Genomic DNA, 57069 nt, shown 5'->3' on the forward strand with positions numbered 1-57069 from the left:
TCCGCGACAACCGGAGCAACATCATCCGGTTGTCCGCCGTCTCCCGCCCCACCCTGGAACTCCTCGCCCGCCACTCCTCCTCCTTCCCCTGCACCCTTCGCACCCTCGCCGGGTTCGTCCCCGCCATGGACAAGGCGCTCGGCAAGGGCACCGGCGAACCCGGCCTCCATGTGAACGTCCGGACCGTCCCCTCCCTCGGCAAGTACGTCCCCGGCAAGGACCGGCCCGTGTACGACGCGACCGGCGGGCCCCACTGCTACGCCGTCCCGTACACCGGAAAACCCGCCCCCACGGCCCCGGACAAGGCCGGCCTCGGCCTGCCCAACTCGCCCCAGGAGAACCAGCTCGTCAACGAACTGATCGCCCCTGGCCTGAAGACCGCCCCGCAGTCCCTGCCGGACTGGAGCACCGTCCTGACCGGCCCCGTCTTCCGCGGAACGGAGGTGACCCTCAAGTGAGGCGCCGCTCCCTCGCCGGACCGCTCACCAAATCGCTCGCCTTCATCGTGGTGACCGTCCTCGCCACCACCGTCCTGGCGTTCTCCGTCGCCAACAAGGGCGTCGGCGACACCGTCACGTACAAGGCCCGCTTCACCGACGTCACCGGCCTCGTCGAGGGCGACAGCGTCCGCATCGCCGGGGTGAAGGTCGGGCAGGTCGAGTCCATCAGGGTCGCCGACCGGCGGCTCGCCGAAGTCGCCTTCGCGGTCCGCAAGGGCCGCGCCCTGCCCGCCTCGGCGACCGCGTCGATCAAGTACCTCAACATGGTCGGCCAGCGCTACATCGACCTCGACCGCGGCACCGGACCCGTCGGCCGGACGCTGCCCGCCGGTGCGGTCATCCCGGTCGAACGCACCACCCCCGCGCTCGACCTCACCCAGCTCTTCAACGGCTTCCAGCCGCTCTTCCAGGGCCTGTCACCGGCCGAGGTCAACAGCCTGGCCGGATCGATCGTCCAGGTCCTCCAGGGAGAGGGCGGCACCGTCGACTCCCTCATCGAGCACGTCGGGTCGCTCACCACCACCGTCGCCGCCAAGGACGAGGTCATCGGGGAGGTCGTCAAGAACCTCAATACGGTGCTGAAGACGGTCAACGACCGCGAGGCGGGCTTCAACGACCTCGTCGTCACCCTCCAGCGGCTCGTCAGCGGCTTCGCCGGGGACCGCGAACCGCTCGGCGAGGCCATCACCGCCATGGGCTCGCTCACCACCGTCACCGCCGGGCTCCTGGAGGACGGACGTGCCCCGCTCAAGGAGGACATCCGCCACCTCGGACGCCTGTCCGGGCAGCTCGCGGACAGCACCGCGCAGATCGAGAACTTCCTCCACAAGTCCCCCGCCAAGATGCGGGCGATCGGACGCCTCGCCTCGTACGGATCGTGGCTCAACCTCTACCTCTGCGAGGCAACGGTGACCGGCGTCACCACCGACGACGGCTCCAGGCCGCCCACCGGCGTCACGATCACCGAACCGAGGTGCCGCGCATGAGACTCCCGCGCGTAAAACCCTTCACACCCGTACGGGAGCGCGATCCCGTGACCGTCGGCATCGTCGGCCTGCTCCTGCTCGCCCTCCTCGCCCTCGGCGCGTACAAGGCCGACACCCTGGCCGGTGGCGGCACCACCTACACCGCCGACTTCACCGAAGCCGCCGGACTCGACGAGGGCGACGAGGTACGCATCGCCGGCGTCAAGGTCGGCGAAGTCACCGGCATCGGGCTCGACGGGGCCAAGGTCAAGGTCGGCTTCGAGGTCGACGACACCACCTGGATCGGCGACTCCAGCACCGCCGCCATCGCCATCAAGACCCTGCTCGGCGAGAAGTACCTGGCCATCGACCCTCTCGGCGCCCACGCCCAGAACCCCGCCGAACGCATCCCCGCCTCCCGCACCACCTCCCCCTACGACGTCACCCAGGCCCTCACCGGTCTCGGCGACACCATCGACGCCATCGACACGCGGGCGCTCGCCAAGAGCTTCGAGGCCATCTCCGCCACCTTCGCCCACTCCCCGCCCGATGTGCGCACCGCCGCCACCGGCCTGTCCGCGCTCTCCAAGTCGGTCTCGTCGCGCGACGCGCAGCTCGCCGAACTCCTCAAGGGCAGCAAGCAGCTGACCAGGACCCTGGCGGGCAAGAACAGCAGCTTCGAAGCGCTCCTGGAGGACGGCACCCTGCTCCTCGGCGAGCTCCAGGCCCGCCGCGACGCCATCCACCAGCTGCTCACCGGCGCCAGGAACCTCGGCACCCAGCTCAGCGGCCTCGTCCAGGACAACAGCCGGCAGCTCGGGCCCACCCTGACCGCGCTCGGCCGCGTCACCGGCGTCCTGGTAAAGAACCGCGACAGCCTCGACCGGACCCTCGCGCTGGCCGGCCCGTACTACCGGCTCGTCGGCAACACCCTCGGCAACGGCCGCTGGTTCGACACCTACGTCTGCGGTCTCGTCCCCAGGAACTACCTCGATCCCGGTACGCCCCCGGCCACCGGGTGCATGCCGCCCAAGCCGACAGGAGGCGGTGCCCGGTGAACCTGCGACGCGCCCTCGGGATCACGGCAGGGCTCGCCGTCGTGGCCGTCGCCGCCGCCTCCGGCGTCACGGCCCTCGACGCGTCCGAGACCACCCGCATCACCGCCCGCTTCGATCGCGCCACCGGCGTGTACGAGGGCTCCGACCTCCGGATCCTCGGGGTGAAGGCCGGCACCGTCGCCTCCGTACGCCCCCAGGGCAAGGAGGTCGAGGTCACCCTGCTGATCGACGAAGGCGTCCGGGTCCCCGCCGATGCCCACGCCGTCGTCGTCGCGCCCAGCGTCGTCGCCGACCGCTACATCCAGCTCGCCCCCGCCTACACGGGCGGCCCCAAGATCCGGGAAGGCGCCGTCCTGCCCGCCGCCCGCAACGCGACCCCCCTGGAGGTCGACCAGCTGTACGCGTCGATCACCGAACTCAGCGAGGCCCTCGGCCCCAACGGCGCCAACGCCGACGGCGCCCTGGCCGGACTGTTCGACACCGGAGCCGCCAACCTCAAGGGCAACGGCAAGGCCATCGGCGACTCCATCGAGCAGTTCGGCAAGGCCGCCAAGACCCTCGACGCGAGCAGCGGCGACCTCTTCGACACGCTGACCCACCTGCAGTCCTTCACCACCATGCTGAAGAACAACGACGGCGACGTCCGCAGGGCCGAGCAGCAGCTCGCCACCGTCACCGGCTTCCTCGCCGAGGACAAGGAGAACCTCGCGGCGGCCCTCAAGGAGCTGGGCACGGCCCTCGCCCAGGTCAAGAGCTTCATCGAGACCCACCGCGGCGGGCTGAAGAAGAACGTCGACCTCCTCGTCCCCCTCACACAGACCCTCGTCGACCAGCGCGCCTCGCTCGCCGAGATGCTCGACACCGCGCCGCTCGCCGCGGGCAACGCCCTCAACGCGTACGACCCGGTCCACCGCACCCTCAACGGCCGTACGAACATCAACGAGCTCAGCTACGGGCCCGGAATCACGCCAGGCCTTCCGAACGGCCTGGTCCCCGTCGACGCGGCCCGCCGCAAAGCCCTGCCCGCCCTCCCGCTGCCCGCCGTCGGCACGGTGTACGGGACACCGGGGGAGGGGGCTCCCGGGAAGGGGACACCCGTGAACGGGACACTCGTGAACGGGACACTCGTGAACGGGACACCCGGGAAGGGGACCGCACGGTGAACCGGCCCTCCCGTACCGCCACCACGACCGGCATCGCCGCCGCCCTCGCCCTGGCCGTCGGCTTCTCGGCCACCGTCGCGAGCCGCGACGTCCCGCTCCCGGGCCGCCCGGAGCTGTCCGGCATCGAGCAGTTGCCGCTGCCCGGCGGCGCCGACCTCGGCGACCACCCGTACGAGATCACCGCCGAGTTCGCCGACGTCCTCAGCCTCGTCCCGCAGTCCGCGGTCAAGGTCAACGACGTCGCCGTCGGCCGCGTGACGCGCATCTCCCTCGACCGGGCCGACTGGTCCGCCACCGTCACCATGCGGGTCAACGGCGATGTGACGCTCCCCGCCAACGCCTACGCCCACCTCGAACAGTCCAGCCTGCTCGGTGAGAAGTACATCCAGCTCACCGCACCCCCCAAGAGTCACGGCACCCTCACCGACGGCGCCCGCATCCCCATGAGCCGCACCAACCGCAACCCCGAGGTCGAGGAGGTCTTCGGCGCCCTGTCGATGCTCCTCAACGGCGGCGGCATCCAGCAGATCCGTACCATCACCACCGAACTCGGCACGGCCCTGCGCGGCAACGAGACCGAGGTCCGCTCCCTGCTGAAACGGCTCAACACCCTTGTCGGCAGCCTCGACAGCAACAAGAGCGACATCACCGCCGCCCTCGACGGCGTCAACCGGCTCACCGCCACCCTCGCCACCCGAGAACGGGACGTCGACAAGGTCCTCACCGGCCTCAGCCCCGGCCTCAAGGTCCTGGAGAAGCAGCGCGCCTCGCTCCTCACCATGCTCCGAGCCCTCGACACCTTGTCCGGCGTCGCCGTCGACACCGTCAACAGGAGCAAGGCCGACCTGATCGCCGACCTCAAAGCCCTCGGCCCCACCCTCCAGGCGCTCGCCGACTCGGGCAAGGCCCTGCCCGACTCGCTCCAGGTGCTGCTCACCTACCCGTTCACGGACGAGGTGCTGCGCGGCGTCAAGGGCGACTACCTCAACGTCTACCTGGACGTGACCGCCGCCCCCGGGACGCAGATCATCCCGGCGCTCACGCCGCCGGACGACGCCACACCGTCCACGAAGACCGGCCCGCCCCTTCCCCTTCCCCTGCCCCTTCCCCTGCCGTCCGCCGGGAGGAACTGATGCTCACTCCGGCCATCCGGCTGAAGAACCTCGCCTTCCTCCTCATCGGCGTCCTCGTCCTCGGCATCGTCGGAGTGCGGTACGCGGACGTCGGCCACCTCGTCGGCCTGCGCGACCACTACACCGTACGCGTCCGGCTCGACTCCACCGGCGGGCTGTTCACCCACTCCAACGTCACCTACCGCGGGGTCTCGGTCGGCCGTGTCGGCGCCCTCCGGCTCACCGACGACGGGGTCGAGGCGGAGCTGCGCATCAAGGACTCGGCGCCCGCGATCCCCGCCGACCTCGAAGCCGTCGTCGCCAACCTCTCCGCCGTCGGTGAGCAGTACATCGACCTCCGCCCGGTCTCCGACGGCGGACCGTTCCTGCGCGACGGCTCGGTCATCGCCCGTGCCGACACCCGGACACCCGCGCCCGTCACCACCGTACTGAGCGGGGTGAGTTCGCTGGCGTCCTCCATCGACCTGGAGTCGCTGCGCACGGTCGTCGACGAGTTCGGTACGGCGCTGAACGGGCGAGGCGACGACCTCCAGGCGCTGATGGACGGCGGCGACGACTTCGTACGGGCCGCCGACAGGGCGCTGCCCGCCACCACCCGCCTGATCACCGACGGCGAGACGGTGCTGCGGACCCAGGCGGAGGAGGGCGAGGCGCTCACCTCGTTCGCCTCGGGTGCCAAGGAGCTGGCCGCGCGCCTCAAGAGCTCCGACACCGACCTGCGCAGGCTGATCGCCGCGGCCCCGGACGCCGCCGGTCAGGTCAGCGCACTGCTGCGCGACCTCGACCCCGCGTTCGGCGTCGTGCTGGCCAACCTGCTCACCACGTCGGACGTGGCGGTGACCCGGCAGCGCGGCATGGCGGAGTTCCTGGTGAGGATGCCCGCGCTCGTCGCCGCCGGGTCGACCGCCGTGACGCCCCGGGGCGTCGACCTCGGCATGTCGGTCACCTTCTTCGAGCCGCTGCCCTGCACGGCGGGATACGGGGGGACGACGTACCGCAACGGCCTCGACCTCTCCTCCCCACCGGCCCTCAACACCAACGCCCGGTGCACATCACCACCGTCGAGCGGCATCAATGTGCGCGGCTCCGCCAACGCACCCCGCGGCGGCCCACTGCCGCCCCCGGCGACGGCACCGGGGTCACCGGCGACGGCACCGGCGACGGCTCCGGGGCGCGGGCGATGAGGCGGCGGTACGGACGGGGGCCGGCCGCCGCCGTGGCGGCCGTTGCGGTGGCGGCGCTGCTGTGCGGCCTCGCCGGCTGGTCGTACGCCCGGGCGGCGGGTGACGAGACCCGCGCGTACGCCGAGGCCAGGGACAGCGCGCTCGACGCCGGGCGCCGGCACGTCGCCCGGCTCAGCAGCGTGGACGCCGGGCTCCCAGGGACCGCCTCCGCCCGCGCCACCGTCACGGACGCCGCCCTCACCGCCCTGGACGTCCGGGCCGGTACGGCGGAACTCATCGCGACCGTACGGGTGGAGACCACGCCCGGCGACGGCCGGCCCGCCGGCACGGACCGCAAGCGCCTGGAAGCCGACCTCACCCGTACCGGCGACGGCTGGAAGGTCACCGCCCTCACCGCCGTACCGGTGGCCGGACCATGAAGGGAGGGCGCGTGCTCGTGCCGCTGGTGCTGCTCGTGCTCCTCGCCCTGCTCGCTTGCGCGGCCGGACTCCTCATCCGTACACAGCAGTTGACCGACGCGCCCGCCCTCCGGAACCGGGCGCTGACCGACACCGAGGCCACGGCGCGGGTCGTGGGCGAGGTCAGCGGGGCGCTCCGCCAGGTCTTCTCGTACGGACCCGAGGACGCCGACGCGACGCGGCAGGCGGCGCGCCGCCTCCTCGCGGGGAAGGCCGCCCGGCAGTACGAGACCCTGTTCGGCCAGGTCGAGCAACGGGCGGCGCAGCAGAGGCTGACGCTCACCACCCATGTCGTACGCGCCGGGGTGACCCGGCTCGACGACCACGGCGCGCACCTCCTGGTCTTCCTCGACCAGGTCGCGCAGCGCGCCGGCACACCCGCCACCACGGTCGCCGCGCAGCTCTCCGTCACCGCGGAACGGCGGGACGGCCGCTGGCGGATCGTCGACATCCGATCGCGATAGGGGGCACCACACCGATGGCCCGCACGACGAAATGGAACGCACCGGCACGCAACCCGCTCCTCACGGCGGCGGCCGCACTGGCCCTGCTGGCGGCCGGAGGCGCGGGCTGGGGCGGCTGGTCCTGGTACACGGCGGCGCACGACGAATCCACCGCCTACGCCACCACCCGCGACGAGGTGCTGGACGCGGGCCGGCAGGCCGTGCAGAACATGAACACGCTCGACCACCGCGACCTGCGGCGCGGGCTGGACACCTGGCAGGACTCCGCCACCGGCGACCTGCTGGCCCAGCTCACGGCCGGCCGACCGCAGTTCGAGCGGCAGATCCAGCAGGCGAAGACGGTGACCAGCGCGAAGGTGCTGTCCGGCGCGGTCACCGAGCTGGACACGCGGGCGGGCCGGGCACGTGTGATGGTCGCCCTCCGCATCACGGTGACCCCGCCCAAGGGCGCGCCCGCCGCGAAGGAGAGCCGGATACTCGGCGAGCTCACCCGTACCCCCGAGGGCTGGAAACTCAGCGCCCTCGGCCAGGCACCGGTCGGCACCACCGCGACCGCCGCCGACTGAGAGGACCCCACCCCCATGCCGACGACCCGTCACCTCGTCAACCGCCGACGCCGCCTGGCGTCCGTGCAGGCGACGCCCCCACGCACGGCCGCCGCCGCACCTCCGCCGCGTGCCGAGCCCGAACCGCCCCGGGCCCGACGCCGCGCCGAGCCCGAACCGCGCCGAGCCCGACGCCGCGCCCTGCCCGCGCCGCCCGCCCTGCCCGCGCTGACCGCCGCGCTGGGCGTCCTCACCGTCCTCCTGGGCGGTTTCGCGGTCTGGTCCACCGGGGAGGCGGCCGCCCTGCGCGACACGCCAGCCGCCCGCAACGCCGCCCTCACCGACATCGCCCGCACCAGCGAGGTCAAGGGCCAGGTCACCAAGGCGGTGAACGAGCTCTTCTCGTACGACTACGCCGCCACCGCCACCGCCGACAAGGCCACCCGCGCGTACCTGACCGGCAAGGCGGTCGAGCAGCACCGCGCGATGCTGGCCCCGGTGCGGGAACAGGCCGCCAAGCAGAAGCTGGTCCTCACCACCACCGTCACCGAGAGCGGCGTGGAGCTGATCGACGGCGACCGGGCGCGGGTGCTGATCTACGCGGACCAGAGCAACACCCGTACCGCGGCGACGAAGGACGGGACGACGTACGGCGCCGCCATGTTCGTGGTGGAGGCGGTACGGAAGGACAACGCCTGGCGTATCGCCGCCATCGACACCCTGGGGGCGGGCTCATGAGGATGCGCCGGCGACTCACCGGAACGGCGGCGGCCGTCGCCGCGATGGCCGCGCTCACGGCGTCGCAGGCGCCGGGGGTCGTCGGTCCGCCGCAACCGGTCGCGGGCGGTCCGGCCGCGGAGGAGCCGGTGGCGGACGACCGTGGGCGGTACGCGCCGCAGCCGCCGAACGACGACGCGTACCACACGGAGCTGCCCCCGCTCACCTCGCCCGCACCGTCCGCGCCGTCCGCTCCCCACGTCGCGCCCCGGCCCGGCGGCGGCCCCCTGGCCGGGCAGGTCACCGCCCACGCAGGGATACCCGCCACCGTCCTCGCCGCCTACCGGCGCGCCGAGGCCGCCGTCGCCCGGACCGACCCCGGCTGCCGGCTGCGGTGGCAGCTGCTCGCGGCGATCGGCAAGGTCGAGTCGGGCCAGGCGCGCGGCGGGCGCGTGGACGCCTACGGCACCACGCCGGTGCCCATCCTCGGGCCGGTGCTCGACGGAGCCGGGTTCGCCCGGATCACGGACACGGACGGCGGCGCGTACGACGGGGACACGGTGTACGACCGGGCGGTCGGCCCCATGCAGTTCATCCCGTCGACGTGGGCCCGCTGGCGTGCGGACGGCAACGGGGACGGGAGGCGGGACCCGAACAACGTGTACGACGCCGCCCTGGCCGCCGGGCGCTACCTGTGCGCGGGGCAGCGGACGCTCACCGTCAAGGCCGACCTGGACCGGGCGGTCCTCAGCTACAACCACTCGGGCGCCTACCTGCGGACCGTGCTGTCCTGGCTGGCCTTCTACCAGCGCGGGGCGCATCCGGTGCCGGACAGCACGGGCGTGCTCCCGGTGAGCCCCGGCGCGGGCAGTGCCGGCGGCAAGGGTACGGAGCCGAACGCCGCGCCCAAGCCCAAGCCCACGCCCACGCCCAAGCCGAGTCCCGGCCCGGGCGGCGGCATCGTTGTGGGCCCGCAGCCCTCCACCCGCCCCCCGGCCGCCCCCCGCCCGCCGGTGCGCCCGACGCCGTCCCCCGGTACACCGTCCCCGGCCCCGACCCCAAGCCCCACACCGTCCCCCACCCCCACCCCCACCCCCACGCCGACCCCGGCCCCCACCCCCACGCCCACTCCCACGGACCCGACGCCGAACCCCACTCCCACCCCCACCTGCTCGTCCCCGGCCCCCACGCCCACGCCCGCCTCCTGCTCAGCTCCCAGCCCCACCTCCACCTCCACCCCCTGACAGCACCTCACCGAGGTCGTAGGAGACGGGCTCCTCCAACTGCCCGTACCCGCAGCTCCCGGGTGTACGGTCCGGCCGCCACCGGCGGAACTGGGCCGTGTGCCGGAACCGGGTGCCCTCCATGTGGTCGTACCCGACCTCGCAGACCCGCTCGGGCCGCAGCGCCACCCACGACAGGTCCTTCTTCCCGGACCAGCGGCTCGGCGCCCCGGGCAGCCGGGCGGTCTCGTGCGCGGCCTCGTCCGTCCAGGCCGCCCAGGGGTGCTCGTCGGGCGGGTCCATGCGCAGTGGTTCGAGTTCGTCGACCAGTTCCGCGCGCCGTTTCTCGGTGAACGCCGCGCAGACGCCGACGTGCTGGAGGGTGCCGTGGTCGTCGTACAGGCCGAGCAGCAGGGAGCCGACGACCGGGCCGCTCTTGTGGAAGCGGTAGCCGGCCACGACGACGTCGGCGGTCCGCTCGTGCTTGATCTTGTACATGAGCCGGGCGTCGGGCCGGTAGGGCAGGTTCAGGGGCTTGGCGATCACGCCGTCGAGCCCGGCACCCTCGTACTGGTCGAACCAGCCCCGCGCCACCTCGATGTCCGTCGTGGACGGCGCCAGGTGGACGGGGGCGTCCACGCCGTGCAGGGCCTCCTCCAGCGCCGCCCGGCGCTCGACGAGAGGTGTGTCCATGAGCGACTCGTCACCGAGGGCCAGCAGGTCGAAGGCGATGAACCGCGCCGGGGTCCGCTCGGACAGCATCTTCACCCGGGACGCGGCGGGGTGGATGCGCTCGGTGAGCTTGTCGAAGTCCAGCCGCCCCTCGTGGGCGATCACGATCTCGCCGTCCACGACACAGCGCTCGGGGAGCCGGGGCGGCAGGGCGGCGGCCAGCTCGGGGAAGTACCGGGTCAGCGGCTTTCCGGTGCGGCTGCCGATCACCAGCTCGGGCCCGTCCCGGTGGACGATCGCCCGGAAGCCGTCCCACTTGGCCTCGTACTGCATGCCGGGCGGGATCTTCTTCACGGACTTCGCCAGCATCGGCTTCACGGGCGGCATCACCGGCAGGTCCATGGCTCGATTCTGCCCGACCGCATGGCGTTACGCCCGATATGCGAGCTTCGTGAGGGCGCCCTACTGTGGCGCCCATGGGAAACGCGGTGGAGCTGGAGGCCGGCGGGCGGACCGTACGCCTGTCCAACCCGGACAAGGTCTACTTCCCGGAGCGCGGCTTCACGAAGCTGGACGTGGCGCGCTACTTCCTCGCCGTACGCGAGGGCATCACGCGCGCCCTGCGCGACCGCCCGACCACCCTGGAACGCTTCGTCGACGGTGTGGAGGGCGAGTCCTTCTTCCAGAAGCGCGCGCCCAAGAACCTCCCCGACTGGATCCCCACCGCCCACATCTCCTTCCCCAGCGGACGCTTCGCCGACGAGATCCGCCCCACCGAGATCGCCGCCGTCATCTGGGCCGCCAACCTCGGCACGCTCACCTTCCACCCCTGGCCGGTACGCGGCGACCGCACCGACCACCCCGACGAACTGCGCATCGACCTGGACCCGCAGCCCGGCACCGGCTTCGCCGAGGCGGTGGCCGCCGCGCACGAGCTGCACGCCCTGCTCGACGAGCACGGACTGCGCGGCTGGCCGAAGACCTCCGGCGGGCGCGGCATCCACGTCTACGTACCGATCGAACCGCGCTGGGACTTCACCCGGGTACGCCGCGCCGCCATCGCCGTGGGCCGAGAGCTGGAACGGCGCATGCCCGGCCGGGTCACCACCGCGTGGTGGAAGGAGGAGCGCGGCGAGAAGATCTTCGTCGACTACAACCAGACGGCCCGTGACCGGACCATCGCCTCCGCCTACTCGATCCGTCCCAAGCCGCACGCCCCGGTGTCCGCCCCGCTCCGGTGGGACGAACTGGACGACGTCGACCCCCGCGACTTCGACCTGGCGACCATGCCCGTGCGGTACGCCGACTACGGCGACATCCACGCGGACATGGACGACCACGCCTTCTCGCTGGACAGCCTCCTGGAGCTGGCCGCCAAGGACGAACGCGACCACGGCCTGGCGGACCTGCCGTACCCGCCGGACTACCCGAAGATGCCGGGCGAGCCCAAGCGGGTACAGCCGAGCCGCGCCAAGAAGACCGAGTGACTCTCAGAGCTCCTTGACCCGGATGTCGCGGTAGGAGATCACATCCGTCGTGCCGTGGACCTGGAGGCCTATGTAGCCGGTGGCGTACCGCCGGCCGTCCGTGCCGGGGTCACCGTCGCGCGGCGGGGAGAACTCCTGGCCGGCGGTGTTGTCGAACTCGTTGATCAGGACACCGTTGCGGAAGACCGAGTAGTGCTGGCCCTCCACCCGGACCTCGTAATCGTTCCAGGTGCCCTTCGGGGTGACGCCCGCGCCACCGAGCCCCACCCGGTCGAACCCGTAGATTGAGCCCGTCTTGTACATGTCGCCGTCCGGCCGGTCCAGGACCTGGACCTCGTGCCCGAACTTGATGGCGACCCACTCCGGCCGGGGTTCCTCCGGGTGGTTGTGGACGTTCGGGAAGCGGACGAAGACGCCGGAGTTGGCGTTGCCGGAGCCCGGGGCGTCGTCCCGCCACTGGAGCTTCAGCGAGAAGTCCCCGTACTGCCGCTGCGGGAACCACAGCATGCCCATGCCCGGGACCGTGGTGCTGCTGGTCATCGAGCCGTCGCCGTTGAGGGCGAACTTCCCGCCGCCCACGTGCTGCCACCTGGCGAAGGTCTCCGCGGAGCCGTCGAACAGGGTGCGGTAGCCGGTGGTCTGGCCCGGCTTGCCGATCCCTGACTCCTTTGCCGCGCGGTAGATCGTCCGGTGCTCGCGGGCGTCGATGACCCCCTCCGCGAGGAGCTTGTCGAGCACCGCGTCCACGTGCTTGAGGAACAGCGCGTGCGACGACCAGTCCTTCTCGTCCTCGATCAGCTCGTTGATGGTGCACCGGCCGCGCGTCATCCGGTTCGGTACACCGCTGTCGACCGTGCCCACGATGACGGTGAGCCGCTCGTCGTACTCCGGGCAGTTGGGCGCCGGTACGCCGCCGCCCTCCGCGACGTCGAAGGCGACCTGCTTGGCGGCCGAGGTGTTGCCGGCCTTGTCGGTGGCCCGGTGCAGCACCGTGTGGTAGCCCACCCGGTCCACGACGACCGGTGCCGTGTACGCCAGGTACGGCCCGCCGTCCAGGGAGTACTCCACCTTGTCCACGCCGGAGCCGCCGGTGTCGGTCGCGGTGACCGTCACCGTGGCGCTGGTGATGAACGCCCCGTCGGAGTTCTTGCTCCCGGTCACCGTGGCCGTCGTCTCGGGCGGCGTCGTGTCCTGGCTGGGCGGGGCGACGACCGTGAACTGCACGGACTTCTCGGGTGCCACGTTCCCGGCCCGGTCCGTGGCCCGGTAGCGGACCGTGTGGGTCCCCACCTGGTGCACCATCACCGGGGCGGTGTAGGTCTGCCAGGCACCGTCGGCCCCGATCGCGTACTCGATCGTGTTGACGCCCGAGCCGGTGTCGGACGCGGTGACGGTGACCGTCGCCATGTCCAGGTACTGGCCCTGGTCGTTCCTCTCACCACTGACGGTCGCCGAGGTCTCCGGCGGGGTCCTGTCGTCCGTCGGCGGAGCCACGACGGTGAAGTCGACGGCCTTCTCGGCGGAGGTGTTGCCCGCCTTGTCGGTGGCCCGGTAGCGGATCCGGTGGGTGCCCACCTCGTGGACCATCACGGGCGCGGTGTACGCCTGCCAGGCGCCGTCCGCCCCGACCGCGTACTCGATCCGGTCGACGCCCGAGCCGCCGGTGTCGGTGGCCGAGACCGTGACGTTGGCGTGGCCGATGTACGCGCCGTCGGCGTTCCGCTCGCCCTCGACCTTCGCCGAGGTCTCCGGCGCCGTGGTGTCCTCGCCGCCGCCCGCCTCCGTCACGGTGAGGATGCCCTGCATCGCACCGTGGCCCGGGATGGTGCAGTAGAACCGGTACCGGCCGGGCGTCAGGGTGACCTGCGCGGTGTGCTTGCCGCCCTGGTCGTCATTGGGGTTGGCCAGGATGTTCAGCTGGACGTCGTTGTTGTACTCCGGGTCCGAGACGTCGAACGTCAGGGTGTGCGGCATGCCGGTGGTGTTCCCGGTGGCCGCGCTGTTCTCGAAGACGATCGTCGTCGGCCCCGCCACCGCGGTGGTCGGGAAGGCCAGGTAGCGGTCGATGGGGTCACCGGCTGTCCAGGTCAGCACCTGCTCCGCCGCGGCCGCCGGCCTTGCCGCCGGACCGTTGTCGGGTCGCCCGTACGCGGCGGTCGACGTCAGCCCCAGAACCATCAGCAGGGACCCGAGCAGGGCGGTCCAGATCCGTGGAGAACGTCTCACTGTGCGGCCGCCTTCCTCGCGAGAGCGTCGGCGGCGGGCGTCGGCTCGCCACCCTTGTACGTCACCCGCCACAGCGCGGACTTGGCGTCGGAGGTGAAGAAGCCCCGCCCGTAGTCCAGGACGTACAGTGAGCCGTCCGGCGCGAACTTCCAGTCCATCAGGTTGCGGATGCCGTTCGCCCCGACCGGGATGATCTTCTTCAGGGACTCGGCGTGCACCGGCAGTCCGCCCTTGCCGACCGTCCTCGGGTCCATCAGGACGGCGTGGCGCGGCTGGTCGCCGTCATAGAAGTCACCGACGAACCACTTGCCGTCCCAGTACGCCGGCCACTTGACCGTGCTGTCACTCGTGGCGTCGTACCGGTACACCGGGCCGTTCATGGTCGCCTGGCCACCGCCCTTGAGCCACGGCAGCAACAGCTTCTGCTCCTCCACCTTGTAGCTGGGCACACCGGCCGCGTCCCTGGGGAAGTCCGGGCCGCCGCCCTGCGGCGAGTACCAGATGGTGTTCGGGGTGACCGGCGGCAGGTTCACCAGGCCGTCGTTGTTCGGCGACTCGTTCTTCGGCCTGGCGCAGTCGTACCAGCCGAGCGGCTTGCCCGGGTCCGGCAGGTTGCGGTCCCGGTACGGCTGGTTGTTGCCCATGCAGTACGGCCAGCCGTGGTTGCCCGCCTTGGTGATCGCGGCGAACGTGTCGTACTTGGCCGGGCCCCATGTGGTCGACGGGGCACCGGCGTCGGGTCCGACCCATCCCGCATACAGGATGTCGGTCTGCTTGTCGACGAAGATCCGGGCCGGGTTGCGCACGCCCATCACATAGATCTCGCCGCGCGTCTTGCCGCCCCCCTCGTCCGGCTCCTCGCCGGTGAAGAGGTTGCCCTCGGGGAGCGTGTACGTCCCGTCGTCCTCCGGGTGGATGCGGAGAATCTTGCCGTTGAGGTTGTTGGTGTTGCCCGAGGTGCGGCGCGCGTCGGCGAACGACACCCCCTTGAAGTCCGGCTCCGGGTTGTTTCCCGAGTACCCCGAGCTGAAGCCGCTGGAGTTGTTGTCACCGGTGGCGATGTACAGGTTCTCCTTGGAGTCCCAGGCCATGCCGCCGCCCGCGTGACAGCAACTGTGAATCTGCACCGGCCACTTCAGCAGCACCTTCTCGCTCGCCAGGTCCAGCGTGTTGGTGGCGAGGTCGAGGGTGAAACGGGAGACGTACCGCTCCGCCATGTGCGTGTCGCGGTTGATCCGCGAGTGCGGTGTGTAGTGCAAATACACCCAGCCGTTGGACAGGAAGTCCGGATCCAGCTCGATGCCGAGGAGACCCTCCTCGTTCTTGGTCAGCTCGTCACCGCCACCCTTGTTGCCGAAAACCGTCAGCGCGCCCGCGAGTTGCACCTTCCTCGTCTTCGGATCGTAGACGTGGATCTCGCCCTTGCCCTTGCCGATGTCGGGGTCGTTCCAGTCCGTCACCACGGGCTGGGAGGAGTCCGCGCCGCCGCGCCCGATGTAGAGGATGCGGCCGTCGGGTGCGGTGACCAGGCCGTGCGGCTCACCGATCTGGTCGTTCTGCCCCGGCTGGTTGGGCCGGGTGACCCGCTCGGCGGTGTAGTGGGCGTCGATGGTGGCCTTGCAGTCGGCGCGGGAGAGCCGGGTCGTCCACAGCAGGGCGCCGCGCAGATGATCGCGGAAGTCGGTCTCGGCGAACGACTCGACCGTACCGCCCATGCCCGTGTAGAAGGACCGGCCGCCGTCGTAGTCACGGCACCAGGAGACCGGGTGATCCCAGCCGTTGGCGCTCGCGCCTGGCGTGTAGGTGCTCTCCTTCACGCGTGCCACCGTGTGCACGGTGCCCGACGGGTTGACCGTCCAGTTGAGCCACTTGTCGGGGCGCTTCCAGTTCAGCGGTAACTGCTTGGTGGCCGGGTGCTGCCGGTCGCCCACCTCCACGGTGGCGCGCTGGACGGCGGTGGGGCTGTTCGCGGCGGGCCGGGCGCCGACCAGACCGGTGAACCAGTCCGAATACGGCTCGGTGCGCGCGGCGTCGTGGATGCCGAGGAAGCCGCCACCGGCCTCCATGTACGCCTCCAGGCCCGCCTCCTGCTCGGGGTCCAGCACATCGCCCCCACCGGTCAGGAACACGATCGCGTTGTACCGGCCGAGCCTGCGGGCGTCGGTGAAGACCGAGGCGTCGTCCGTGGCCTCGGTGCGGAACTGCTGGGCCGCCGGGCCCGATCGGCCGATCGACTCGACGGCCGCGATACCGGCGTCGACGGTCGGGGACTCAGCCGTGGCCGAGGCGTGGAAGACCAGCACGCGCACATTGGCCCCGCCGGGCGGCGACTGGATCGACAACGTTGTCCGAGTGCTCGGACCGGGCTCGCCGTAATTGGGCCCGGCGGTGGCCGGCGTACCGCCGAGCAGGGAGGCCGCCATGGCTCCGGCGGCGACAGCAACCGCCGCCCGGCGGCGGGATCTTGACCGGTGATGTGGTGCGCGGTGCATGTGTTCACCCACCCCTCTGTGGTCACAGCAAACGACGATGAAGCTAGACCTCTTTCCGTGACACGCCAATAGCTTGACACCAATCACGCGAACTTTGTCCTGGCTGTGGATAAACCCCGGTTCACCCGGCTACGGTGTGCCCGTCCCGGGGGCACCTCCGCCCCGTCATCCTCCGCACCGCACTGGGGAGTTCGGCATGGACAGACGGAGCTTCAACCGGCGCCTGCTGGCCGGGGGAGCGGTTGCCGCGACCGGCGTGACATCGTTGTCCGTGGCCTCGGCGTCCGACGCCGTATCGGCCGAGACGCCGCCGCCGACCGCCCCGGCCGGGGGTCAGGTGCGTCATCTCAAGCTGTACGCCGAGAAGCTGGCGGACGGTCAGATGGGCTACGGCCTGGCGAAGGGGAAGGCCACCATCCCGGGGCCGCTGATCGAACTGAACGAAGGGGACACGCTCCACATCGAGTTCGAGAACACCATGGACGTCCCGGCCAGCCTGCACGTCCACGGTGTGGACTACGACATCGCGAGCGACGGCACGAAGATGAACCGCAGTCATGTCGAGCCCGGGGGCACCCGTACCTACACCTGGCGCACCCACGCCCCCGGCCGCCGCAAGGACGGCACATGGCGGGCCGGCAGCGCGGGTTACTGGCACTACCACGACCACGTCGTGGGCACCGACCACGGCACGGGCGGCATCCGCAAGGGGCTGTACGGGCCGGTCGTCGTGCGGCGCCAGGGCGACATCCTGCCGGACAAGCAGTTCACCATCGTCTTCAACGACATGACGATCAACAACAGGCCCGGCCACCAGAGCCCTGACTTCCGGGCGACGGTGGGCGACCGGGTGGAGATCATCATGATCACCCACGGCGAGTACTACCACACCTTCCACATCCACGGTCACCGGTGGGCGGACAACCGCACCGGTCTGCTCACCGGCCCGGACGACCCCAGCCGGGTCATCGACAACAAGATCACCGGCCCCGCCGACTCCTTCGGCTTCCAGATCATCGCGGGCGAACACGTGGGCGCCGGCGCCTGGATGTACCACTGCCATGTGCAGAGCCACTCGGACATGGGCATGGCCGGCCTCTTCCTGGTGGCTAAGCCGGACGGCACGATCCCGGGCTACGAGCCGCATCACCCGACGACGGGCACCGGCGGTACGCACGCCCACTGAGCGGCCGGCGTCCATGAACAGCCCGCCCCGGAGGTGCCCGGGGCGGGCTTTTCGTCCACGTGAAACTGTACGAACGATCGTGCTAACATTCCAGCCTCACCCGGCCGACCGAGGAGAACCCGGCATGCATCCGATGGCTCCACTCCTTCGCACCGCCCTCAACACCACCTCCCGCATCGCCCCCCGCCTCGCCGGCCGGGCCGCCTTCGCCGTTTTCGTCCAGCCCCTGGGGCGCAGCCGCGTGCGCCCGGACGAGCGTCCGTTGCTGGACCGGGCACGGCTCGGCGCCCTGCACGTGAGCGGCAGGAAAGTCGTCACATACGCGTGGGGCGACGGCGCCCGGCCGGTTCTCGTGGTCCACGGCTGGTCGTCCCGGAGCTCCCGGTTCAGCGCGTTCATCGGCGCGCTCTGCGACAAGGGCTACAGCCCCGTCACCTTCGACGCCCCCGGGCACGGCGACTCGGAGGGCCGTGCGAGCAACATCCGCGACTACCGCGAGATCATCGGGCGGTTGCACGCCGAGCACGGGGACTTCGACGCCGTCATCGCGCACTCCTTCGGCGTGCTGGCGTCCTTCGTCGCGCTGCACGACGGCGTCGTGGCGCACCGGCTCGTCGGTATCGGAGGCGTCACCGAATTCGACCACCTCGTCGACGCCTTCTGTGCGCGGCTCGGCGTGCACGAGCGGTTGAAGCGTGACCTACGCGGCTACGTCGAGCACAGCCTCTTCCCTGATGAGCCGGGCATATGGGAGCGCCTGACCGTCGCTTACGAGCCCCAGCGACTGGCCGTGCCCGTGCTGCTGTTCCACGACGAGGACGACGACATGTCTCCCGTCGCCCAGTCCCGGCTCGCCGCCACCGCCCACGGCGAGCGCGCCCGCCTCGTCGTCACCAGGGGCCTCGGCCACCGGCGCATCCTCGGCGACCCGGAAGTCGTCGCCCAGACCGTGGACTTCGTCGTCACCGCCGACGCCCTGCCATGACAGCACGCTCACCCATGGGGGTGGCCACGCGGCGGTAGGAGGCGTGGGCGACTCGCGCCGCGCCGGGGCGGACCGGGTGGTCGTCCGCCCGCGCGGCGACGCCGCCCACCCCGTACCGCGGGCTTCCACCCGTGGGCCCGCACCCGCACCCGCACCCACACCCCACGTCCACGACGCCCGGGACGTCCCGGACGCCTACGGCCGCCGAGGCAGTGCGCCCGGGTCCGTGACGTCGGCGCGGAGCCGGCTCAGGATGCCCTTCGCGGCCCGGTCGTAGGCCGAGTCGTCGTCGTGCAGCACCGACTGGGCGTTCGCCGCCTCCATCAGCGCGATCAGCTCGAACGCGACCTGACCCACGTCCATGGAGGCGTCGAAACCGCCCGCCGTACGGGCCTCCTCCAGGGTCCGCTCCACATACGCCACCCAGTCCTGGCGCGCCTTGGCGATCGCCTCGCGCACCGGCCCGCTACGGGCGTCGAACTCCGCCGAAACGCCGTAGAAGAAGCACCCGCCCGCGAACACCCGCTCCTTGGAGTACCCGAGCCAGTTCTCGCACAGCGCCCACACCCGCCCCGGCCCGGGCGGCAGGTCCCGCACCGGGGCGATCACCCGCTCCACGTACACGGCGACCGCCGCCCGTACCGTCGCCAGCTGCAGCTCCTCCTTGGAACCGAACAGCGCGAAGACACCGCTCTTGCTCAGCTTCAGCTCCGTGGCGATACGCCCGAGGGAGAGGCCCTCCAGCCCCTCCACCGAGGCGATGTCCACCGTGCGGCCGAGGACCAGCCGCCGGGTCTGGTTGCCGCGCTCGACACGTCCGTCACGTCCGTCCGTCATCCGCCCAGCGTACTGAACGCACGGTCGTGCGGTCATCCCGCGATGTCGAGCACCCACCACGAGGGCCGCCCCAGCGCATCGAAGATCCGCACTTCGCCACCCGTATCGGCGATCACGAAGCCGCCGTCGGGAAGCGCGTCCACGCGCGCGTGGCGCGGGAAAACCGCGCTCAGGTGCGTCTCCTCGATCCGCCCGGCGTCGACGTTGACGATCACGGCCTCGAACGGATGGCTTTCATGCTGCTTCCGCGCCTCGGAACGGCGCTGGACGCGGATCTCCACTTCTCGGTACGGGAGAACCGGCGGCGCGTCAGCCGAGGGGCGGGGGCGGGGGGACGGGGGCGGGGGGACGGGGGCCCTACGCGGCATGAGCCTTTCTGGTCGTCATGGGCCGATCATACGTGCGGGCGCCCTCCTGATGCGGCGGTCGCGCACCGGCAGCAGACTCAGCCCCATGCTGACCACCCGTTACGTCACCGGCTCCCCGAACTGGGTCGACGTCGGCACGCCCGACCTCCAGGGCGCGGAATCCTTCTACGGCGCCCTGTTCGGCTGGCGCTTCCGGTCCGCCGGCCCCGAGGCCGGAGGCTACGGAATGTTCCAGCTCGACGGCAGGACCGTCGCAGGCGCCATGACCGTCCCGCCCGACCAGGCCCCGCCCGGGTGGACGGTCTACTTCCAGACGCCCGACGCCGACGCCACGGCGGCGGCCGTGCGGGACGGCGGCGGCACCGTGCTGTCCGAGCCGATGGACGTCCTCGACCTCGGCCGCATGGCGGTCTTCGCCGACCCGGCGGGCGTGGGATTCGCCGTCTGGCAGCCGGGCGCCAACAAGGGCCTGGACGTGGTCAACGACCCGAACAGCCTGTGCTGGACGGAGCTGTACACCCGCGATCCGGCCGCCGCCATGGCCTTCTACGGGTCGGTGCTCGGCATCGAGTCGTCCTCCGTACCGTGGCCCGACGGCACCGGCTCGTACATCCTCCTCACCCCCGCGGGCGGTGGCGACAACGCCTCGTTCGGCGGTGTGGTCCCCCTCGGCACGGACCCGGTGGAGGAGGCGGAAGGCCCGTACTGGACCCCCTACTTCGAGGTTCCCGACACCGACGCGACAGCCGCGAAGGCCGGGCAACTGGGCGGCACCGTCCGGCTCGCCCCCACCGAACTGGGCGGCGTGGGACGCTTCGCCAAGCTGACCGACCCCTATGGCGCCCGCTTCGCGGTCATCACCAGCGCCCCGGCGCAGCCCTAGCGACCCCGACACCCCGCTCGAACCCCTTGCCGACCACGCCCCGGAGGCCCATGCTTACGGAGCGAACAACCGCGGCCCTCGCCCGGTTCGGCGTTGATGGTTCGTTGACGTCCCGTTTATGGGAGCGGGGCAGCGTGTTCGGCATGCCGATCAACCGAACCACGACCGACGACCACGAAATCGCCTGGCAGGAAAGCGCCCTGTGCGCCCAGACGGGCCCGGACTTCTTCTTCCCGGACCCCGGCTCCTCCACCCGCGAGGCCAAGCGCCTCTGCGCCGCCTGCGAAGGCCGCGAGGCCTGCCTCGAATACGCCCTCACCCACGACGAACGCTTCGGCGTCTGGGGCGGCCTCTCCGAGAAGGAACGGTACGCGCTGAGGCGGCGGGGATAACCGGATGCCCGGCCGAGCCGCCCGCCCTTAAGATCACATGCGCATGGAGCAGCAGCGACACAGCGCGGTGACGGACGACGAGCTGGCCGGATTCGGCCGTACGGTGGGGCGGCTACGGACCCTGCCGCTGGACGACCCCATACGTATGCGGGCCGAGGAACTCGCCGCCTCCTTCGCCCGCGAGAGCCGCAACAAGCGCCGCAAGGCCCGGCAGAGGGCGCGGTCCGAGGCCGACGCCGTGCTGAGCGCCGCCACCGCCACCGGGGCGCTCGACCGCCGCGAGGACGCGCCCCTGCCGACCCGGCGCGGCACCGTGGGGGAGTTCCTCAAGCCCCGTCACTGCTATGTCTGCAAAGCGCCCTATCAGCGGGCCGACGCGTTCTACCACCGCCTCTGCCCGGTCTGCGCCGCCGACAACGCCGCCCGCCGCGCCCTGTCCACCGACCTGACCGGGCGCCGCGCGCTGCTCACCGGCGGCCGGGTGAAGATCGGGTTCCAGCTCGCGCTGATGATGCTCCGCGACGGCGCCGAACTCCTCGTCACCAGCCGCTTCCCGCACGACACCCTGCGCCGCTTCCGCGCCGTCGAGGGCAGCGAGCGGTGGCTGGAGCGGCTCACGGTCGTCGCCATCGACCTGTGCGACCCCCGCCAGGTCCTCGGCCTGTGCGAGCGCCTCCGCGCCGACGGCCGGCCCCTCGACATACTCGTCAACAACGCCGCCCAGACCATACGCCGCCCGCCCGAGTCCTACGCCGCGCTCCACGCGGGGGAGCGGGGCGAGCTGCCGGGCGCGGTCATCGCGGCTCCCGGGTACGCCCCGGCCCTTCCGGCCACCAGTGACGGCGCCCTCGCCCTCGTACTCGACGGCGTACACGGCGAATGCGGCGTACACGGCGAAACGGACGAGGCCGGGCTGCTGCCCGACCCCGCGCCCCGCAACTCCTGGTCCGCCCGGCTCGGCGAGCTCGACCCCGCCGAGCTGCTGGAGACACAGCTCGTCAACGCCCTCGCGCCGGCGCTCCTGTGCGACCGCCTGCTGCCGCTGCTGCTCGCCTCGCCGCACCCGCGCCGCTACATCGTCAACGTCAGCGCGGTGGAAGGGCGGTTCACGGTCCGCAACAAGACGGCCGGCCACCCGCACACCAACATGGCGAAAGCCGCGCTCAACATGCTCACCCGCACCAGTGCCGGGCATCTCGCCGGCCAGGGCGTCCACATGTGCAGCGTCGACACCGGCTGGATCACCGACGAGAACCCGGCGCCCCGCAAGGCACGGATCGCCGCCGCCGGCACCCGTACCCCGCTGGACGTCGTGGACGGCGCCGCCCGCGTCTACGACCCGATCGTGCGGGGCGAGGCGGGCGCGCCGGTCGCCGGGGTCTTCCTCAAGGACTACCAGCCGGCTGCGTGGTGATACGGAAGGTCTCCCGCTCCCGCTCGCCCCGCCGGGCGAGTGGTGCCGCGTGGCCGGGCTGGGGGCGGCTGCCCATGGGGCACGCCCGAGGGCACGGTCCTCAGGCAGGCCCGGCGGCCGGCCGCGCGGCGCAGGGCACCCCGCCACAGGAACGGCGCGAGGCCCCGCCACGGGTACGGCGCGTGTGCCGCGCCCGGCGGGTCAGCGGCCGCGGGCCGCCATGCGGGCCTTGCGGGCGGCGAGCTTCTCGTCGAACTTGCTCGCCTCCGCGTCCAGGCCGCCCATGTACAGGCCCAGTTCCTCCTGCGCCTTCAGGCCCTCCGGGCCCAGCCCGTCGATCTCCAGGACCTTCAGGAAGCGCAGCACCGGCTGCAGGACGTCGTCGTGGTGGATGCGCAGGTTGTAGATCTCGCCGATCGCCATCTGCGCCGCCGCCCGCTCGAAGCCCGGCATGCCGTGCCCCGGCATGCGGAAGTTCACGACCACGTCCCGGACCGCCTGCATGGTCAGGTCCGGGGCGAGCTCGAAGGCCGCGCTCAGCAGGTTGCGGTAGAAGACCATGTGCAGGTTCTCGTCGGTCGCGATGCGCGCCAGCATCCGGTCGCAGACCGGGTCACCCGACTGGTGGCCGGTGTTGCGGTGCGAGATGCGGGTCGCGAGCTCCTGGAAGGCGACGTACGCGACCGAGTGCAGCATCGAGTGACGGTTGTCCGACTCGAAGCCCTCGCTCATGTGCGCCATCCGGAACTGCTCCAGCTTGTCCGGGTCCACGGCGCGCGAGGCGAGCAGGTAGTCGCGCATCACGATGCCGTGCCGGCCCTCCTCGGCGGTCCAGCGGTGCACCCAGGTGCCCCACGCGCCGTCCCGCCCGAAGAGCGAGGCGATCTCGTGGTGGTAGCTGGGGAGGTTGTCCTCGGTCAGCAGGTTGACGACGAGCGCGATCTTGCCGATGTCGGTGACCTTGGACTGCTCAGGCTCCCAGGCCTCGCCGTCCTCGAAGAAGCCCGGGAAATTACGGGCGTCCGACCACGGGACGTACTCGTGGGGCATCCAGTCCTTGACGACCTTCAGATGGCGGTTGAGCTCCTTCTCGACCACCTCCTCCAAGGCGTACAGCAGCCGGGCGTCGGTCCACACGTCCGAACTGCCGAGGTGGGGAGAGGTGAGGGTCATACGGGTACTCCTGGGGACGGGAGAATTACTTACGGCTTCGTAGGTTACGAGACCGTAGGTTAAGGGGCCCGTAAGCCCCAGCCAAGCCCGGGTCCGCGGATGGACGCTTACGTTCCGTTATGCGTAGAGGTCGCGGACCCGTACGGAGAGACATGTCACGCACCCTTCGAGCTTTTCGAACTTGCCGATGTCGACGACGACCGGCTCGTACCCGAGATCCGCGAAAAGATCCGCCGTCTTGGGGGCGCTCGCCGCCATCAGCAGCTTCCCGCCGCCCAGCAGCACCACATGCGCGCCCGACTCCTCCGGCACCGGCAGGAAGCGCGGGAAGAGGGAAGGCGTCTCCACCAGCGGCTCGTACCCCACGACCGTGCCGTCCGGCAGCGCCGTGACCGCCGACTTCAGGTGCAGCACCCTGCTCGTCGGTACGGGGACCACGCGCGCGCCCAGCGGCTCGAAGGCCGCCCGCAACTGCGCCACGCCCGCCGCGTTCGTCCTGCCTCCTCGCCCCACGTACACGGTGTCGCCGATCTTGAGGACATCGCCCCCGTCGAGCGTGCCCGGCTCCCGCACCCGGTTCACCGAGCAGCCGAGCCCCGCCACCGCCTCCTCGACGGCCGCCGTCTCCGGACGCCGCGACGTGGCGCCCGGCCGGGAGACCAGCGCCACATTGCGGAACATCACCACCGTGTCCTCGACGAAGACCCCGTCCGGGCAGTCGTCGGCCGGCGCCACCTCCACGGTCCGCCACCCGTGCGCGTGCGGGGCGCCGACGTACCGCTCCCACTGCGCCAGCGCCCGTACGGGATCGACGGGCGTGCGCTCGACATGGGTGACCAGGCCCTCGGCGAGGCGCGGGCTCGGGCGGCGGACCAGGGCTTTCCGGCTGGGCATGGGGCAGGCCTCCAGGAGTCGTGATCCGCCCACCCCTACCCCGTCCGCGCCGGACTACTCGATGCCCAGGTCCCGCCGCAGGTACTCCGCCGTGAACGACTTCCGGTGCTCCAGCAGCCGGGCGGGCGTCCCCTCGAAGACCAGCTCACCCCCGTGCTTGCCGCCGTCCGGGCCCAGGTCGATCACCCAGTCCGCCCCCTTGACCACATCCATGTTGTGCTCCACGCACACCACCGTGTTGCCGGCGTCGACCAGCCGGTCCAGCAGCGCGACGAGCGTGCCCACATCGGCCATGTGCAGCCCGGTCGTCGGCTCGTCCAGCACGTACACACTGCCCGTACGGTGCAACTGAGTCGCCAGCTTGATCCGCTGCCGCTCACCGCCCGACAGCGAGCTGAGCGGCTGCCCCAGCGTGAGGTAGGTCAGGCCCACGTCGTTCAGGGTGCGCAGCCTGCGCCTCAGCGCCGGGTCGTCGAAGAAGGCGATCGCGTCCGCCGCCGTCATCTCCAGTACGTCGACGATGGACCTGCCCCGTACCCGGTGCTCCAGCACGTCGTCGTGGAACCGCCGCCCCTCGCACGCCTCGCACGTCGTGGTGACCGGGTCCATGAAGGCCAGGTCGGTGTGGATGACCCCCCGCCCCGCGCACGTGCCGCACGCCCCCGCCGAGTTGAAGCTGAAGAGGGAGGCAGGGACACCGTTCTCCTTCGCGAACACCTTCCGTACGGTGTCCATGATCCCCAGGTACGACGCCGGGGTCGACCGCGACGACGCCGTGATCGCGCCCTGGTCGATGACGACCGCCTCCGGGTACGCGGACGTGAACACCTCCGACACGAGCGTCGACTTGCCCGACCCGGCGACCCCGGTCACGGCCGTCAGCACCCCGGTCGGGAAGCGGACGTCGATGCCCTTGAGGTTGTGCAGGTCCGCCCCGGTCACCGGCAGCCACCCGGTGGGCGAGCGGAACGTCTCCTTCAACGGCGTACGCCGGCGCAAACACCGTCCGGTGAGCGTGTCCGCGTCCCGCAGCCCGGCGAACGGCCCCGCGTACACCACCTCTCCGCCGTCCGTGCCGGCGCGCGGCCCCATGTCGACGATGTGGTCCGCGATCGCCATCACGTCCGGGTCGTGCTCCACTACCAGGACCGTGTTGCCCTTGTCCCGCAGCCGCCGCAGCAGGTCGTTGAGGCGCCCGACATCGCGCGGGTGCAGCCCCACGCTCGGCTCGTCGAAGACGAAGGTGAGCCCCGTCAGCGAACTGCCCAGGTGCCGAACCATCTTCAGCCGCTGGCCCTCGCCGCCCGACAGGGTCGTGGTCTCCCGGTCCAGACTCAGATAGCCCAGCCCGATCCCCACCAGCCGTTCCAGCCGCTCACGGGCGGCCGCCGCGATCGGCGTGGCGACCGGGTCGTCGATCCCGGCCAGGACGTCGACCAGGTCGGCCACCTCCATCCGCGTGTAGTCGGCGATGTTCAGCCCGTCGATACGGGTCGCGAGCGCCGCCTCGCTCAGCCGCGCCCCGCCACACGCCCCGCACACCCCCTGTGTGGTGACGCTCTGGACGGTCTCCTTGTACGCGTCGGACAACCCGGCCGTGTCACGCTTCAGGTACAGCCGGTCGAACCGGTCCACCAGCCCCTCGAACCGCACGTCCGCCGCACCGGACTTCATCACCAGCCGCACCTTCAGGTCCGAGCCCTCGCCCGTCCCGTACAGCAGCGCCCGGCGCTCCGCCTCCGTGTAGTCGGCGAGCGGTTTGTCCGGGTCGAAGAGGCCCGAGTCGGCGTACAGCTTCCACTGCCAGCTGCCGACGGACGTGCCCGGCAGCCGCAGTGCCCCGCCATTGAGGGACTTCGACCAGTCGACGGCCTTGTCCAGGTCGAGCCGGACCGTCCGCCCCACCCCGTCGCACACCGGGCACATCCCGGACGGGTCGTTGAAGGAGTACGCGGTCGCGGGGCCCGCGCTCGGAGTGCCGTACCGGGAGAACAGCACCCGGATCACCGAGAAGATGTCGGTCATCGTGCCGACCGTCGAGCGGACGTTGCCGCCGATGGGTTTCTGGTCGACGACGATCGCCACCGACAGGTCGTCGATCGCGTCGACGTGCGGCCGTTCGTACTTCGGCAACCGGTTCCTGATGAACCAGGTGAAGGTCTCGTTCAGCTGCCGCTGCGACTCGACGGCGATCGTGTCGAAGACGACCGACGACTTGCCGGAGCCGGACACGCCGGTGAAGACGGTGATGCGGTTCTTGGGGATGGTGAGGGAGACGTCCCGGAGGTTGTTCTCGCGGGCGCCCGCGATGACGATGTCTGAAGCCATACGGGGGACGCTAAGGCGAATACCCGACACCTACTGTCGGGTATTCGCCAGGTCGTCACCGGTTCGACAGCACCTCCTCCGCCGTCGTCGCCCGCATCTCGCCGTCCTCCAGCAGCAGCCAGCGCGTGATCCCGATCGACTCCAGGAACGGCACGTCGTGGCTCGCGACGATCAGTGCCCCCTCGTACGCGTCCAGCGCCGCGGCGAGCTTCCGTACGCCGGCCATGTCCAGGTTGTTCGTCGGCTCGTCCAGCATCAGCAGCTGCGGCGCCGGCTCGGCCAGCAGCAGCGCGGCGAGCGCCGCCCGGAACCGTTCGCCGCCCGACAGCGTCCCGGCCGGCTGGTCGGCCCGCGCGCCCCGGAACAGGAAGCGGGCCAGCCGCGCCCGGATCCGGTTGTCGGTCGCCTCGGGGGCGAACCGGGCGACGTTCTCCACCACGCTCAGATCGTCGTCGAGGATGTCCAGCCGCTGCGGCAGGAAACGCAGCGGGACGTGCGCCACCACCTCGCCCGACACCGGCTCCAGTTCACCGGCGACCGTGCGCAGCAGCGTCGTCTTGCCGGCGCCGTTGCGCCCGACGAGCGCGATCCGCTCCGGCCCGCGCAGCTCCCACTCGCCGCCGACCCGCGCCCCGTACCGCAGTTCCAGGTCGCGGAGCAGCAGCACGCCCCGCCCCGGTGGGACGGTGGTGTACGGCAGCTCGATACGGATCTCGTCGTCGTCCCGTACCGCCTCCACCGCCTCGTCGAGCCGCTCCTTGGCCTCGGCGAGCCTCTGGGCGTGCATGACGCGGTGCTTACCGGCCGACTCCTGGGCCGCCCGCATACGCAGCTTCATCACGGCGCGCGGTTCGCGCTTGGTGTCGTACATCTTCTGCCCGTACCGCTTGCGCCGGGCCAACTTCACCTGGGCGTCCGCCAGTTCGCGCTTCTGGCGCTGTACGTCGGCCTCGGCGACCCGCACCATGCGCTCGGCCGCCTCCTGTTCGGCGGCGAGCGCCTCCTCGTACGCGGAGTAGGCGCCGCCGTACCAGGTCACCTCCCCGTCACGGAGATCGGCGATCTGGTCGACCCGCTCCAGCAGTTCGCGGTCGTGGCTGACCACGACGAGGACGCCGGACCAGGCTTCCACGGCCGCGTACAGGCGGCGGCGGGCGTACAGGTCCAGGTTGTTCGTCGGCTCGTCGAGCAGCAGCACGTCCGGCCGGGCCAGCAGCAGGGCCGCGAGGCGCAGCAGGACGCACTCGCCACCCGACACCTCGCCGATGGTGCGGTCCAGGCCGATGTGCCCGAGGCCGAGCTGGTCGAGCGTGGCGCGCGCCCGCTCCTCCACGTCCCAGTCGTCGCCGACGGCCGTGAAGTGCTCCTCGCTCGCGTCACCGCCCTCGATGGCGTGCAGCGCGGCGCGGGTGGCGGCGATCCCGAGCGCCTGGTCGACGCGCAGCGCGGTGTCGAGCGTGGCGTTCTGCGGCAGGTGGCCGATCTCGCCCGCGGTGCGGACCGTGCCGTCGGTGGGGGTGAGTTCACCCGCGATCAGCTTCAGCAGGGTCGACTTCCCGGACCCGTTGAGGCCGACCAGGCCGGTCCTGCCGGGCCCGACCGCGAGCTGGAAGCCGTCCAGGACTTCCGTGCCGTCCGGCCAGGAGAAGGACAGGTCGGTGCAGGTGATGGAGGTGGGGAAGGTAGACATACGGGTCTCCCGGTTGCGTAAGGAAAAAGGGGGCAACGGGTGAGACACCAGGACGGCTCACGAGCCGAGGTCGCACACATCAGCGCGCACAGCGCCGAACGCGGCTGTGCGACACGGTGTCTCGAGACCTCAGAAGAGCAACGTCCTACTCCGTTCGGCGACGACAAGGGCCGGGAAGGAAGGTACGCCCGGCCCGCTGCGGGCCGCAACGGAATTGTCGGCGGCGCGGGACCGGTGCCGCCATCGTGAGCAGTCGGACGAGGGCGAGGCGACGAGCCGCACTGCGTGGTGACCGACGTGCCGGGACCGGCCTACGGGTGCGTGCGGTCCTCGAAGCACCGGCCGAGGGCGTCGCCCGGTTCCGGGAGGCTCTCCCGCGGATCCTGGCGCATGGGCCCGGCGCCGAGGGGCCGGTCCGCGTCACCTTCTGACGGCCCGAGCCCGGGGGCCCGTGGCTCAGCAGGCGTCGCGCAGCAACTCGGTGAGGTCCTGGTCGAGGTCCAGGAACCGGTGCTCGCAGCCCGCCGGCACCAGGTGCTGGGCGCGCCGGAGGAACCGGCGCACCTCGGAGGTGCGGACGTGCACCATCGCGACACCCTCGGGGGCGTGGAACTCCACGACCGTGCGGTCGTAGCCGAAGGGCCGTACGCGTACGTCGCCGAGCCCGGCCGGCTCCTCGACGCCCGTGGCGAGCAGTTCCCGCGAGAACTCCCAGGACACCTCGACGCCCTCCAGGGTGGCCCGCGCGGGGAAGGCCATCCGCACGGCGAAGGGGTCCTCGCGGTCGTAGCGCAGTGTCGCCGAGACGGTTTCCATACGGGGCGCGGACGCGACCAGGCGGGCCTGTACGGCCTGCTCGATGACGGTGGACAAGGCCTGCTCCCTCACACACGGCTGCGGCGTACGCCTCCCTGACGTCAGTGAGGACGACGAAATCCGTCGCCGCGTGCATTGCCGGTCGGTGTGACCTGCGTCACTCATGCGCCCTGGACGGCCGATCCGGTGTCGGCTACGTTCCCGCGCCATGACGTCCATGGGGAAGACGAGACGAGCGGTGTCGGTGGGGTTGTGCGGGGCCGCGCTGGCGGCCGCGCTGACCGCCCCGGCCCAGGCCGCTCCCACCACGGCGGGGCCCTCCTGGCAGCTGAAGGGGACCGGGACGGAGGTGCGCTTCCGGGGCCTGGCGGCCGTCAGCCGTTCCACCGCCTGGGTGGCCGGCTCCAAGGGCACGGTGCTGCGCACCTCGGACGGCGGCCGGAGCTGGCAGAACGTGTCGCCCGCGGACGCGCGCGAGCTGGAGTTCCGCGACATCGAGGCCTTCGACGGCCGCCGTGCGGTGGTGCTGGCGATCGGGGAGGGCGAGGCGTCCCGGATCTTCCGCACCGACGACGCCGGCGCCACCTGGACCGAATCGTTCCGCAACACCGACCCCAGGGCCTTCTACGACTGCGTCACGTTCTTCGACAGCCGGCACGGACTGGCCATGAGCGACCCGGTCGACGGGAAGTACCGCATCCTGTCGACCGGTGACGGCGGCCGCACCTGGAAGGTGCTGCCCACCACCGGAATGCCCGCCGCGCTCCCGGGCGAGGCGGGCTTCGCGGCGAGCGGCCAGTGCCTGGTCAGCTCCGGCCCCAAGGACGTGTGGCTCGCCACCGGGGGCGGCGCCACCGCGCGCGTGCTGCACTCCTCCGACCGCGGCCTCACCTGGACGGTCGCCGAGTCGACGATCCCGGCCGGGGACCCAGCGCGCGGGGTCTTCGCCCTCGCCTTCCGTGACCGTACGCACGGCCTCGCCGTCGGCGGCGACTACCGGACGGGGCAGCCGTCGCCCCGGGTGGGAGCCGTCAGCCGGGACGGCGGGCGCACCTGGCGGCAGGCGCACACCCCGCCGCCCGCCTACCGCTCGGGCGTGACCTGGCTCCCCCACAGCCGGTCGGCCGCCCTCGCCGTCGGCCCCACCGGCACGGACCTGACGACGGACAGCGGCCGCACCTGGCGGACCGTCGACACCGGCTCGTACGACACGGTCGACTGCGCCGCCGACTTCGGCTGCTGGGCCTCGGGAGAGAAGGGCCGGGTCGCCCGCCTGGAGGGGTAGGCCCCGGCAGGGCGGCGTGCGCGCGTACGGGAGCCATGCGTGAGGGCGGCGTGCGTGCGGAAGCCGCGCGTACGGGCGGCGGCGTCGCCCGGGCAGTGGCGTGTGTCCGGTGGCCACACCCGCCCCGGCCTCAGGCGGCCGGGGCGCCCAGCGCGTGCCCGGCCGCGGAGCCGGCCGGCCCGTCGGCTAGGGCCGCTCGCCCCCGCCACCACGGGACGAGCTGCGCGACACCGAACGACGCCTCCACGACGAGGAACAACCACAGCACCCCCGTGGCCCCCTGCACCAGCGCATACGCCTGCCACATCGCGAACAGCACGCGGGCGGCGCCGTCGAACAGCCCGTGCGCCGGCAGCGGCCTGACGATCCGCAGGAGTGCCCAGACGACCACGACGGAACCCAGGAGGTTCGCGTACATGGTCTGGACCGGATCGATGGCGGGCAGGCCCCCGACGCCGAGGGACGAACCCAGCGACGACAGCGCTCTGTGCACCAGCGCGTAGGTCCACGGCGTGGCGAAGCCCGCCGTGATGACGAGGTCGTACCAGGCGCTCGCCCGGACGACGCGCAGATAGGTACGGCGAGAAGAGGTCAATGGACTGATCACGGCGAGGCTCCTGCCGGTCCGGCGACGACGACGCCTCACGCTAAACAGTGGAGTACTGTCCCAGGTCAAGTCACGGGGGGACGGGGGACGTTCATGCGTATCGGCGAGCTCGCCGCGCAAGCGGGTGTCTCCAAGGACACCATTCGCTTCTACGAGAGGATCGGCCTCGTCACGGGGCGACGGCTCGCCAACGGCTACCGTGACTTCCCGCCCGAGACGGTGGCCTGGCTGGCTTACGTCCGCACCGCACAGGCGCTGGGCTTCTCCCTCGCCGAGATCGCCCGGCACGGCAGGGACCTCGGTGATGCCCCCGATGCCGCCGAGGCGCTGTCGGCGCTGATGCGGGAGAAGATTCGGTTCATCGACGCCCGCATGGCCGAACTCGCCGCCCTGAGGGCCGACCTCGAAGCGCGCGTCGGCACCGGCTGCCCCTTGCGCACGGCGGACCGGGTCGGCTGAGCGTCGAGGCGTACGGCAGTCGAGGCGTACGGCAAGGGCGGAGGGAGCGAGTGGCGCGCCGGCCACAGGGGGCACCCCGGCGACCACCCACTGATCGCCGGTGAGCGGCGCCGCGGACCGCTATGCCTGGGCCGGGAGCCGCTGACGGTACGCGGCGAGCCCGGGAGCCGTCCTCGTCGCGAGGAACTCCGTTATCCGGTACGCGCACACGCCGTCGACGACGAAGGGGTCCGTCGCCGTGAGCTCCTCGATCCGCGCACGGTCGTCCCCGACGGCCAGGATGATCCCGCCGTCGCGTGGATTCTTGCGGCCGGACGCGATGAACACGCCCGACTCGTAGTGGGAGTCGAGCCAGGCGACATGCTCCGCGAGCAGATCGTCCACCCGCTCGACGGGGCCGGTGTAGGTCAATTCCAGTACGAACATGCTCGCGAGGCTAGTGGGCCCCACTGACAGTCCCGGTCACCGAGCCCGGCGCCCCCCCGGCGGACATAAAGTGACCGTCACTATGACGATCATCGAAAAGCCCGCCGACTGGCCGTCCGACGAGTCCGAGGCACTGGCCGTCCAGGACGAACTGCGCGGCCGTGTCGTCCTCGACGAGCCGGGCCCGCCGCCCGGCACCGGACTGGTCACCGGCGTCGACGTGGCCTACGACGACGAGCGCGACCTCGTCGCCGCGGCGGCCGTCGTCCTGGACGCCCGTACGCTCACCGTCGTCGAGGAGGCCACCGCCGTCGGCCGGGTCTCCTTCCCGTACGTCCCCGGCCTCCTCGCCTTCCGCGAGATACCGACCGTGCTGGCCGCGCTCGACGCCCTCCGCGGCGGCCCGGGACTGGTGGTGTGCGACGGCTACGGCCAGGCCCACCCGCGCCGCTTCGGCCTCGCCAGCCACCTCGGCGTCCTCACCGGACTGCCCGTGATCGGCGTCGCCAAGAACCCGTTCACCTTCTCCTACGAGCCTCCCGCCCCCGAGCGCGGGGCATCCAGCCCCCTGGTCGCGGACGGCGAGGAGGTCGGCCGGGCGCTGCGCACCCAGGCGGCCGTCAAGCCGGTCTTCGTCTCGGTCGGCCACCGCGTCACCCTCGACAACGCCCGCGCCCACACCCTGCACCTGACGCCCCGCTACCGCATCCCGGAAACCACCCGCCGCGCGGACGCCCTGTGCCGACGCGCCCTCAAGGAGGCAACGGCATGATCGGCCGGCTCCAGTGCACGGTCCTGGACTGCCCCGACGTCCTGGTCCTGGCCCGCTTCTACCAGGGGCTGCTCGGCGGCGAGGTCAACCGCCCGGACCCCCGCTGGTCACTCGACACGGACTGGGCGACCCTCCACCTGGACGACGGACAGGTGCTGGCCTTCCAGCGGGCCGACCCCTACCATCCGCCCACCTGGCCCGACCCGGCGCGCCCCCAGCAGTTCCACCTGGACGTCGGCGTGCCCGACCTCGCGCGGGCGGGAGCGGACGTCCTCGCCCTGGGCGCCGCACCGCTGGACGACGGGGACCCCGCCCGTGGCTGGCACGTCTACGCCGACCCGGCGGGGCACCCCTTCTGTCTCGTACGCCACTGAGTGCGCCGCCGGCCTCAGCGCGTGTCGGCGACCCGGAAGCGGATCCCTGCCCGGCTCAGCCGCTCCAGCAGCGCGTCCCCCATCGCGACCGCAGTGGTGACCTGGCCGGCGGTCTTCGGCAGCGGGTCGAAGGCCAGGCACAGGGCCGACTCGGCGAACATCTTCGCCGTCTCGCCGTACCCGGGGTCGCCCCCCGACACCTCGGTGAACACCCGCCGCCCGCCGCCCTCGCCGACGAACCGCACCGTGAACCAGCTGCGCTCGCGGCGCTCCTCGTCGGGCCCCTGGCCCGCCTCGTAACGATCCATCAGCCACCGGCGGGCGGGCGGCAGCTGCGCGAGCGCGAACAGCGCGCCTATGGCTGCCGTCCCGCCGATGGCCATGGGCAGGGCCTTGACGGCCGCGTAGTGGCGGTAGCGGAAGTCCGGCCCGTACCGGGGCAGGGCCGCCGCCGAACGCGCCACCACCCCCGCGTCCAGGGTCGGCAGCGGCAGCGCCCACGCCCCGGTCTCCCGGCTGAAGCGCGGCGCCCCGAGCGGCGCCCGGGCCCGCCGCCCCACCAGCCGCGGCTCGTGCAGCCGCCGCTCGCGGGCCGCCCGCAGCATCTGCCGGCCCCGCCCCATGGCGGTGAGCGCGGAGGCGAACGTACCGCCCGAGAAGAAGGCGTTGGAGCGGACGAACCCGTCCACGGCCAGCGGCACGCCCTCGGGGAGCTGCGACACCGTGAAGTACACGCCCAGGTCGTGCGGGACCGAGTCGAAGCCGCAGGCGTGCACGATCCGCGCCCCGGTCTCACGGGCCCGCGCGTCATGGCGTACGTACATCAGGTCCACGAACTCCGGCTCACCGGTCAGGTCCACATAGTCCGTACCGGCCTCGGCGCAGGCGGCCACCAGCGGCTCGCCGTACCAGACGTACGGCCCGACGGTGGTGGCGACGACGCGGGCCGACTCGGCGAGTGCGCGCACCGAGTCCGGGTCGGCGGCGTCGGCGGTCAGCAGCGGCAGCTCGGCGCAGCGCGGCTGCTCGGCGGCCAGCCGGTCGCGCAGCGCTTCCAGCTTCGCCCGGCTGCGCCCGGCGAGCGCCCACCGGCAGGTCTCGGGGGCGTGCGCGGCGAGGTACCGGGCAGTCAGCTCCCCGACGAATCCGGTCGCCCCGAAGAGCACGACGTCAAACGCCCGTTCCGTGCCGTCCCGTGTCTCCATGCAGCCCTCCGCCGTCCGCGCCGTTGTCGGAGGCAGAGGCTAGCGTGCGGGATGAGGAGCGATGACCCGGGTGTCCTTTCCAAGCGCTTGTCCACAGGTCTTGTGCGGAGTGGAACACGTTCTTAGCATCATTGCTGTTACAGCAGTTGTGTCACAGTGCTGGGGGTTTGATGGCAGCGACAGGCAACGGCCCGCTCGCCGGGGTGCGCGTGGTCGAGCTGGCGGGTATCGGGCCCGGCCCGTTCGCCGCCATGCTCCTGGGCGACCTGGGCGCCGACGTCGTACGGGTCGACCGGCCCGGCGGCGCCGGACTCGCGATCGATCCGGCGTACGACCTCACCAACCGCAACAAACGCTCCGTGCTCATCGACCTCAAGGCGGACGGCGGCCCCGAGCGCGTCCTGGACCTCGTCGAGCGCGCCGACATCCTCATCGAGGGATATCGCCCCGGCGTCGCCGAACGCCTCGGGGTCGGGCCGGGGGAGTGCCTGGCCCGCAACCCGAAGCTGGTCTACGGGCGGATGACCGGCTGGGGACAGGAAGGCCCGCTCGCCCCGCGGGCCGGGCACGACATCGCGTACATCGCCATCACCGGCACCCTGTCCATGATCGGCAAGGCCGGTGAGCCGCCGACCGTCCCGGCCAATCTCGTCGGCGACTACGCCGGAGGCTCGCTCTATCTGGTCGTCGGCGTTCTCGCCGCGCTGCACCACGCGCGCGTGGAGGGCGGTGGCGGCCAGGTCGTCGACGCGGCGATCACCGACGGGACCGCCCACCTCGCCACGATGATCCACGGCATGATGGCCGCGGGCGGCTGGCAGGACCGGCGCGGCGCCAACCTTCTGGACGGCGGCTGCCCCTTCTACGGCACCTATGAGACGGCCGACGGCCAGTACATGGCGGTGGGCGCGCTGGAGCAGCAGTTCTACGACGAGTTCGTCCGCCTGCTCGGCATCACGGACATGGCCCCCCTCCGCAAGGACTTCGCCCGCTGGGGCGAGCTGCGCGCCGCCGTCACCGAGCGCTTCAAGGAGAAGACCCGCGCCGAGTGGACGGCCGTCTTCGAGGGCTCCGACGCCTGCGTCGCCCCCGTCCTGTCGCTGCGCGAGGCGCCCGCCCACCCGCACCTCGCCGCGCGCGGCACCTTCACCGACCACGGCGGGATCACCCAGCCCGCCCCCGCGCCCCGTTTCTCCGCGACGCCCGGCTCGCTGACCCGGCCGCCCGCCCAGCCGGGCGCCGACACCGACGACGTCGCCCGGGACTGGGACGTACCCAGCATCCACAGCGACCACGACAGGGGGACCAGGTGAAGCGCCGGATCTTCCAGCCCGAACACGACGCGTTCCGCGAGACCGTCCGCACCTTCCTCACCAAGGAGGTCCTCCCGCACTACGAGCAGTGGGAGAAGGACGGCATCGTCCCCCGCGACGCCTGGCTCGCGGCCGGCCGCCAGGGCCTGCTCGGCATCGCCGTCCCCGAGGAGTACGGAGGCGGCGGCACCACCGACTTCCGCTACAGCACCGTCCTCGCCGAGGAGTTCACCCGCGCGGGCGCCCCGGGGCTCGCCATCGGCCTGCACAACGACGTCATCGGCCCCTACCTCACCTCGCTCTCCACCGACGAGCAGAAGCGGCGCTGGCTGCCGGGCTTCTGCACCGGCGAGATCATCACCGCCATCGCCATGACCGAGCCCGGCGCCGGGTCCGACCTCCAGGGCATCCGCACCACCGCCGAGGACAAGGGCGACCACTGGCTGCTCAACGGCTCCAAGACCTTCATCTCCAACGGCATCCTCGCCGACCTAGTGATCGTCGTCGCCAGGACCACCCCCGAGGGCGGTGCGCACGGCCTGTCCCTCCTGGTCGTCGAACGCGGCATGGACGGCTTCGAGCGCGGCCGCAACCTGGACAAGATCGGCCAGAAGTCCCAGGACACGGCCGAGCTGTTCTTCCACGACGTACGCGTCCCCAAGGACAACCTCCTCGGCGAGCTGAACGGCGCGTTCGTCCACCTGATGACCAACCTCGCGCAGGAGCGGCTGAGCATCGCGGTCGCCGGCATCGCCGCCGCCGAGCACCTGCTGGAGATCACCACGGCGTACGTGAAGGAGCGCGAGGCGTTCGGGCGGTCGCTCGCCAGGCTCCAGCACATCCGCTTCGAGATCGCGGAGATGGCCACCGAATGCGCCGTCACACGCGCGTTCCTCGACCGCTGCATCACCGACCACACGAACGGGGAACTCGACGCCGTTCACGCCTCCATGGCCAAGTGGTGGGCCACCGAACTGCAGAAGCGGGTCGCCGACCGCTGCCTGCAGCTGCACGGCGGCTACGGCTACATGGCCGAATACCCGGTCGCCAGGGCCTACACCGATGGCCGGATCCAGACCATTTACGGCGGTACGACCGAAATCATGAAGGAAATCATCGGCCGTTCCCTGCTCGGCTGACCCCTCCCTGAAAGGCTTGCCCAGTGAGCACCGAAGCGTACGTCTATGACGCGATCCGCACCCCGCGCGGGCGCGGGAAGGCCAATGGCGCCCTGCACGGCACCAAGCCGATCGACCTGGTGGTCGGCCTCATCCACGAACTGCGCGGCCGGTTCCCCGGCCTCGACCCCGCCGCGATCGACGACATCGTCCTCGGTGTCGTCGGCCCCGTCGGCGACCAGGGCTCCGACATCGCCCGTATCGCCGCCATCGCCGCCGGCCTGCCCGACACCGTCGCCGGCGTACAGGAGAACCGCTTCTGTGCCTCCGGCCTCGAAGCCGTCAACATGGCCGCGATGAAGGTCCGCTCCGGCTGGGAGGACCTCGTCCTCGCGGGCGGCGTCGAGTCGATGTCGCGGGTGCCGATGGCCTCCGACGGCGGCGCCTGGTTCGCCGACCCGATGACCAACTGGGACACCAACTTCGTCCCCCAGGGCATCGGCGCCGACCTGATCGCCACCATCGAGGGCTACTCGCGGCGCGACGTCGACGAGTACGCCGCGCTCTCGCAGGAACGGGCCGCCACCGCCTGGAAGGACGGCCGCTTCGACCGGTCCGTCGTGCCCGTCAAGGACCGCGCCGGCCTGGTCGTCCTCGACCACGACGAGCACATGCGGCCCGGCACCACCGCCGACTCGCTCGCCTCCCTCAAGCCCTCCTTCGCGGCCATCGGAGACATGGGCGGCTTCGACGCCGTGGCCCTGCAGAAGTACCACTGGATCGAGAAGATCGACCACGTCCACCACGCCGGCAACTCCTCCGGCATCGTCGACGGCGCCGCCCTCGTCGCCATCGGCACCAAGGAGGTCGGCGAGCGGTACGGGCTGACGCCCCGCGCCCGGATCGTCTCCGTGGCCGTCTCCGGCTCCGAGCCCACCATCATGCTCACCGGCCCGGCGCCCGCCTCCAAGAAGGCCCTCGCCAAGGCCGGGCTGACCATCGACGACATCGACCTGGTCGAGATCAACGAGGCGTTCGCGGCGGTCGTGCTGCGCTTCGTCAAGGACATGGGCCTGTCCCTGGACAAGGTCAACGTCAACGGCGGCGCCATCGCCATGGGACACCCGCTGGGCGCGACCGGCGCGATGATCCTCGGCACCCTCGTCGACGAACTGGAGCGCCAGGACAAGCGCTACGGCCTCGCCACGCTCTGCGTCGGCGGAGGCATGGGCATCGCCACCGTCGTCGAGCGCGTCTGACCCCGTCCTTTCCCGCACGGCCTTACGGAGTAGCCACAGCCATGAGCCAGTCCACCACCATCCGCTGGGAACAGGACGAGACCGGCGTCGTCACCCTCGTCCTCGACGACCCCGACCAGTCCGCCAACACCATGAACCAGGCCTTCAGGACCTCGATCGCGGCCGTCGCCGACCGCGCCGAGGCCGAGAAGGACTCCATCCGGGGCATCATCTACACCTCCGCCAAGAAGACCTTCTTCGCGGGCGGCGACCTCAAGGACATGATGAAGGCCGGGCCCGCCGACGCCCCGCACGTCTTCGAAGCCTCCACGGAGATCAAGCGGTCCCTGCGCCGCATCGAGACCCTCGGCAAGCCGGTCGTCGCCGCCATCAACGGCGCCGCCCTCGGCGGCGGGTACGAGATCGCCCTCGCCTCCCACCACCGCATCGCCCTCGACGCGCCCGGCTCCAAGATCGGCCTGCCCGAGGTCACCCTCGGCCTCCTCCCCGGCGGCGGTGGCGTCACCCGTACCGTACGCCTCATGGGCATCGCCGACGCCCTGCTGAAGGTGCTCCTCCAGGGCACCCAGTACCCGCCTCAGCGGGCCCTGGAGAACGGCCTGGTCCATGAAGTGGCCGCCACCCAGGAGGAGATGCTCGCCAAGGCGAGGGCGTTCATCGACGCGCACCCCGAGTCGCAGCAGCCCTGGGACGTCCCCGGCTACAAGATCCCCGGCGGCACCCCGGCGCACCCCAAGTTCGCGGCCAACCTGCCGGCCTTCCCGGCCAACCTGAAGAAGCAGCTGAACGGCGCCCCCTACCCTGCACCCCGCAACATCCTCGCGGCTGCCGTCGAAGGCTCCCAGGTCGACTTCGAGACCGCGCTGACCATCGAGGCGCGGTACTTCACCGAGCTGGTCACCGGCCAGACCGCGAAGAACATGATCCAGGCGTTCTTCTTCGACCTTCAGGCGGTCAACTCCGGCGCCAGCCGCCCCCAGGGCATCGAACCCCGCCAGGTCCGCAAGGTCGCCGTCCTCGGCGCGGGCATGATGGGCGCGGGCATCGCGTACTCCTGCGCCAAGGCGGGCATCGAGGTCGTCCTGAAGGACGTGTCGGCCGAGGCGGCGCAGAAGGGCAAGGCGTACTCCGTCAAGCTGCTCGACAAGGCGCTGGCCCGGGGCCGTACGACCGAGGCCAAGCGCGACGCGCTGCTGGCCCGCATCACGCCGACCGCCGACCCCGCCGACCTGGCCGGCTGCGACGCCGTCATCGAGGCCGTCTTCGAGGACACGGCGCTCAAGCACAAGGTGTTCCAGGAGATCCAGGACATCGTCGAGCCCGACGCGCTGCTCTGCTCCAACACCTCCACCCTCCCGATCACGCTCCTCGCGGAGGGCGTCGAGCGCCCGGCCGACTTCATCGGCCTGCACTTCTTCTCACCGGTCGACAAGATGCCGCTCGTCGAGATCATCAAGGGCGAGCGGACCGGCGACGAGGCACTCGCGCGCGCCTTCGACCTCGTACGGCAGATCAACAAGACGCCGATCGTCGTCAACGACTCGCGTGGCTTCTTCACCTCCCGCGTCATCGGCCAGTTCATCAACGAGGGCGTGGCGCTGGTCGGCGAGGGCGTGGAGCCCGCGTCCATCGAGCAGGCGGCGGCACAGGCCGGCTACCCGGCCAAGGTGCTGTCCCTGATGGACGAGCTGACCCTCACCCTCCCGCGCAAGATCCGTAACGAGACGCGGCGGGCCGTCGAGGAGGCGGGCGGCACCTGGCAGGAGCACCCGGCGGACGCGGTGATCGACCGGATGGTCGACGAGTTCGGCCGCACCGGCCGCAGCGGCGGGGCGGGCTTCTACGACTACGACGACGAGGGCAAGCGCCAGGGCCTGTGGCCCGGCCTGCGCGAGCACTTCTCGAAGCCCGAGGCCGCCGTCCCCTTCGACGACATGAAGGAGCGGATGCTGTTCTCCGAGGCGCTGGACACCGTCCGCTGCCTGGAGGAGGGCGTCCTCACCTCGGTCGCCGACGCCAACATCGGCTCCATCATGGGCATCGGCTTCCCCGCGTGGACCGGCGGTGTGCTCCAGTACATCAACGGCTACGAGGGCGGCCTGCCCGGCTTCGTCGCGCGGGCGCGGGAGCTGGCCGCGCGGTACGGGGAGCGGTTCCAGCCGCCGGCGCTGCTGGTGGAGAAGGCGGAGCGGGGCGGGACGTTCAGCGACTGACGCCGCCGGGACGGCCGTCCGGGTCCACCGGACGGTCGTCCTGGTGCCGGCTCAGCGCCCGCCCGTAGCGGCGCGAGATCTCCGGCATGAGTGACTCGCCCGCGGCCGGGCGGGCGAGCCCGAACACGTACCCGGGGAAGTCGAGTTCCCGCTGCACCGCCCAGATCTCGCCATGGTCGTCCGGCGGGAACAGCTGCCCGGGGTCCCCCACGGCGACCCAGCCGATCGGTACGGTCGTGTCCTCGGCCAGGACCGTCCTGAGATGGACGACAGCGTTGATACGGACCTCGCACCGGGCCCCGATACGCGCGCCGTTGAACACCCGCGTACCGGTGGCGAGGAACACGTCGTCGGCCGCCTCGCAGCCGACGAGGTACGCGCCGGGGCCGACGAGCACGTGCCGGCCCAGCCGCAGCGGGTCCTGGCGAGTGCCGCGCAGCACCGCGTTCTCCATCACGATGCAGCCCTCACCCAGCTCGACCGGCCCGCCCTCGGCCGTCAGGACGGCCCCGAACAGGACCCGGCAGCCCGGTCCGACCCGCACGTCGCCACAGAGGGTGGCATTGGGCGCGACATAGGCGGTGGGATCGACGGTGGGCGCGTGCCCCTGGTGCTCGAACAGCATGGCCATGACCCGCATCGTGCCACCCTCGGCTTCCCTGCGCCTCATTCCGCGCGGAACGCGGCGCGCAGCTCCTCCTTCAGCGACCGCTGGAACGCGGTGACGAGCGCCTGCACCACCAGCGGCTGCATATGGGCGGACAGCGACTTCATCGCCGCCAGGTGCTCCGGGTCCGACTCGCGTTCCCGGTACGGGTCCCACACCTCGTCCCGGAACAGCCGCGTCAGCTCGTGCGCGGCCGACCGGGTGTGCTCCACCAGCACGGTGCGCGCCGCCAGGATCGTCTCGTGCGCGATGGGTACGTCCAGCAGCCGCACGCCCAGCCTCAGCAGGCCCGGGTCCACCCGGAAGGTGTCGTCCCGCCCCGTGCGGGCCAGCACGTCCATCGCGGCCAGCCGGTCCAGGTCCTCGTCGCCGAGCGCCCGGCCGGCCCGCCGCTCCAGCTCCGCCCGGGACAACTCCTCCGGCGCGTCCGGGGCCCAGGTCGCCACCAGGGCCCGGTGGATGGCCAGATCGTGGGCGCTCAGGTCCGGCGGGAGCTGCTCCAGGTACCGTTCGATCGCGGCGAGCGTCATGCCCTGGTGCTGGAGCTCCTCGATGAGCGCCAGCCGGGACAGGTGCTCGGGCCCGTAGTGCCCCACCCGGCGCGGGCCGATGACCGGCGGCGGAAGCAGTCCGCGGGTGCTGTAGAACCGGATGGTGCGCACGGTGACGCCCGCCCGGGCGGCAAGCTCGTCGACGGTCAGCGTCGGCTGCTCCTCCGTCGCCTCGGTCGCTCCGGTCACCTCGGTCGCCATGCGGGGCCTCACTTCCGGCTGGTGCGCTGGTCCAGTACAACAGTATTGCTGTCTCACCACTGCTGTGAAAGTCGTGGGTGAGGGTCAGTGACAGGGGCGACCGACCAGCCGCCCCGTTCCGTCTTGGGGGAATCAAGCGGCGGGACGAGTTGTCGAGCGCTGGAGGCAGTGATCAGGCGTGATCAGGCAGTGATCAGGCAGGGTGGACGGATGTCTGAGTGTTTCTTGCCCGGAGGTTTCGTCAACGCGGTCGTTCGTGTCGGAGACACGGTGCGCCGTCCAGCCTCGGCCCGCACGGAGTTCGTGGGGGATCTGCTGCGGTTGCTCGAAGCCAGTGGCTGGAGTGGTGCTCCGCGGTATCTCGGTGTGGACGATGAGGGCCGCGAGGTCCTCAGTTACCTCGATGGCCATGTGGCATGGGAGCCGCGACAACCTGCTGCTGTGTCATCCGACGAGAGTCTGGTGGCGGTCGCCCGGCTCGTGCGGGAGTTCCACGACCTGACGGCCGGCACCCGGCTGGCCGGAGACCAGGAGGTCGTGTGTCACAACGACCTGTCGCCCAAGAACACTGTCTATCAGCTGTCCGGAGGCGAGCTTCGGCCGGCGGCATTCATCGACTGGGACCTTGCCGCGCCGGGCGCGCGGATCCACGACATCGCTCATGTCTGCTGGCAGTACCTCGATCTGGGCCCTTCAGTCACCGACGTCGAGGAGGTGGCCCGGCGCATGAAGCTGATCGTGGACAGCTACGAGTTGCCCGACCGGCGGCGTCTCGTGTCCACGATCCTGTGGTGGCAGGACCGGTGCCGGCGGGGCATCGAGACCCGGGCTGACGCGGGTGACGTCGCCATGGCCCGGCTCCGTGACGTAGGGGCGGTGAGGCAAGTCCAGGCGGCCTGGCAGTGGGTTTCCGATCACCGGGCCGCGTTGGAACGCTCAGTGCGGTGAGCGCGTGGGTAACGGCCGCAGTCGGTTCGCTGACTCCGTTCCGTGGCGGTTGGACGGCCTCCCTCCGCCGACTTGCCCGAGGCCGGTCCTCTACGCTCGTCGCCGGCGTGAACGATCGCGCCGGACGGGTCTCAGGGGGAGTGTGCGGTGCGCGCGGGGTGGATCGGACTGTGGCGGTGGGCGGCGTGGGGCGGGATCGGACTGAGCCTGTACGCGGGCTGGCTGACGGCCGATGACATCCGGGACCGCGCTTCCAGCGAGCGCGACATCAGCGCGGCGTGCGATCGGCTGGTGTCCGGGGCGGTGGTGATGGACCTGCAAGGCGGGATGGTCAGGGCAAGGGCCGGCGACGACGAGCTCAGGCTCGATCCGCGCGATCCATCCGGTTCCTGCACCATCTACAAGGTGCCCGGCCCCGGCAGGACCACGAGCCTGTTCACCCTGGTGGTGCGGGGCAGTGGCAGCTCCAGGCCGTTGAACTGGATCGGTGACGACGTCGGGCTCGAGCCATTCTCCGGCGGTGACGACAGTGACGGCAGTGACGGCAGTGACGAGCCGGATGTCACCGCTGTCGCCGACCGGCGCCCCGAATCGCGCCCCGTGGGCGACGGCACCCTGGGCTGGTACGGGAACTGGTACACCACCATCCGCGCCGAGTGCGGACCCGGCAGCAGCGCGACGGCTCCGAAGCTGCTGAACGTCACTGCCCGCGCCGACTACGACGACGTCTCCGCGGCAGACCGTGAGCTCCTCGCCCGCATCGCCCGTTCGGCAGCCGAGGAGCTCACCGACCGGATCGGCTGCCAGACGCAGCTGCCCGCCCTGCCCGACCACCAGTTGGGTCCCGTACCGTCAGCCCTTCGCCCCGCGCAGGCGGCGGACGGTTCATGCGACTGGTTCGCCCGCCACATCAAGGCGCGGGGGCAGGGCCGGCTGCCCGACCGTGCCCTCGCAGTACCCGCCCGGCGCGCGAACCCCATGGAGAGCTGCCTGCTGGCAGTCAGCCCCGACCAGGTGCGCCGTATCGCCGGCGGCTTGAAAGACGACGAGCACGATTACGCCCGCAGTGCGCTCACCCACTCGCCCTGGTGGCTGCGCACCGTTTCCTACTTCGGCGCAGAGGCGCGCACGGTCGGATACGACGTCATCGGCGGCGAGGACCAGATCATCAAGACGGGAACGGCCGGCCACGCAAGCGGCGCTTGGTGGGCCTCCTCGATCTGCGGTGGCAAGCCCGCCCTGCACACCCTCAGCTCCAGCTACACCTACGACGGCGTACTCGGCTCTCAGAGGCTGTCCGCTCTGTTCCGCGCGTACGTCGCCGACATCACGAAGCAGCGCGGCTGTACCCACGTGACATACCCGGACGCGAAGGACGTCCGTATCCCCTGATAGCCGGGCGGCTGGCCGCGCGGGGGATACCGGTGACGGTGTACGACCACGGGGCCTGACGGCGACACCGGGAAACCGGTTGCCGTATCCCGTGCCGCGCTGCTGGGCTGCCCACATGGATCGACACACGGTACTGGAGCTGTTCGACCGGCAGATGCGGCGTGAGGCCCGCCCCGACGGGCCCGGGTCGCGGGTCGAGCGGGCGGGAGACGTGGTGCGGCAGGTCGGACCGGCGCACGGCTGGAACGGCGTCCTGTGGTCGGGCCTCGACCGGCTCGACACGGCGGGCGTGGCGGGGGTGATCGCCGAACAGGTCGCGTACTTCACCTCGTGCGGCCGTGCCTTCGAGTGGAAGCTGTACGCCCACGACCGGCCGGGAGACCTTCCGGACCGACTGGAGGCGGCCGGTTTCCGCCCGGAACCGGAGGAGGCGCTGATGGCAGCCGAGATCGCCCGCCTCCACGGCACCGTCATCGGGACCGAGCCGCCCGAGGGCATCGAAGTGCGGGCGGTCACGGACGAGGCCGGGGTGGAGCTGGTGACCGAGGTCCACGAGCGGGCGTTCGGCACGGACGGCGCGGGCCTCCGGCGCCGGCTGCTCGACCAGCTGGCCGCGCGGCCGGACACCGTGGCCGCCGTCGTCGCCATGGCCGGCGACCGGCCGGTGAGCGCGGCGCGCCTGGAGCTGCCGCCCGGCGCCGCCTTCGCCGGCCTGTGGGGCGGCGGCACCGTACGAGAGTGGCGTGGCAGGGGCATCTACCGCGCCCTGGTCGCCCACCGCGCCCGCCTCGCGGCCGAGCGCGGCTACCGCTACCTCCAGGTCGACGCCTCCGACCAGAGCCGCCCCGTCCTCAGCGGGCTCGGGTTCACCCAGCTGTCCGCGACGACCCCGTACGTCTACGAGCCCTGACCTGCCGCCGCCGGGAAGTGGTGGGCCAGCGCGGCGTGCGGGTCCGTGCCCGCCGCGTGCGCGTGGTCGACGTGGACGGTGACCGCCGCCAGCCGGGGCAGCCGGTGCAGCAGGGCGTGCTCCGCCGCGACCGCCACCGCGTGCGCCTGGACGACCGTCAGCGAGGGGGCCACCACGACGGACGTCTCCGCGCGCAGGGAGTGCCCCAGCCACCGCATCCGCACGGCGCCCACGCCCCGTACGCCCTCGACCCCCGACAGCACCTGCTCGGCCCGGTCCACCAACGCGGGGTCCACGGCGTCCATCAGCCGGTGCCACACCTCGCGCGCCGCGCCCCGCAGTACCAGCAGGATCGCGCCCGTGATGGCCAGCCCGATCAAGGGGTCCGCCCACCGCCACCCCAGTGCGGCCCCGCCCGCGCCCAGCAGCACCGCCAGCGAGGTGAACCCGTCGGTCCGGGCGTGCAGCCCGTCGGCGACCAGCGCGGCGGAGCCGATCGCCCGGCCCGTACGGATACGGGCCCTGGCGACCCACTCGTTGCCCGCGAAGCCCACCAGCCCGGCCGCCGCGACGGCCGGCAGATGGCTCACGTCGTGCGGGTCCAGCAGCCGCCGGACCGCCTCGTACCCGGCGAAGGCGGCCGACGCGGCGATCACCAGCACCACGAACACCCCCGCCAGGTCCTCGGCCCGGCCGAAGCCGTAGGTGTAGCGGCGGGTGGCGGCCCTCCGGCCCAGCACGAAGGCGAGCGCGAGCGGCAGCGCCGTCAGGGCGTCCGTGGCGTTGTGCACGGTGTCGCCGAGCAGCGCGACCGAGCCCGACAGCGCGGCGATGACCGCCTGGACGCCCGTCGTGACCGCCAGCACCGCGAACGAGAACCACAGCGTCCGCAGCCCCGCCGACGACCCCTCCAGAGCGGCGTCGATCCGCTCACCGTGATGGTGATGATGGTGATGACGGTGGTGTCCATGACCGGTCATGGACACCACCATGGCAGCCGAACCGCCTTGCGGCCACTGCCGAAAAGCGGTCCCTGACCAGCTGCGAAGGCCTTGCGACTACCTGCCGGACGCGATGACCGGGTAGTGGTCCGACAGATTCGTGTACGTGTACTGCTTGCCCCAGCTGGAGACCGTCCAGGGCGCGCTCTGCTCCTTGATCACCTCGTTGGTCCAGCCGGCCGGCTTCGCGTGGCCGGCGCGGTGGAGAACGTAGTCGAGGTCCTCGCGCGGGTCGTCGGGGTAGCGCTCGGCCGCGATCGAGTTGTCCCGGGTGTCGAAGGAGTACGGGTGGCCCGTGCGCGCGTCCGCCCCCGCGAGGCCCGCGTCGGCGAGCATCGTGGCGTACTCGCCGCTGTGCGAGTCCACATTGAAGTCGCCCGCCACCAGCACCTGCTCGGACGACGGGATGTTCTTCGCGTCCAGGAAGGCGTCCATCGCCCTGAACTGCCGGCTGCGCATCTGTGCCGCCTCGCCCGCCGAGCACCCCGGGTCGGTCGACTGGGCGTGCGTGCCGACGACGTGCACGCGCGAGCCGTTCACGTTCAGCACGGCGTACACGAAACCCTTGTTGGAGTACCAGTCGGCGCCGCAGGCGTCCTTGTAGACGTACTGCTCCTTGCGGACGATCGGCCACTTGCTGAGCACCGTGACACCGCCGTCCTCCGGCGTCGTGGCCGAGTACGCGCCGCTCGTGGCGTCCCAGCCGTCCTTGCCGCGGCCCATCACCGGCGTCTGGTACGGGTACTGGGCGGCGGCGGCGCGCATCAGCGCGTCCGAGGAGGAGTTGTCGAACGCCTCCTGGAGCACCACCACGTCCTGGCCACGGAAGAACGGCGCCGCCGGTATCTCCTTCGCCCGGTGGTCCTGCCCCCAGTTCGGGTAGAGCGTCTTGCTGAAAAGGAACGCGTTGTACGTGAGCACCTTGAGCGCCGGCGTCCCGGCCTCGGCGGAGGAGGCCGAAGCGGCCGGGGCCGTGGCGGCCATCGCGGCGGCGGCGAGCACGGTCGAAAGAGCGGCGGACAGCGCGGCGCGTTTCACGGATCGCGGCACGGAAACTCCAGACGGAAGTGGGGGGTTGGACATCGCGCGGCACATCAAATCAGCCACGGTTACTTTCCGGTAGCCATCGCGTGCCGGGAATCTTGCGGACCCCGGTCCACCACACCAACTCATCTGCGGCGGATACTGGGACCATGAGCGCTTCCTCCGCCGCGTACGATCCCGCACCGCCCCCGCCCGGCGGAGTGCTCTGGAGCCTCGCGGGCGACATCCGGGGCCTGCTCATGCTGCCCGCCGCGCTCACCCTCCAGGTCGCCCACCCCGCCGTCGGCGCCGGCGTCGACGAGCACTCCGTCTTCCGCACCGACCCATGGGGCCGCGGAGAGCGTTCCCTGCGCTCGCTCCAGCTGTGGGTGTACGGCGGAGAGGCCGCCGCCCAGGAAGGGCGCCGGCTGCGCAAGCTCCACGCCACCATCCAGGGCACCGACACCCGAGGACGCCGCTACCACGCCCTCACCCCCGCGAACTACGCCTGGGTCCACGCCACCGGCTTCCCCGTCTACCAGCACGCCGCCCGCTACCTGATCCGGCCCATGACCGAGGCCCAGGAACGCAAGCTGTACGCCGAGTGGCTCCAGGTCGGGCGCGTCCTCGGCATCCACGACCGCGACATGCCCCAGACCATCGAGGAGTTCTGGCCCTACTACCGCAAGGCCCTCGCCGACGAGATCGAGGCCACCGTCGTCGTACGCGAACTCGTCGCCACCGACAGCCCCGTCCCCCCGCCCGACCGGGGCCCGCTGCCCCTGCGGCTCCTCCTCCGCCTCCTGTGGCCGGTGCTCCTGCCGCCGCTCGCCCGCTTCCGCCGCTTCGTCACCATCGGGCTGATGCCCCCCGACGCCCGGGAAGCCATCGGCCTGGAGTGGACCGATGCGCAGGAGCGGGCGCTGCGCCGCTTCGGGCGGGTCGTCCGGGCCGTCGTACCCGTACTGCCCGAGCGGCTGCGCTACCTCCCGCTCGCGCGGGAGGCCCGCCGGCGGTACCGGCTCAGCCGGGAAGCGCCCGCAGCCCGCCCCGCGCGATGACGTCCGCGTACCACCGCGCGCTGTCCTTGGGCGTACGGCGCTGCGACGCGAAGTCCACGTGCACGATGCCGAACCGCTTGCCGTAGCCGTACGCCCACTCGAAGTTGTCCAGCAACGACCACAGGAAGTAGCCCCGTACGTCCACCCCGTCCGCGAGCGCCCGGTGCACCGCCGCCAGGTGCGCGTGCAGGTAGTCGACCCGCTCCGGGTCATGGACGTCACCCGACGGGTCGGCGTAGTCGTCGTACGCCGCGCCGTTCTCCGTCACCATCAGCGGTACGCCGGGCAGCTCGTCCCGCAGCCGCGTCAGCAGCTCGTACAGGCCGTCCGCGTCCACCGGCCAGTCCATCGCGGTACGCGGACCCGGCGCCGGTACGAAACGGACGTGCGGCTCGGCGCCCGGCCACGGCGACGGGGACTCGGACGTACCCGCCGCGACGACCGTGGGGGAGTAGTAGTTGATGCCCAGCGAGTCGACCGGCGTGGCGATCACCTCCAGATCGCCTTCCCGGACGAACGACCAGTCCGTCAGCGCGGCCGTGTCCTCCACCAGGTCCGCCGGGAGACGCCCGTGGAAGACCGGGTCCAGGAAGAGCCGGTTGCCCAGCGCGTCGACACGCCGCGCCGCCTCCCGGTCCTCGGCGGAGCCCGAAAGGGCGCGCACCGCGTGCAGGTTGAGCGTCAGCGACACCTCCGCCGACGACGGCAGGGCGTCACGGAGCACCCGAACGGCCCGCCCGTGCGCCAGGTTCAGGTGGTGCGCGGCCCGCAGCGCGGCCACCGGGTCCGTACGGCCCGGGGCGTGCACCCCCGAGGCGTACCCCAGGAACGCCGCGCACCACGGCTCGTTGAGCGTCGTCCACGTGGCGACCCGGTCGCCCAGCGCGTCCGCCACCAGCCCGGCGTACGCGGCGAACCGCTCGGCCGTCTCCCGGTGCGGCCAGCCCCCAGCAGCCTCCAGCTCCTGCGGCAGGTCCCAGTGGTACAGGGTGACGACCGGCCGGATGTCGGCGGCCAGCAGCTCGTCCGTGAGCCGCCGATAGAAGTCCAGCCCCTTCTGCACCGCAGGGCCCCGCCCCGTCGGCTGCACCCGCGGCCACGCCACCGAGAACCGGTAGTCCGTCACGCCCAGGTCCTTCATCAGGGCGACGTCCTCGGCCATCCGGTGGTAGTGGTCGGCGGCGATGTCACCGGTGTCGCCGTTGCGGACCGCGCCCGGCGTACGGCTGAAGGTGTCCCAGATGGACGGCGTCCGGCCGTCCTCGTCGGCGGCACCCTCGATCTGGTACGCGGCGGTGGCCGTGCCCCAGCGGAAACCGGCCGGGAACGTGAGCTCGGTCATGAGACTCCCAACGGAAGACGGAGGAAAAGGGGCAATCAGCCCTTGACGGCGCCCTGCATGATCCCGCCGACGATCTGCCGGCCCAGCAGGCCGAACACCAGCAGCACCGGGAGCGTGCCCAGCAGCGTGCCCGCCATGATCACCGACTGGTCGTGGACGTAACCGCCACCGAGCTGCCGCAGCGCGACCTGCACGGTCGGGTTCTGCGAGGACAGCGCGACGATCGGCCAGAAGAAGTCGTTCCAGGCCGCCATGAAGGTCAGCAGACCCAGCACCGCCATCCCCGGCCGGGCGATCGGAACGACGATCGACCAGAAGATCCGCGCGGAGGAGGCGCCGTCCACGCGCGCCGCCTCGATCAGCTCGTCCGGCAGCGCCTGCACCAGGAACTGCCGCATGAAGAACACCCCGAACGCCGACACCAGCCCGGGCAGGATCACCGACTGGAGCTGGTTCACCCACTCCAGCTCCGCGATCAGCATGAACAGCGGGATCACCCCCAGCTGCGGCGGGATCATCATCGTCCCCACCGTGACCGCGAGCAGCGCGCCCCGGCCACGGAACCGCAGTTTGGCGAAGGCGAACCCGGCGAGGGTGCAGCACAGCACCGTGCCGACGGTGATGGAGCCGGAGACGATCAACGAATTGACCAGGGCCCTGCCGATGTCCGCCTCCTCCATCACGGCCTCGAAGTTCCGCATCAGGTTCGGGCCGGGAATGAGGGACGGGGGCACCTTCGCCAGGTCGGCGTTGGAGCGGCTGGCGGCGACGATCGTCCAGTAGAACGGGAAGGCCGACACCAGGACGGCGACGACGAGGATCGCGTACGCGACCCTGCCGCCGTGCAGGGTGCGCCCGGCGCGCCGTACGGTCATCGGCCGGCCTCCTTGAGGGAACGCCGGCGCACGATCAGGGCGTTGACCCCGACGAGCACCAGGATCAGCAGGAACATCACCCACGCGATGGCGGCGGCACGGCCCAGGTGGAAGAAGCCCCAGCCCTGCTCGTACATGTACAGCCCGAGGGTCTGGTACTGGTGCGAGATGCCGCCCGAGACCGACCCCTCGAACAGCAGCGGCTCACCGAAGAGCTGGGTGGCACCGATCGTCGACACGACGGCAGTGAAGACGATCGTCGGGCGCAGACCGGGCAGCGTGACGTGGAAGAACTGCCGCCAGCGCGACGCCCCGTCCATCTCCGCCGCCTCGTACAGCTCGCTCGGGATGGACTGCATGCCCGCGAGGTAGATCAGCGCGTTGTAGCCGGTCCAGCGCCAGATGACGATCGTGGAGACGGCGATCTGGGAGGCGACGGTGTTCGTCTGCCAGTCGACCGGGTCGACGCCGGCCAGCCCCAGCGCGTAGTTGACGAGCCCGAAGTCGCGGCCGAAGAGCTGCGCGAACACCAGCGTCGCGGCGGCGACGGACGTGGCGTACGGCAGCAGCATCGCCGTACGGAAGAACGTCCGCCCGCGCAGCTTGTAGTTGAGCAGGTGGGCCAGGGCCAGCGCCATCACGAGCTGCGGGACCGTGGAGATGACCCCGATGGTGAAGGTGTTGCGCAGCGAGATCCAGAAGAACTCGTCGGTGAAGAGGGCCGCGTAGTTGCCGAGACCGCGCCACTCCATGTCGCCGGGCGTCTGGAGCTCGACGCGGTAGAGCGACACGAACGCCGTGTAGAGCAGTGGGAAGAGGCCGAAGGCGGCGAAGAGCGTGAAGAACGGGGCGATGTACGCGTACGGCGAGACGGCCCGCCATGCGCGGCGCGCCGTTCCTGCCGGAGCAGCGGTGAGGGTCACTGTGCGGCCCTTCGGGGTCGGTACGGTCGTGGACGGTTGCGGCGGGTGCGGGGGTTCGCGCCGGTGGTGCGGTGCCGGGTGCGTGGCTCACGCCGGTGGCTGCCTCCCGGGGCCTGGGCCCGCCACGGAGCGGACCCCAGCGGCACGCCCCCGCGCCCCGGACGGCGCGCGCCCACCTCGGGGTCAGCCCGTGACGTTCTCGACGCCCTTCTTCGCGTTCGACCACGCCTTCTCCGGTGACGTCCCCTTCCGCTCCACCTCGCTCAGCGCGTTCGTGATCTGGTCGGCGACGTTCTTGTCGTGGACGCCCAGCACCTGAACGGGGGCCTCCTTGGCGGCGTCGCCGAAGATCCGGCCGATCGGGGCGCCCGAGAAGTACGGGTCCTTGGCGTCGGCGACCCGGGCGATGGCACCGGTCGAGGAGGGGAAGTTGCCCTGCTTCTCGAAGAGCTTGGCCTGCTGCTCCGGCGCCGTGAGCCACTGGATCAGCTCGTACGCCTCCTTCTTGTGCTCGGCCGCGCGCGGCACGCTCAGGTACGAGCCGCCCCAGTTCCCGGCCCCACCCGGCAGCTTGGCGATGTCCCACTTGCCCTTGCCGGCCTCACCGGCCTGGCCCTTGATGTATCCGAGCATCCAGGCGGGGCAGGGGATCGTGGCGAACGATCCGGCGGCGAAGGCCTGGTTCCACTGCGGGGACCACTGGTCCAGCTTGGCGCTCAGGCCATCGGCCGCCGCGCGCGTGGCGGCGTCCCAGGCCGCCTTGACGGCCGGGTTCGACTCGTAGATCAGCGTGCCGGAGGCGTCGTAGTACCGCTCCTCCTCCTGCCCGATCATGATCGTGAAGAGGCTGCCCACGCTGTCCAGCCAGGCGCTCTTGGCGGGTGCCTTGGCCTTGTACTGCTTGCCGAGCTCCAGGTAGCCGTCCCAGGTGGCCCACTTCTCGGCGAGTACGGTGCGGTCGGTCGGCAGGCCGGCCTGCCGGAGCAGGTCCGTGCGGTAGCACATCGCTTCGGGCCCGACGTCCGTGCCGAGGCCGAGGACACGGCCGTCCTTCGTGGTCGCCGCCGACCACTTGGCCTCGGCGAACTGGCCCTTGAGCTTGTCCGCCCCGTACCTGGTCAGGTCCTCGAACTTGTCCGCCTGCCGCTGTGTGACCGAGGCGATGCGCCCGACCTCGATCGCCTGGACGTCGGCGAGTCCGCCCCCGCCGGCGAGGCGGGTCTGGAGGGACTTCCAGTAGTCCTGCTCGTCCTCCGTGTCCGTCTGCTTGATCTTGATGCCGGGGTGCAGCTTCTCGTACTCGGCGTAGAGCCCCGCCTCCTTGTAGCCGAAGGAGCCGAAGAGGTCCACGGTGAGCGTGACCGTGCCGTCGGACGCCTGGTCCGAGGCGCCGGATCCGCAGGCGGCGAGCAGTACCCCGGCGAGCGCGAGCGCACCGAGTCGGACGGTGGCCCTCCTGGCGGTGGCGGCTCGGGTGATGAGCATGGGAAGCCTCCTTGGCTTCGGCGGGGAGCGGCGGCGGTTCAGGGCGGTCCCAGGGTTCTGGCGCCGGAAGGTGTCTGAGAGCGCTCTCAGCGAACTGCCCTGGAGCGTGCCGCGCCTACCCGTCCCCCGTCAAGACTCGAACGCATAACGGCCGTCGATGCCGTTCACGCCCCCAGCAACTTCCCTACGCGTCACCTGTATTGACAGTCACGTTTCAGGAGTTTTACGTTCCTGGGCACCTGAGAGCGCTCTCGCGGCGCACTCCCGCCATCCATTCGAGGTGCCGACATGCCATCCCCCCGCACCCGACCAGCCGCACTGCTCCTCGTCACCACCATGGCCGCCCTCGGCCTCACCGCGACCACCGCCACGCCCGCCACGGCCGCCACCGTCCCCGTCGGAGCCGGCAGCTACTCCGACACCCGTCCCCCCGGAACCTCCGGCCCCACCACCAACACCGGCACCCCCGTCACCCCCAAGCTCACCCCCGCCGCCCAGGGCAAGCCGGTGCCCACCAACGACTGGTGGTCCTCGCTCGCCTTCCAGCGGTACGGCGACAACCCCTGGTCCACCCCCATGTACGGCCACCCGCTCACCTACCAGGCCACCGCCGCCGGCCTCGACATCGGCTACCCGACCACCCCCGCGATCGTCGGCGACGGCCGACAGTACGAGTACGCCCACAAGCGCGACCTCACCCTCGGCCTGACCGGCCTCAACTCGCCGGACACCAAGGCCGACGCCTGGTCGGACTGGACCGTCACCCCCTACTGGTCGGACGGCGCCCGCACTCTCCGTACGACCATCGGCCACGGCATGCCGTTCGTGTACGCCAAGGGCACGGGCGGCGACGCGCGGATCACCACCGCCGCCGCCCCGGCCGTCTTCGCCGACCAGGGCAACGTCCTCGGCATCACCGTCGCCGGCCACCACTACGCCCTGTTCGCCCCCACGGGCACCGACTGGACGGTCTCCGGCTCCACGCTGACGGCCGGGCTCGGCGGCAAGGACTACTTCTCGCTCGCTGTCCTGCCGTCGCCGGACGCGCTGGCCACGTACCGGAAGTACGCCTACAGCTTCGTCACCGGCTCGAAAGTGGCCTGGAGCTCCACCGGAGGAACGGTCAGGGCCACCTACACCCTCACCACCCAGGCCCAGGAGGGCAGCGAGACCGGCACCCTCCAGGCCCTCTACCGGCACCAGTGGCTCAACACCACGGACGCGCTGACCCCGTACACGTACGTCTCACCACGCGGCACCATGAAGGTCCGCGAGTCCACCACCTTCTCCACCGGACAGCGGGCCCCCGCCGTGCTGCCCGGGCTGCCGAAGGCGGGCGGCGTCGACGCGGCCCGGCTGCGCGGCTACCTGAACGAGGCCGCGAACGCCGCCGACCCCTTCTCCGGCGCCACCGACACGTACTGGACCGGCAAGGCCCTCGGCCGTCTCGCCCAGCTTGTCCCCCTGGCCGACCAGATCGGCGAGACCGCGACCCGCGACACGCTCATCGGCCTGCTCAAAGGGCGGCTCCAGGACTGGTTCACGGCCGGCGGCGCCAACGAGTTCTCGTACGACCGGACCTGGAAGACCCTCACCGGCTACCCCGCCTCGTACGGCAGCGACACCGAGCTCAACGACCACCACTTCCACTACTCCTACTACGTCTACGCGGCGGCGATCGTCGCCCAGTACGACCCGGCCTGGGCCGCCGACTCGGCGTGGGGCGGCATGGTCAGGACGCTCGTACGCGATGCCGCCAACCCCAGCCGCACCGACACCGCCTTCCCCTTCCTGCGCGGCTTCGACGTGTACGCCGGCCACAGCTGGGCCTCCGGCCACCAGGGCTTCGCCGCCGGCAACAACCAGGAGTCGTCCTCCGAGTCCACCAACCTCAGCGCGGGCCTGGTCCTGTGGGGCTCGGCCACCGGGGACACCGCCCTGCGTGACCTGGGCACGTACCTGCTGACCACCGAGTCCGAGGCCATCGCCCAGTACTGGTTCGACGCCGACCAGCAGGTCTTCCCGGCCTCCTTCGGGCACGACACCGCCGGCATGGTGTGGGGGAGCGGCGCCGCCTACGCCACCTGGTGGACCGCGAATCCCGAGGAGATCCACGGGATAAACGTCCTGCCGGTCACCGGAGGTTCCCTGCACCTGGGCGGCGAGAAGGCGGCGATCCGGCGCAACATCGCCGAGATGGAGCGGGAGAACGGCGGCCCGGCCGTCGAATGGCGCGACATCCTCTGGGAGTTCCAGTCACTGGCCGACCCCGCCGCCGCCAAGGCGAAGTGGGACGCCGGCCACGCCTCGTACACCCCCGAGGCGGGCGAGTCCAAGGCGCACACGTACCACTGGCTCGCCACGATGGACGCGCTCGGCGCGCCCGACGCCACCGTCACCGGTGACATCCCGACGTCGGCCGTCTTCAGCAAGGGCACGGTACGTACGTACGCGGCCCACAACCACGGCTCCACCGCCCGCACGGTGACCTTCTCCGACGGTGCGAAGCTCACCGTCCCGGCGCGTTCGACCGCCACGGGGACGGGCACGGGCGGCGACCCCGGCCCCGACCCCGTCCCCGGAACCGGCGACACCTTCCAGCTCCGCACCGGCGGTACCCTCACCACGGCGACCGGCGCGGCGGCGGGCAGCGACACCATCGCCTCGGCGGGCGGCACGAACCACGACGGCACCCCGTACCAGCCGCTGGTGTACGAGGCCAGGGGCGTCAACGGCACGCTCAAGGCGGGCGGCTCCACCGCCTTCCGGCTCCAGGTCGACGCGGGCACCACGGTGGGGCTGGGCCAGCAGGCGCGGGTCGCCTACGACCTGACCGGCGACGGGACCTTCGAGCGGACGGAGACGTACCACTACTTCGCGACCGACCCGGTGACCGGCTGGGAGGAGTACAGCCAGGCGCGCGGGCTGAAGTCGGCGACGGGCGCGCTGGGCGACCTGAGGGGCGGCACCGTACGCCTGGAGGTGTGGCACGCCATCGGCAACGGCACGGCCAGGCTCCAGACGGGCACGGACCGGTCCGTGCTGGTCATCCCGTACGGCTAGGCCGACGCCCGTCGCACCAGTTCCGTAGGAGTGATCACCGAGCCCGGGGCGCTGCCCGCTCCGGGCTCGGCCTCCTGGCCGTTCAGGACACGCATCAGCAGCCGGACCATGAGCCGACCCATGCCCTCGATGTCCTGGCGGACCGTCGTCAGGGGCGGATCGGTGGCCTCCGCGATGGACGTCATGTCGTCGAAGCCGACCAGCGCCACGTCCTCCGGCACCCGCAGCCCGCGCTCGCGCAGCACTCGCAGCGCACCCGACGCCATCAGGTCGTTGGCGGCGAACACGGCGTCCAGGTCCGGACGCCGCTCCAGCAGCTCCGCCATGGCGCGCGCCCCGCTCTCCTCCGTGAAGTCGCCCTGTGCGACGAGCCCGGGGCCGGCGTCCAGCAGGACGTCCCGGTAACCGTCCATCCGGTCCATCGCGGACGTCTGGTCGCGCGGGCCGGCGATGTGCGCCACGCGCTCACGGCCCAGCGCCAGCAGGTGCCGTACGGCTTCCCGGGCGCCGCCCCGGTTGTCCGCGTCCACGTACGGCACGGCGAGGCCGGCCGTCGCGCCCGGCCAGCCCGGCCGCCCGCCGAACACCGCCGGCACCTGCACCCGCCGGATGATCGCGGGCAGCTCGTCGTCGTTGTGCACGGAGAAGGCGAGCGCCCCGTCGACATGGCCCCCGCCCAGATACCGGCCGATCCGGTCGTAGTCGCCCGGTCCCTCGACCCACAGCAGCACCAGCTGCGAGTCGTGCGCGGTCAGCTCACGGCTGATGCCCCGCACCTGCTGCTCGAAGAAGGGGTCGGAGAACACCCGGAACTCCGGCTCGGCGATGATCACCGCCACCGCGCCGTTGCGCCGGGTCACCAGGGTGCGCGCCGCGTGGTTGGGGATGTAGCCCAGCTCCTCGACCGCCCGGCGCACCTTGTCCACCAGCGGCTGGCGGACCCCGGCGCCACCGTTCACGACGCGCGAGACCGTCGCCCGCGAGACCCCGGCGTGGGCCGCGACGGCTTCCAGGGTGGGGCGGGAGCCGGGGGCCGGATCGGGCATGGGGGACAAGAGTGCTCCTCGGCGGCGCGGCGGAACCTGTGTACAGGAGCAGGGTAACCGGTCCGCCGATCTCCTGAGAGCGCTCTCTTCCCTGTCTCTGACTCTGCGGAAGGCCGCCGCCATGAAGCGCGGGGCGGCGACCTTCCGGCGAACCCGATCAGCGACCGTGGCCGTGGTCGTGATCGTGATCGCCGTGGTCGTGGATCGTGTTCGTCGCGGCGATCTTCTTCCACGACTTCGGCTGGGCCGGCTTCACCGCCGCCCGCGAGCGTGCCGCGATCCGCGCTTCGGCGGCGG

At 71.7% G+C, this 57069-nt stretch carries 53 protein-coding genes (2 of these 53 running past the window's edge); 30 read left to right on the forward strand and 23 right to left on the reverse strand.

Annotated features, from left to right (window positions below; translation table 11 throughout):
- The 11 genes in view from AMK26_RS34610 to AMK26_RS34660 are tightly spaced (at most 15 nt apart) and all read left to right on the forward strand, a layout consistent with a single transcriptional unit that may run on beyond the window.
- Window positions 1–458: the 3' end of an MCE family protein gene (locus tag AMK26_RS34610; RefSeq protein ID WP_073760111.1), read on the forward strand. The gene continues 775 nt to the left of window position 1, outside the view; the window shows 458 of its 1233 coding nt (coding positions 776–1233); the start codon falls outside the window, past its left edge; it ends in the stop codon at window positions 456–458.
- Window positions 455–1486, forward strand: coding sequence for an MCE family protein (locus AMK26_RS34615; protein ID WP_073760112.1), 1032 nt, complete (start codon window positions 455–457; stop codon window positions 1484–1486). The genes AMK26_RS34610 and AMK26_RS34615 overlap by 4 nt, the downstream gene beginning before the upstream one ends.
- Window positions 1483–2523: an MCE family protein gene (locus AMK26_RS34620; protein ID WP_073760113.1), complete on the forward strand. Its 1041-nt coding sequence runs from the start codon at window positions 1483–1485 to the stop codon at window positions 2521–2523. Before AMK26_RS34615 ends, AMK26_RS34620 begins: the two co-directional genes overlap by 4 nt.
- The gene (locus AMK26_RS34625) at window positions 2520–3686 is read left to right on the forward strand and encodes an MCE family protein (RefSeq protein WP_107421111.1); all 1167 of its coding nucleotides are present in this window, start codon (window positions 2520–2522) and stop codon (window positions 3684–3686) included. Before AMK26_RS34620 ends, AMK26_RS34625 begins: the two co-directional genes overlap by 4 nt.
- Window positions 3683–4819 (forward strand): MCE family protein, encoded by a 1137-nt coding sequence (locus AMK26_RS34630; RefSeq protein WP_073760114.1) that lies wholly within the window; start codon window positions 3683–3685, stop codon window positions 4817–4819. Before AMK26_RS34625 ends, AMK26_RS34630 begins: the two co-directional genes overlap by 4 nt.
- Window positions 4819–6003: an MCE family protein gene (locus tag AMK26_RS34635; protein ID WP_073760115.1), complete on the forward strand. Its 1185-nt coding sequence runs from the start codon at window positions 4819–4821 to the stop codon at window positions 6001–6003. The genes AMK26_RS34630 and AMK26_RS34635 overlap by 1 nt, the downstream gene beginning before the upstream one ends.
- Complete coding sequence (locus tag AMK26_RS34640; protein WP_073760116.1) at window positions 6000–6422, forward strand: hypothetical protein; 423 nt, start codon at window positions 6000–6002, stop codon at window positions 6420–6422. Before AMK26_RS34635 ends, AMK26_RS34640 begins: the two co-directional genes overlap by 4 nt.
- Window positions 6423–6433: 11 nt before the next feature.
- Window positions 6434–6925: a hypothetical protein gene (locus AMK26_RS34645; RefSeq protein WP_073760117.1), complete on the forward strand. Its 492-nt coding sequence runs from the start codon at window positions 6434–6436 to the stop codon at window positions 6923–6925.
- Between the two features lie 14 nt (window positions 6926–6939).
- Window positions 6940–7491, forward strand: a complete 552-nt coding sequence (locus tag AMK26_RS34650) for a hypothetical protein (protein ID WP_073760118.1) — start codon at window positions 6940–6942, stop codon at window positions 7489–7491.
- A gap of 15 nt (window positions 7492–7506) precedes the next feature.
- Window positions 7507–8208 (forward strand): nuclear transport factor 2 family protein, encoded by a 702-nt coding sequence (locus tag AMK26_RS34655; protein WP_073760119.1) that lies wholly within the window; start codon window positions 7507–7509, stop codon window positions 8206–8208.
- A 2-nt stretch (window positions 8209–8210) separates the two neighbouring features.
- Complete coding sequence (locus AMK26_RS34660) at window positions 8211–9431, forward strand: lytic transglycosylase domain-containing protein (protein ID WP_443333206.1); 1221 nt, start codon at window positions 8211–8213, stop codon at window positions 9429–9431.
- On the opposite strand, the gene AMK26_RS34665 is transcribed toward AMK26_RS34660, so the two are convergent.
- Entirely contained in the window at window positions 9396–10484 is a 1089-nt protein-coding gene (locus tag AMK26_RS34665) for an ATP-dependent DNA ligase (RefSeq protein WP_073760121.1), read from the reverse strand. The genes AMK26_RS34660 and AMK26_RS34665 overlap by 36 nt on opposite strands.
- 74 nt (window positions 10485–10558) lie before the next feature.
- On the opposite strand from AMK26_RS34665, the gene ligD reads away from it, so the two are divergent.
- Window positions 10559–11569, forward strand: coding sequence for a non-homologous end-joining DNA ligase (gene ligD, locus AMK26_RS34670; protein ID WP_198944244.1), 1011 nt, complete (start codon window positions 10559–10561; stop codon window positions 11567–11569).
- A gap of 3 nt (window positions 11570–11572) precedes the next feature.
- Here ligD and AMK26_RS34675 read toward each other — a convergent pair whose 3' ends face one another.
- Window positions 11573–13747, reverse strand: coding sequence for an OmpL47-type beta-barrel domain-containing protein (locus AMK26_RS34675; protein WP_079277999.1), 2175 nt, complete (start codon window positions 13745–13747; stop codon window positions 11573–11575).
- Window positions 13748–13791: 44 nt separating this feature from the next.
- A complete protein-coding gene (locus AMK26_RS34680) occupies window positions 13792–16287 on the reverse strand; it encodes a ThuA domain-containing protein (protein ID WP_073760123.1) in 2496 nt (831 codons plus the stop codon).
- 196 nt (window positions 16288–16483) lie between these two features.
- Between AMK26_RS34680 and AMK26_RS34685 the strand changes: the two genes are divergently transcribed.
- The gene (locus AMK26_RS34685) at window positions 16484–17473 is read left to right on the forward strand and encodes a multicopper oxidase domain-containing protein (protein ID WP_073760124.1); all 990 of its coding nucleotides are present in this window, start codon (window positions 16484–16486) and stop codon (window positions 17471–17473) included.
- Window positions 17474–17606: 133 nt separating this feature from the next.
- Window positions 17607–18458, forward strand: a complete 852-nt coding sequence (locus AMK26_RS34690) for an alpha/beta fold hydrolase (protein WP_241838223.1) — start codon at window positions 17607–17609, stop codon at window positions 18456–18458.
- Window positions 18459–18653: 195 nt separating this feature from the next.
- On the opposite strand, the gene AMK26_RS34695 is transcribed toward AMK26_RS34690, so the two are convergent.
- Both AMK26_RS34695 and AMK26_RS34700 read right to left on the reverse strand, forming a co-directional pair.
- Window positions 18654–19295, reverse strand: coding sequence for a TetR/AcrR family transcriptional regulator (locus tag AMK26_RS34695; RefSeq protein WP_073760126.1), 642 nt, complete (start codon window positions 19293–19295; stop codon window positions 18654–18656).
- Window positions 19296–19327: 32 nt separating this feature from the next.
- The gene (locus AMK26_RS34700) at window positions 19328–19576 is read right to left on the reverse strand and encodes a hypothetical protein (RefSeq protein WP_073760127.1); all 249 of its coding nucleotides are present in this window, start codon (window positions 19574–19576) and stop codon (window positions 19328–19330) included.
- Between the two features lie 172 nt (window positions 19577–19748).
- Here AMK26_RS34700 and AMK26_RS34705 point away from each other — a divergent pair, with 172 nt between their 5' ends.
- The 3 genes from AMK26_RS34705 (at window position 19749) to AMK26_RS34715 (ending at window position 22352) form a co-directional block, all read left to right on the forward strand.
- Window positions 19749–20546, forward strand: coding sequence for a VOC family protein (locus tag AMK26_RS34705; protein ID WP_073760128.1), 798 nt, complete (start codon window positions 19749–19751; stop codon window positions 20544–20546).
- 143 nt (window positions 20547–20689) lie between these two features.
- A complete protein-coding gene (locus tag AMK26_RS34710; RefSeq protein ID WP_073760292.1) occupies window positions 20690–20938 on the forward strand; it encodes a WhiB family transcriptional regulator in 249 nt (82 codons plus the stop codon).
- Window positions 20939–20981: 43 nt separating this feature from the next.
- The gene (locus AMK26_RS34715; protein WP_073760294.1) at window positions 20982–22352 is read left to right on the forward strand and encodes an SDR family oxidoreductase; all 1371 of its coding nucleotides are present in this window, start codon (window positions 20982–20984) and stop codon (window positions 22350–22352) included.
- Between the two features lie 201 nt (window positions 22353–22553).
- Here AMK26_RS34715 and AMK26_RS34720 read toward each other — a convergent pair whose 3' ends face one another.
- The 5 genes from AMK26_RS34720 to AMK26_RS34740 form a co-directional block, all read right to left on the reverse strand.
- A complete protein-coding gene (locus tag AMK26_RS34720) occupies window positions 22554–23525 on the reverse strand; it encodes an acyl-ACP desaturase (protein ID WP_073760129.1) in 972 nt (323 codons plus the stop codon).
- Between the two features lie 117 nt (window positions 23526–23642).
- Window positions 23643–24419, reverse strand: a complete 777-nt coding sequence (ddaH, locus tag AMK26_RS34725; RefSeq protein ID WP_073760130.1) for a dimethylargininase — start codon at window positions 24417–24419, stop codon at window positions 23643–23645.
- A 54-nt stretch (window positions 24420–24473) separates the two neighbouring features.
- A complete protein-coding gene (locus AMK26_RS34730) occupies window positions 24474–26747 on the reverse strand; it encodes an ATP-binding cassette domain-containing protein (protein WP_073760131.1) in 2274 nt (757 codons plus the stop codon).
- 55 nt (window positions 26748–26802) lie between these two features.
- Complete coding sequence (locus AMK26_RS34735) at window positions 26803–28437, reverse strand: ABC-F family ATP-binding cassette domain-containing protein (RefSeq protein ID WP_073760132.1); 1635 nt, start codon at window positions 28435–28437, stop codon at window positions 26803–26805.
- Window positions 28438–28893: 456 nt separating this feature from the next.
- Complete coding sequence (locus AMK26_RS34740; protein ID WP_073760133.1) at window positions 28894–29310, reverse strand: SsgA family sporulation/cell division regulator; 417 nt, start codon at window positions 29308–29310, stop codon at window positions 28894–28896.
- Window positions 29311–29461: 151 nt separating this feature from the next.
- On the opposite strand from AMK26_RS34740, the gene AMK26_RS34745 reads away from it, so the two are divergent.
- Complete coding sequence (locus tag AMK26_RS34745) at window positions 29462–30538, forward strand: WD40/YVTN/BNR-like repeat-containing protein (RefSeq protein ID WP_198944245.1); 1077 nt, start codon at window positions 29462–29464, stop codon at window positions 30536–30538.
- A gap of 130 nt (window positions 30539–30668) precedes the next feature.
- Here AMK26_RS34745 and AMK26_RS34750 read toward each other — a convergent pair whose 3' ends face one another.
- On the reverse strand, window positions 30669–31145 hold the full coding sequence (locus tag AMK26_RS34750) for a hypothetical protein (RefSeq protein WP_073760134.1): 477 nt from the start codon (window positions 31143–31145) through the stop codon (window positions 30669–30671).
- A gap of 93 nt (window positions 31146–31238) precedes the next feature.
- Between AMK26_RS34750 and AMK26_RS34755 the strand changes: the two genes are divergently transcribed.
- Entirely contained in the window at window positions 31239–31604 is a 366-nt protein-coding gene (locus AMK26_RS34755; protein ID WP_073760135.1) for a MerR family transcriptional regulator, read from the forward strand.
- A 120-nt stretch (window positions 31605–31724) separates the two neighbouring features.
- On the opposite strand, the gene AMK26_RS34760 is transcribed toward AMK26_RS34755, so the two are convergent.
- On the reverse strand, window positions 31725–32030 hold the full coding sequence (locus tag AMK26_RS34760; protein ID WP_073760136.1) for a YciI family protein: 306 nt from the start codon (window positions 32028–32030) through the stop codon (window positions 31725–31727).
- A gap of 82 nt (window positions 32031–32112) precedes the next feature.
- Between AMK26_RS34760 and AMK26_RS34765 the strand changes: the two genes are divergently transcribed.
- Both AMK26_RS34765 and AMK26_RS34770 read left to right on the forward strand, forming a co-directional pair.
- Entirely contained in the window at window positions 32113–32802 is a 690-nt protein-coding gene (locus AMK26_RS34765) for an endonuclease V (RefSeq protein WP_073760137.1), read from the forward strand.
- The gene (locus AMK26_RS34770) at window positions 32799–33176 is read left to right on the forward strand and encodes a VOC family protein (RefSeq protein ID WP_073760138.1); all 378 of its coding nucleotides are present in this window, start codon (window positions 32799–32801) and stop codon (window positions 33174–33176) included. Before AMK26_RS34765 ends, AMK26_RS34770 begins: the two co-directional genes overlap by 4 nt.
- 14 nt (window positions 33177–33190) lie before the next feature.
- On the opposite strand, the gene AMK26_RS34775 is transcribed toward AMK26_RS34770, so the two are convergent.
- Window positions 33191–34381, reverse strand: a complete 1191-nt coding sequence (locus AMK26_RS34775; RefSeq protein ID WP_073760140.1) for a saccharopine dehydrogenase family protein — start codon at window positions 34379–34381, stop codon at window positions 33191–33193.
- A gap of 170 nt (window positions 34382–34551) precedes the next feature.
- On the opposite strand from AMK26_RS34775, the gene AMK26_RS34780 reads away from it, so the two are divergent.
- Genes AMK26_RS34780 through AMK26_RS34795 form a run of 4 tightly spaced genes read left to right on the forward strand, consistent with a single transcriptional unit; the run spans window position 34552 to window position 40284 of the window.
- Window positions 34552–35694 (forward strand): CaiB/BaiF CoA transferase family protein, encoded by a 1143-nt coding sequence (locus tag AMK26_RS34780; RefSeq protein ID WP_198944246.1) that lies wholly within the window; start codon window positions 34552–34554, stop codon window positions 35692–35694.
- Window positions 35691–36833 (forward strand): acyl-CoA dehydrogenase family protein, encoded by a 1143-nt coding sequence (locus AMK26_RS34785; protein ID WP_073760142.1) that lies wholly within the window; start codon window positions 35691–35693, stop codon window positions 36831–36833. Before AMK26_RS34780 ends, AMK26_RS34785 begins: the two co-directional genes overlap by 4 nt.
- A gap of 23 nt (window positions 36834–36856) precedes the next feature.
- Entirely contained in the window at window positions 36857–38071 is a 1215-nt protein-coding gene (locus AMK26_RS34790; RefSeq protein WP_073760144.1) for an acetyl-CoA C-acetyltransferase, read from the forward strand.
- A gap of 41 nt (window positions 38072–38112) precedes the next feature.
- Window positions 38113–40284, forward strand: coding sequence for a 3-hydroxyacyl-CoA dehydrogenase NAD-binding domain-containing protein (locus tag AMK26_RS34795; protein WP_073760146.1), 2172 nt, complete (start codon window positions 38113–38115; stop codon window positions 40282–40284).
- On the opposite strand, the gene AMK26_RS34800 is transcribed toward AMK26_RS34795, so the two are convergent.
- The gene (locus tag AMK26_RS34800; protein WP_241838224.1) at window positions 40274–40915 is read right to left on the reverse strand and encodes a gamma carbonic anhydrase family protein; all 642 of its coding nucleotides are present in this window, start codon (window positions 40913–40915) and stop codon (window positions 40274–40276) included. The genes AMK26_RS34795 and AMK26_RS34800 overlap by 11 nt on opposite strands.
- 35 nt (window positions 40916–40950) lie before the next feature.
- Window positions 40951–41703: a MerR family transcriptional regulator gene (locus AMK26_RS34805; protein WP_073760148.1), complete on the reverse strand. Its 753-nt coding sequence runs from the start codon at window positions 41701–41703 to the stop codon at window positions 40951–40953.
- A gap of 303 nt (window positions 41704–42006) precedes the next feature.
- Here AMK26_RS34805 and AMK26_RS34810 point away from each other — a divergent pair, with 303 nt between their 5' ends.
- From AMK26_RS34810 to AMK26_RS34820, 3 genes are all read left to right on the forward strand, one after another.
- Entirely contained in the window at window positions 42007–42651 is a 645-nt protein-coding gene (locus tag AMK26_RS34810) for a phosphotransferase (RefSeq protein ID WP_241838225.1), read from the forward strand.
- Between the two features lie 147 nt (window positions 42652–42798).
- Window positions 42799–44043, forward strand: coding sequence for a hypothetical protein (locus AMK26_RS34815; protein ID WP_073760150.1), 1245 nt, complete (start codon window positions 42799–42801; stop codon window positions 44041–44043).
- A 115-nt stretch (window positions 44044–44158) separates the two neighbouring features.
- Window positions 44159–44953 (forward strand): GNAT family N-acetyltransferase, encoded by a 795-nt coding sequence (locus AMK26_RS34820; protein ID WP_073760153.1) that lies wholly within the window; start codon window positions 44159–44161, stop codon window positions 44951–44953.
- On the opposite strand, the gene AMK26_RS34825 is transcribed toward AMK26_RS34820, so the two are convergent.
- Together AMK26_RS34825 and sph are read right to left on the reverse strand one after the other, a co-directional pair.
- Window positions 44941–45933 (reverse strand): cation diffusion facilitator family transporter, encoded by a 993-nt coding sequence (locus AMK26_RS34825; protein WP_073760155.1) that lies wholly within the window; start codon window positions 45931–45933, stop codon window positions 44941–44943. The genes AMK26_RS34820 and AMK26_RS34825 overlap by 13 nt on opposite strands.
- A 78-nt stretch (window positions 45934–46011) precedes the next feature.
- Window positions 46012–46938, reverse strand: coding sequence for a sphingomyelin phosphodiesterase (gene sph / locus AMK26_RS34830; protein WP_241838231.1), 927 nt, complete (start codon window positions 46936–46938; stop codon window positions 46012–46014).
- Window positions 46939–47147: 209 nt separating this feature from the next.
- Between sph and AMK26_RS34835 the strand changes: the two genes are divergently transcribed.
- Window positions 47148–48038: an oxygenase MpaB family protein gene (locus tag AMK26_RS34835; RefSeq protein ID WP_073760159.1), complete on the forward strand. Its 891-nt coding sequence runs from the start codon at window positions 47148–47150 to the stop codon at window positions 48036–48038.
- On the opposite strand, the gene AMK26_RS34840 is transcribed toward AMK26_RS34835, so the two are convergent.
- The 4 genes from AMK26_RS34840 to AMK26_RS34855 all read right to left on the reverse strand — a co-directional run bounded on the left by AMK26_RS34840 (window position 48001) and on the right by AMK26_RS34855 (window position 52663).
- Window positions 48001–49380 carry a GH1 family beta-glucosidase gene (locus AMK26_RS34840; RefSeq protein ID WP_073760161.1) on the reverse strand — a complete coding sequence of 460 codons (1380 nt, stop codon included), beginning with the start codon at window positions 49378–49380 and terminating at the stop codon, window positions 48001–48003. The genes AMK26_RS34835 and AMK26_RS34840 overlap by 38 nt on opposite strands.
- Before the next feature lie 35 nt (window positions 49381–49415).
- Entirely contained in the window at window positions 49416–50255 is an 840-nt protein-coding gene (locus AMK26_RS34845) for a carbohydrate ABC transporter permease (protein ID WP_107421113.1), read from the reverse strand.
- The gene (locus tag AMK26_RS34850) at window positions 50252–51178 is read right to left on the reverse strand and encodes a carbohydrate ABC transporter permease (protein WP_073760164.1); all 927 of its coding nucleotides are present in this window, start codon (window positions 51176–51178) and stop codon (window positions 50252–50254) included. Before AMK26_RS34850 ends, AMK26_RS34845 begins: the two co-directional genes overlap by 4 nt.
- Window positions 51179–51361: 183 nt before the next feature.
- Window positions 51362–52663, reverse strand: a complete 1302-nt coding sequence (locus AMK26_RS34855) for an ABC transporter substrate-binding protein (protein ID WP_073760166.1) — start codon at window positions 52661–52663, stop codon at window positions 51362–51364.
- A 288-nt stretch (window positions 52664–52951) separates the two neighbouring features.
- Between AMK26_RS34855 and AMK26_RS34860 the strand changes: the two genes are divergently transcribed.
- Entirely contained in the window at window positions 52952–55726 is a 2775-nt protein-coding gene (locus tag AMK26_RS34860; RefSeq protein WP_073760168.1) for a glycosyl hydrolase, read from the forward strand.
- Here the strand turns inward: AMK26_RS34860 and AMK26_RS34865 are convergent.
- Together AMK26_RS34865 and AMK26_RS34870 are read right to left on the reverse strand one after the other, a co-directional pair.
- Window positions 55723–56772 carry a LacI family DNA-binding transcriptional regulator gene (locus AMK26_RS34865; protein ID WP_073760198.1) on the reverse strand — a complete coding sequence of 350 codons (1050 nt, stop codon included), beginning with the start codon at window positions 56770–56772 and terminating at the stop codon, window positions 55723–55725. The two genes, AMK26_RS34860 and AMK26_RS34865, sit on opposite strands and share 4 nt — an antisense overlap.
- A 157-nt stretch (window positions 56773–56929) precedes the next feature.
- Window positions 56930–57069: the 3' end of a M1 family metallopeptidase gene (locus AMK26_RS34870; RefSeq protein WP_073760200.1), read on the reverse strand. Its footprint extends 1393 nt past the window's final position; only the last 140 of its 1533 coding nucleotides appear in the window; its start codon lies off the right edge, out of view; the stop codon is at window positions 56930–56932.

Origin of the sequence: Streptomyces sp. CB03234 (assembly GCF_001905885.1) — a bacterium.
GTDB lineage: Bacteria > Actinomycetota > Actinomycetes > Streptomycetales > Streptomycetaceae > Streptomyces.

Coding starts and splice junctions, on each gene's coding strand:
- AMK26_RS34620 (WP_073760113.1), top strand. CDS start 1,483: ATGAGACTCCCGCGCGTAAAACCCTTCACACCCGTACGGGAGCGCGAT.
- AMK26_RS34635 (WP_073760115.1), top strand. CDS start 4,819: ATGCTCACTCCGGCCATCCGGCTGAAGAACCTCGCCTTCCTCCTCATC.
- AMK26_RS34640 (WP_073760116.1), top strand. CDS start 6,000: ATGAGGCGGCGGTACGGACGGGGGCCGGCCGCCGCCGTGGCGGCCGTT.
- AMK26_RS34650 (WP_073760118.1), top strand. CDS start 6,940: ATGGCCCGCACGACGAAATGGAACGCACCGGCACGCAACCCGCTCCTC.
- AMK26_RS34655 (WP_073760119.1), top strand. CDS start 7,507: ATGCCGACGACCCGTCACCTCGTCAACCGCCGACGCCGCCTGGCGTCC.
- AMK26_RS34660 (WP_443333206.1), top strand. CDS start 8,211: ATGCGCCGGCGACTCACCGGAACGGCGGCGGCCGTCGCCGCGATGGCC.
- AMK26_RS34665 (WP_073760121.1), bottom strand. CDS start 10,484: ATGGACCTGCCGGTGATGCCGCCCGTGAAGCCGATGCTGGCGAAGTCC.
- ligD (WP_198944244.1), top strand. CDS start 10,559: ATGGGAAACGCGGTGGAGCTGGAGGCCGGCGGGCGGACCGTACGCCTG.
- AMK26_RS34675 (WP_079277999.1), bottom strand. CDS start 13,747: ATGGTTCTGGGGCTGACGTCGACCGCCGCGTACGGGCGACCCGACAAC.
- AMK26_RS34680 (WP_073760123.1), bottom strand. CDS start 16,287: ATGCACCGCGCACCACATCACCGGTCAAGATCCCGCCGCCGGGCGGCG.
- AMK26_RS34685 (WP_073760124.1), top strand. CDS start 16,484: ATGGACAGACGGAGCTTCAACCGGCGCCTGCTGGCCGGGGGAGCGGTT.
- AMK26_RS34690 (WP_241838223.1), top strand. CDS start 17,607: ATGGCTCCACTCCTTCGCACCGCCCTCAACACCACCTCCCGCATCGCC.
- AMK26_RS34695 (WP_073760126.1), bottom strand. CDS start 19,295: ATGACGGACGGACGTGACGGACGTGTCGAGCGCGGCAACCAGACCCGG.
- AMK26_RS34705 (WP_073760128.1), top strand. CDS start 19,749: ATGCTGACCACCCGTTACGTCACCGGCTCCCCGAACTGGGTCGACGTC.
- AMK26_RS34710 (WP_073760292.1), top strand. CDS start 20,690: ATGCCGATCAACCGAACCACGACCGACGACCACGAAATCGCCTGGCAG.
- AMK26_RS34715 (WP_073760294.1), top strand. CDS start 20,982: ATGGAGCAGCAGCGACACAGCGCGGTGACGGACGACGAGCTGGCCGGA.
- AMK26_RS34720 (WP_073760129.1), bottom strand. CDS start 23,525: ATGACCCTCACCTCTCCCCACCTCGGCAGTTCGGACGTGTGGACCGAC.
- ddaH (WP_073760130.1), bottom strand. CDS start 24,419: ATGCCCAGCCGGAAAGCCCTGGTCCGCCGCCCGAGCCCGCGCCTCGCC.
- AMK26_RS34730 (WP_073760131.1), bottom strand. CDS start 26,747: ATGGCTTCAGACATCGTCATCGCGGGCGCCCGCGAGAACAACCTCCGG.
- AMK26_RS34735 (WP_073760132.1), bottom strand. CDS start 28,437: ATGTCTACCTTCCCCACCTCCATCACCTGCACCGACCTGTCCTTCTCC.
- AMK26_RS34745 (WP_198944245.1), top strand. CDS start 29,462: ATGACGTCCATGGGGAAGACGAGACGAGCGGTGTCGGTGGGGTTGTGC.
- AMK26_RS34755 (WP_073760135.1), top strand. CDS start 31,239: ATGCGTATCGGCGAGCTCGCCGCGCAAGCGGGTGTCTCCAAGGACACC.
- AMK26_RS34760 (WP_073760136.1), bottom strand. CDS start 32,030: ATGTTCGTACTGGAATTGACCTACACCGGCCCCGTCGAGCGGGTGGAC.
- AMK26_RS34765 (WP_073760137.1), top strand. CDS start 32,113: ATGACGATCATCGAAAAGCCCGCCGACTGGCCGTCCGACGAGTCCGAG.
- AMK26_RS34770 (WP_073760138.1), top strand. CDS start 32,799: ATGATCGGCCGGCTCCAGTGCACGGTCCTGGACTGCCCCGACGTCCTG.
- AMK26_RS34775 (WP_073760140.1), bottom strand. CDS start 34,381: ATGGAGACACGGGACGGCACGGAACGGGCGTTTGACGTCGTGCTCTTC.
- AMK26_RS34780 (WP_198944246.1), top strand. CDS start 34,552: ATGGCAGCGACAGGCAACGGCCCGCTCGCCGGGGTGCGCGTGGTCGAG.
- AMK26_RS34795 (WP_073760146.1), top strand. CDS start 38,113: ATGAGCCAGTCCACCACCATCCGCTGGGAACAGGACGAGACCGGCGTC.
- AMK26_RS34800 (WP_241838224.1), bottom strand. CDS start 40,915: ATGGCCATGCTGTTCGAGCACCAGGGGCACGCGCCCACCGTCGATCCC.
- AMK26_RS34805 (WP_073760148.1), bottom strand. CDS start 41,703: ATGGCGACCGAGGTGACCGGAGCGACCGAGGCGACGGAGGAGCAGCCG.
- AMK26_RS34820 (WP_073760153.1), top strand. CDS start 44,159: ATGGATCGACACACGGTACTGGAGCTGTTCGACCGGCAGATGCGGCGT.
- AMK26_RS34825 (WP_073760155.1), bottom strand. CDS start 45,933: ATGACCGGTCATGGACACCACCGTCATCACCATCATCACCATCACGGT.
- sph (WP_241838231.1), bottom strand. CDS start 46,938: ATGGCCGCCACGGCCCCGGCCGCTTCGGCCTCCTCCGCCGAGGCCGGG.
- AMK26_RS34835 (WP_073760159.1), top strand. CDS start 47,148: ATGAGCGCTTCCTCCGCCGCGTACGATCCCGCACCGCCCCCGCCCGGC.
- AMK26_RS34840 (WP_073760161.1), bottom strand. CDS start 49,380: ATGACCGAGCTCACGTTCCCGGCCGGTTTCCGCTGGGGCACGGCCACC.
- AMK26_RS34845 (WP_107421113.1), bottom strand. CDS start 50,255: ATGACCGTACGGCGCGCCGGGCGCACCCTGCACGGCGGCAGGGTCGCG.
- AMK26_RS34855 (WP_073760166.1), bottom strand. CDS start 52,663: ATGCTCATCACCCGAGCCGCCACCGCCAGGAGGGCCACCGTCCGACTC.
- AMK26_RS34860 (WP_073760168.1), top strand. CDS start 52,952: ATGCCATCCCCCCGCACCCGACCAGCCGCACTGCTCCTCGTCACCACC.
- AMK26_RS34865 (WP_073760198.1), bottom strand. CDS start 56,772: ATGCCCGATCCGGCCCCCGGCTCCCGCCCCACCCTGGAAGCCGTCGCG.